At 48.5% G+C, this 40,700-nt stretch carries 35 protein-coding genes and 3 pseudogenes; 19 read left to right on the top strand and 19 right to left on the bottom strand.

The features are described from left to right. Positions 1–103: pseudogene (locus CHL74_RS16235) on the top strand (ISAon1 family transposase); the annotation flags it as partial. Between the two features lie 24 nt (positions 104–127). Here CHL74_RS16235 and CHL74_RS09850 read toward each other — a convergent pair. The 3 genes and pseudogenes from CHL74_RS09850 to CHL74_RS09840 form a co-directional block, all read right to left on the bottom strand. Beyond that, positions 128–2,299 (bottom strand): annotated as a pseudogene (locus CHL74_RS09850) (SusC/RagA family TonB-linked outer membrane protein); the annotation flags it as partial. A 451-nt stretch (positions 2,300–2,750) separates the two neighbouring features. After that, positions 2,751–4,963: pseudogene (locus CHL74_RS09845) on the bottom strand (alpha-galactosidase). Positions 4,964–5,132: 169 nt separating this feature from the next. Then, a complete protein-coding gene (locus CHL74_RS09840; protein ID WP_094880993.1) occupies positions 5,133–6,017 on the bottom strand; it encodes a helix-turn-helix domain-containing protein in 885 nt (294 codons plus the stop codon). 180 nt (positions 6,018–6,197) lie between these two features. On the opposite strand from CHL74_RS09840, the gene frr reads away from it, so the two are divergent. Together frr and rsgA are read left to right on the top strand one after the other, a co-directional pair. Further along, complete coding sequence (gene frr / locus CHL74_RS09835; protein WP_094880992.1) at positions 6,198–6,758, top strand: ribosome recycling factor; 561 nt, start codon at positions 6,198–6,200, stop codon at positions 6,756–6,758. A gap of 78 nt (positions 6,759–6,836) precedes the next feature. Further along, entirely contained in the window at positions 6,837–7,769 is a 933-nt protein-coding gene (rsgA, locus tag CHL74_RS09830; RefSeq protein WP_094880991.1) for a ribosome small subunit-dependent GTPase A, read from the top strand. A gap of 126 nt (positions 7,770–7,895) precedes the next feature. Here rsgA and CHL74_RS09825 read toward each other — a convergent pair whose 3' ends face one another. Genes CHL74_RS09825 through CHL74_RS09810 form a run of 4 tightly spaced genes read right to left on the bottom strand, consistent with a single transcriptional unit; the run spans position 7,896 to position 12,010 of the window. After that, positions 7,896–8,813 carry a DUF5106 domain-containing protein gene (locus CHL74_RS09825; RefSeq protein ID WP_141241295.1) on the bottom strand — a complete coding sequence of 306 codons (918 nt, stop codon included), beginning with the start codon at positions 8,811–8,813 and terminating at the stop codon, positions 7,896–7,898. A gap of 17 nt (positions 8,814–8,830) precedes the next feature. Next, entirely contained in the window at positions 8,831–10,216 is a 1,386-nt protein-coding gene (glmM, locus tag CHL74_RS09820) for a phosphoglucosamine mutase (RefSeq protein WP_094880989.1), read from the bottom strand. 57 nt (positions 10,217–10,273) lie between these two features. Further along, complete coding sequence (locus CHL74_RS09815; protein ID WP_094880988.1) at positions 10,274–10,915, bottom strand: DUF4827 domain-containing protein; 642 nt, start codon at positions 10,913–10,915, stop codon at positions 10,274–10,276. Positions 10,916–10,975: 60 nt separating this feature from the next. Beyond that, on the bottom strand, positions 10,976–12,010 hold the full coding sequence (locus CHL74_RS09810) for a DHH family phosphoesterase (RefSeq protein WP_094880987.1): 1,035 nt from the start codon (positions 12,008–12,010) through the stop codon (positions 10,976–10,978). Between the two features lie 191 nt (positions 12,011–12,201). Here CHL74_RS09810 and CHL74_RS09805 point away from each other — a divergent pair, with 191 nt between their 5' ends. Next, a complete protein-coding gene (locus CHL74_RS09805) occupies positions 12,202–12,978 on the top strand; it encodes a head GIN domain-containing protein (protein ID WP_176452220.1) in 777 nt (258 codons plus the stop codon). A gap of 110 nt (positions 12,979–13,088) precedes the next feature. Beyond that, positions 13,089–13,331 (top strand): toxin-antitoxin system protein, encoded by a 243-nt coding sequence (locus CHL74_RS09800; RefSeq protein ID WP_094880985.1) that lies wholly within the window; start codon positions 13,089–13,091, stop codon positions 13,329–13,331. 507 nt (positions 13,332–13,838) lie between these two features. Here the strand turns inward: CHL74_RS09800 and CHL74_RS09795 are convergent. After that, positions 13,839–14,819, bottom strand: coding sequence for an ROK family protein (locus CHL74_RS09795; RefSeq protein WP_094880984.1), 981 nt, complete (start codon positions 14,817–14,819; stop codon positions 13,839–13,841). Between the two features lie 144 nt (positions 14,820–14,963). On the opposite strand from CHL74_RS09795, the gene CHL74_RS09790 reads away from it, so the two are divergent. From CHL74_RS09790 to CHL74_RS09780, 3 genes are read left to right on the top strand one after another with little or no spacing between them, the layout of a single operon-like run. Then, positions 14,964–15,635, top strand: coding sequence for a LysE family translocator (locus CHL74_RS09790; RefSeq protein ID WP_094880983.1), 672 nt, complete (start codon positions 14,964–14,966; stop codon positions 15,633–15,635). 25 nt (positions 15,636–15,660) lie between these two features. Continuing rightward, positions 15,661–16,221: a DUF4924 family protein gene (locus CHL74_RS09785; RefSeq protein ID WP_094880982.1), complete on the top strand. Its 561-nt coding sequence runs from the start codon at positions 15,661–15,663 to the stop codon at positions 16,219–16,221. A gap of 43 nt (positions 16,222–16,264) precedes the next feature. Beyond that, positions 16,265–17,833 carry a peptide chain release factor 3 gene (locus CHL74_RS09780; protein WP_094880981.1) on the top strand — a complete coding sequence of 523 codons (1,569 nt, stop codon included), beginning with the start codon at positions 16,265–16,267 and terminating at the stop codon, positions 17,831–17,833. Positions 17,834–18,442: 609 nt separating this feature from the next. Here CHL74_RS09780 and CHL74_RS09775 read toward each other — a convergent pair. Together CHL74_RS09775 and CHL74_RS09770 are read right to left on the bottom strand one after the other, a co-directional pair. Beyond that, positions 18,443–19,786, bottom strand: a complete 1,344-nt coding sequence (locus CHL74_RS09775) for a hypothetical protein (RefSeq protein WP_141241294.1) — start codon at positions 19,784–19,786, stop codon at positions 18,443–18,445. 158 nt (positions 19,787–19,944) lie between these two features. Beyond that, positions 19,945–20,328, bottom strand: coding sequence for a hypothetical protein (locus CHL74_RS09770; RefSeq protein ID WP_094880979.1), 384 nt, complete (start codon positions 20,326–20,328; stop codon positions 19,945–19,947). Positions 20,329–20,752: 424 nt separating this feature from the next. Between CHL74_RS09770 and CHL74_RS09765 the strand changes: the two genes are divergently transcribed. Continuing rightward, positions 20,753–21,352, top strand: a complete 600-nt coding sequence (locus CHL74_RS09765; protein ID WP_094880978.1) for an RNA polymerase sigma factor — start codon at positions 20,753–20,755, stop codon at positions 21,350–21,352. Positions 21,353–21,408: 56 nt separating this feature from the next. Here CHL74_RS09765 and rpe read toward each other — a convergent pair whose 3' ends face one another. From rpe to CHL74_RS09755, 3 genes are all read right to left on the bottom strand, one after another. Then, positions 21,409–22,059, bottom strand: a complete 651-nt coding sequence (gene rpe, locus CHL74_RS09760) for a ribulose-phosphate 3-epimerase (protein ID WP_094880977.1) — start codon at positions 22,057–22,059, stop codon at positions 21,409–21,411. Positions 22,060–22,121: 62 nt separating this feature from the next. Continuing rightward, entirely contained in the window at positions 22,122–22,247 is a 126-nt protein-coding gene (locus tag CHL74_RS16230; protein WP_254923265.1) for a hypothetical protein, read from the bottom strand. Positions 22,248–22,443: 196 nt separating this feature from the next. Continuing rightward, positions 22,444–24,975, bottom strand: coding sequence for a DUF5686 family protein (locus CHL74_RS09755; RefSeq protein WP_094880976.1), 2,532 nt, complete (start codon positions 24,973–24,975; stop codon positions 22,444–22,446). 314 nt (positions 24,976–25,289) lie between these two features. Between CHL74_RS09755 and CHL74_RS09750 the strand changes: the two genes are divergently transcribed. The 4 genes from CHL74_RS09750 (at position 25,290) to CHL74_RS09735 (ending at position 28,569) form a co-directional block, all read left to right on the top strand. Beyond that, positions 25,290–25,712: a GtrA family protein gene (locus CHL74_RS09750; protein WP_094880975.1), complete on the top strand. Its 423-nt coding sequence runs from the start codon at positions 25,290–25,292 to the stop codon at positions 25,710–25,712. A 21-nt stretch (positions 25,713–25,733) separates the two neighbouring features. Then, positions 25,734–26,387: a CDP-alcohol phosphatidyltransferase family protein gene (locus CHL74_RS09745; RefSeq protein ID WP_094880974.1), complete on the top strand. Its 654-nt coding sequence runs from the start codon at positions 25,734–25,736 to the stop codon at positions 26,385–26,387. Between the two features lie 28 nt (positions 26,388–26,415). Further along, the gene (locus CHL74_RS09740) at positions 26,416–27,249 is read left to right on the top strand and encodes a phosphatase PAP2 family protein (RefSeq protein WP_094880973.1); all 834 of its coding nucleotides are present in this window, start codon (positions 26,416–26,418) and stop codon (positions 27,247–27,249) included. 237 nt (positions 27,250–27,486) lie between these two features. Beyond that, on the top strand, positions 27,487–28,569 hold the full coding sequence (locus CHL74_RS09735) for a nucleotidyltransferase family protein (protein ID WP_176452219.1): 1,083 nt from the start codon (positions 27,487–27,489) through the stop codon (positions 28,567–28,569). 110 nt (positions 28,570–28,679) lie between these two features. On the opposite strand, the gene CHL74_RS09730 is transcribed toward CHL74_RS09735, so the two are convergent. The 4 genes from CHL74_RS09730 to CHL74_RS09720 form a co-directional block, all read right to left on the bottom strand. After that, positions 28,680–30,830 (bottom strand): hypothetical protein, encoded by a 2,151-nt coding sequence (locus CHL74_RS09730; protein WP_141241293.1) that lies wholly within the window; start codon positions 30,828–30,830, stop codon positions 28,680–28,682. Then, positions 30,827–30,949 (bottom strand): LuxR C-terminal-related transcriptional regulator, encoded by a 123-nt coding sequence (locus CHL74_RS16575; RefSeq protein WP_141241292.1) that lies wholly within the window; start codon positions 30,947–30,949, stop codon positions 30,827–30,829. The genes CHL74_RS09730 and CHL74_RS16575 overlap by 4 nt, the downstream gene beginning before the upstream one ends. A gap of 197 nt (positions 30,950–31,146) precedes the next feature. After that, positions 31,147–31,764 (bottom strand): response regulator, encoded by a 618-nt coding sequence (locus CHL74_RS09725; RefSeq protein WP_094880970.1) that lies wholly within the window; start codon positions 31,762–31,764, stop codon positions 31,147–31,149. A gap of 24 nt (positions 31,765–31,788) precedes the next feature. Beyond that, positions 31,789–33,615, bottom strand: coding sequence for a tetratricopeptide repeat-containing sensor histidine kinase (locus CHL74_RS09720; RefSeq protein WP_141241291.1), 1,827 nt, complete (start codon positions 33,613–33,615; stop codon positions 31,789–31,791). Between the two features lie 945 nt (positions 33,616–34,560). Here CHL74_RS09720 and CHL74_RS09715 point away from each other — a divergent pair. Then, positions 34,561–36,204 carry an ATP-binding protein gene (locus tag CHL74_RS09715; RefSeq protein WP_254923264.1) on the top strand — a complete coding sequence of 548 codons (1,644 nt, stop codon included), beginning with the start codon at positions 34,561–34,563 and terminating at the stop codon, positions 36,202–36,204. 23 nt (positions 36,205–36,227) lie between these two features. Continuing rightward, a complete protein-coding gene (locus tag CHL74_RS09710) occupies positions 36,228–36,869 on the top strand; it encodes an HAD domain-containing protein (protein ID WP_094880967.1) in 642 nt (213 codons plus the stop codon). A 74-nt stretch (positions 36,870–36,943) separates the two neighbouring features. On the opposite strand, the gene CHL74_RS09705 is transcribed toward CHL74_RS09710, so the two are convergent. Next, positions 36,944–37,852 carry a helix-turn-helix transcriptional regulator gene (locus tag CHL74_RS09705; protein ID WP_094880966.1) on the bottom strand — a complete coding sequence of 303 codons (909 nt, stop codon included), beginning with the start codon at positions 37,850–37,852 and terminating at the stop codon, positions 36,944–36,946. A gap of 6 nt (positions 37,853–37,858) precedes the next feature. Continuing rightward, the gene (locus CHL74_RS15820) at positions 37,859–38,032 is read right to left on the bottom strand and encodes a hypothetical protein (protein ID WP_176452218.1); all 174 of its coding nucleotides are present in this window, start codon (positions 38,030–38,032) and stop codon (positions 37,859–37,861) included. A gap of 172 nt (positions 38,033–38,204) precedes the next feature. Here CHL74_RS15820 and CHL74_RS09695 point away from each other — a divergent pair, with 172 nt between their 5' ends. From CHL74_RS09695 to CHL74_RS09680, 4 genes are all read left to right on the top strand, one after another. Continuing rightward, positions 38,205–38,519, top strand: a complete 315-nt coding sequence (locus tag CHL74_RS09695) for a hypothetical protein (RefSeq protein ID WP_094880964.1) — start codon at positions 38,205–38,207, stop codon at positions 38,517–38,519. Between the two features lie 43 nt (positions 38,520–38,562). Then, entirely contained in the window at positions 38,563–38,757 is a 195-nt protein-coding gene (locus CHL74_RS09690; protein ID WP_094880963.1) for a hypothetical protein, read from the top strand. Between the two features lie 87 nt (positions 38,758–38,844). After that, the gene (locus CHL74_RS09685; protein WP_094880962.1) at positions 38,845–39,756 is read left to right on the top strand and encodes a WYL domain-containing protein; all 912 of its coding nucleotides are present in this window, start codon (positions 38,845–38,847) and stop codon (positions 39,754–39,756) included. 24 nt (positions 39,757–39,780) lie between these two features. Next, on the top strand, positions 39,781–40,275 hold the full coding sequence (locus CHL74_RS09680) for a hypothetical protein (protein WP_094880961.1): 495 nt from the start codon (positions 39,781–39,783) through the stop codon (positions 40,273–40,275). Positions 40,276–40,700 lie beyond the last annotated feature (425 nt).

Here is a 40,700-nt window from a genome sequence, read left to right as displayed (position 1 = left end):
TGCAGAATCTTTCAATGCAAAAGTCAAGCATTTCAGAGCACAACTTCGGGGTATCATTGACAAGAAATTCTTTCTCTTCAGACTAACAAGATTGTATGCTTAATCCACACACTTTTTCAGGTGAGCCACTTGTGTTGCCCGATGTTCCCATGTATGAAGGAAGCTGCATCGGCATAAGCATGTCCTTAGATGTCTTCTTATATACGTCCACCGTAATTCCGAGCTTGTCGTGGAAGAGTCCGAGGTCAAGGCCGATGTTGGTCTGCTCCTGCTTCTCCCAGTGTACGTTGAGGTTGGCAATGCGCAGAGGACGGTATGATGTTCCAAGACCCGTTCCGATGGATGTCATGTCTGACGACCACTTGCCGCTGCCGATGTTGGAGTTACCGGTCTGACCCCAGCCGAGGCGCAACTTACCGTTGGAGAGCCACTTGCCGGCAACCTTGCGTACGAACTCTTCGTTGGAGAATCGCCATGCGCCTGCTACAGAATGGAACGAACCCCAGCGGTTGTCAGGTCCGAAGTTAGAGCTACCGTCGCGACGGAACGTGTAAGTGAGGAGGTAGCGGTCGTCATAGTTATAGGTCTCGCGGGTGAAGAACGACGCCATTGCAGACGTTCCGAAGCCGTTGCTGATCTTGAATGTGGAAGGATCGCCGAGCGACGGGTTGTGAATGCTGTTGGTGGGCAGGTCCTGAGCCTCTGTACGGGCGTTGTCCCACTTGCTCTTCCAACACTCCTGACCGAGCATCGCTGTGAAGCTGTGCTTGCCGAACGAGCCGCTGTAAGTAAGATAGTTCTTAAACTGGACGAACGAGCCGGTTGACTTCTGAATGGAGCAGTAGTTCTTAGAACGTGTCCAAGTGCCGAGGGCAACGGTAGGATTAAACACTTCGCCGCGGTCCCAGTTGAACGAATAACCTATCTCGGTGTGCCATACGAGGTTCTTTATCGGAGTTACCTCTGCGAACACGTTACCTGTGAGGAGGTTCTGCTTGTAGAGAATGTCGTCCATGAGGGCGAGAGCCACCGGGTTAGGATTGGTCACTCCCTGCTGTGAGATTGATGTATAGCCACCGTTGACATCATAGATGGGAATGTCAGGACGTGTGGTCAAGGCGTAGGTGATTACACCGTCTTCCTGGTCTGCCTTCAGAAGGCGCTGGTCGGTGTTGCTGTAGTTGGCGCTAAGACCGAGCTTCAACCATGACTTGAGCTGTGAGTCGAGGTTGACACGAGCACCGTAACGCTTAAACTCAGAGCCGATAATGGTACCGTCCTGGTCCATATAGTTGCCCGAAACATAATACTTCACCTTGTCCGTACCTCCCTGTGCACTCACCTGATGCTGGTGCTGAAGGGCAGTGCGGAAGATGGCGTCCTGCCAGTTGGTGCCCTTACCGAGGACTGAGGGGTCGCTGAAGCGCTCGTCCTTGAAGACCATTCCCTGCGATGCCATGTCGTTGTAGTACTCGGCAAACTCACGGAGATTGAGCATGTCGATGCGCTTTGTCTGGCGCTGCCATGCCACCATGCCGTCGTACGTAAACTTGGCCTCGCCTGCCTTACCGCGCTTTGTGGTGATAAGCACAACGCCGTTGGAGCCTTGCGCACCATAGATGGCTGTGGCGGAAGCGTCCTTCAGCACTTCCATGCTGACGATGTCGGACGGGTTGAGTGAGGAAAGAGGAGACACTGTAGATACCGAACCGTTGCCAAGAGCGTCGCCAAGACCAACGGAAGAACCAGATGTGTTGGAGTTGTTCCAGATCACACCGTCCACAACGTACAAAGGTTCGGCACCTGCGTTGATGGTGGCTTGACCGCGAACACGGATGGATGTGGACGAACCAGGAGCACCTGATGTCGCCATTGACGTTACACCAGCCACACGACCGCCAAGCGACTGGTCGAGGTTGGTGATGATGGAGCCTTTCATCTTCTTCTCGTCCATAGAACCGGTGGCTCCGGCAAGGTCGCTCTTCTTCATCGTACCGTATCCCACAACCACCACCTCATTAAGGGTCTGGTTGTCTTCCTTCAGCACGATTTCGAACGTGTTCTTGCCCGTTACGTCAACGGTCTGGGGAGTGAAGCCGATGTAGCTCACCAGAAGCTGTTTTTTCCCTGAAGGCACTGTAAGCGTGAAGTTACCGTCTAAATCGGTAACCGCGCCCACTCCTTGTGCCCCCTTAACTGATACGCTCGCTCCAATGATAGGCTCACCGGTACCGTCCTTAACGACACCCGTAACCTTCGATTGTGCGAAAGCGAGGCTGCTGCTCATAGAGGCAGCCATACAAAGAATCACTAATTTCTTCATTAGGGATCTAATTAAAGGGTTTATATAAAGTTGTTATTGAATTAACATTGCAAGAAAGCCTTGAACGACCTATTGTTTTCATAGTTATATGAGTTTATGGTTTAATTTATGGTTGCAAAGTTACACTAATTGGCGCAACCTTATTAACACTTTCTTGACATAGTGTTACACAATTATGACAAAACGCATATTATCCTATTTCTGTTAATGAAAATAACCGTAAAAAGCGCCGTAAATTGATATAAGGCAAGCATTTATATGCTTTTTTACGATTGTAAGTGACGTATGTCATGCTATATTATATTAAATAATGTATCTCGTCATGACTAAGTCTTTAATATATAATGTGTTGGTAATGATAAAAACAAAAATGCTTTTCACGTAAACTGACACTTTGTTTACATGAAAAGCATTCTTGATTATCTGGTTATTTCACCTCTTCGAGGAGCAGCACGCGGCTTGCCCATTCGTTGGCTTTGCCCAGTCGGCGTTATGTCCGTAAGGGATTTCCAGGCCGTTCTGCATGAGATATTCGCCTGAGAAAGTCTTGCCCTCGAAGGCGAGCGGAGTCTTGTCGATGCGGTTGAGCTCGGTGATGCGATAGCGCTTCTGCGGGTTGAGACCTGCCATCGGGATGCGCGGCAGATGCTGGTTGCAGAACGACTCGGTCTTCCACCAGAAGAACACCGCCTTTTCCTTGTTGTCGGTCACGTACATAAGCGAAGCCACACCCTTCTTTTCGTAGGGCGACTGCAGGCGATAAAGGTCGCCGAACTGTACGATAGGACGGATGCGCTTATAGTCGGCGATGGCTTTGCGGCACTGGTCCTTGTCGGCTTCGCTGAGCACCTTAGGCTGAATCTCCATACCGAGGCGTCCGCTCATAGCCACGTCGGTGCGATACTTCAAGGGCACTGTACGTGCTGTCTGATGGTTGGGGGCATTGGAGATGTGGGATGCCATGGCGATGGCAGGGAAGAAGTAGCTGGTTCCCCACTGCATATATACGCGCTGAAGGGCGTCAGTATTGTCACTGGTCCAGAACTCGTCGAAGTAGGGGAGAGTGCCCCAGTTGACACGTCCGCCACCAGAAGCGCAGTCCTGGATGGTGAGGTCGGGGTATTTGGCACGGATGCGCTGCAATACCTTCTCTAAACCACGGTGATACTCGATGTAGAGATGGCTCTGATTGTTGGCAGTAAGATACTGCGATCCGTGGTTGGAGATGTTCATGTTGGCGTCCCACTTGATGTAGTCAATCTCCGGGTACTTGGTCATCATGTCGTCCACGATGGAGAACACGAAGTCCTGCACCTTGGGATTGCTGAGGTCGAGCACCACCTGTGTGCCGCCGCGTCCGCACTGGAGGTCGCGCTTCGGAGCCTTAATCACCCAGTCGGGATGCTTCTCGAAGAGTTCGCTCTTGGTGTTCGACATCTCCGGCTCCAACCAGATGCCGAACTTGATGCCCTGCTTCTTTGCTTCAGCGAGCAGACCCTCGATGCCGTGTGGCAACTTTTCCTTGTCCACCACCCAGTCGCCCAGCGCACAATTGTCGATGCTGCGCTTATACTTGCCGCCAAACCATCCGTCGTCCATGACGAAGAGCTCGCCACCCATCGACTTGATGTCTGCCATCATCTGCGCCATTTCAGGCTCCTTGATGTTAAGGTAGACACCCTCCCATGAGTTGAGCAGTATCTTGCGTTCGCGATTGCCGTTCATCAGCTTATATTCCCGTCCCCAGCGATGGAAGTTGCGGCTCACTCCGCTCAGACCCTCCTTGCTGTATGAGAAGGCTGTGACGGGAGTGGTGAAGGTCTCGCCCTTAGCCAAGTGATACTCCGAGTTGTATTCGTCAATGCCGGCGAAGAACTGATGATATTCCGAGTCGTCTGTCACGGCACGCAGCTTATAGTTGCCAGAATAGCAGATGGCAGCACCGATGACTCGTCCAGTGTTCTCCTGACCCTTGCCGTCAAGCGAGAACATCACCTCGCCGTGCGAAGTGTGGGCGTTGCGTGTGCCGTCTCGGTTCTCCACTACGAAGGTGCCTGGCTTGAGTTCTTCCTCAGAAAGCTGAGCCTCGTTAGCCCACGAACCGTAGAAGTGGGACATCCATACGTTGCCGCGGCGGATGGGGAGATAAGCCGAATCAAATTGTGAGAGAGTCACCGTGGTCTTCTCGCCGTTGTTTATCTCGGTCCACATCTCGATGATGTCCACGTCGTTATAAGCACGATAGCATACCGTAACGTAGAACGGATAGACGCGGTCCTTGAGCTTCACCTTCAGCACCTTGGCGTTCTTCTCTGCCTGTTCGGTGATGTCAGCCACGTCCATCTGCAGCGTCATGTTGCCGTCAGCGTGGCGCACGGAGAGCGCAGCTTCCGAAGCCCCTATGAGTCCGTACACAGGATATGCGTCCTTGCCTGCTGTGCCTCCAGCCTGCAAAGTGGCGATGTCGGCTGCTGCCAGCTTGTCGCCGTAATACACAAACTTGAAAGCTCCGCCCTTAGTGGCGTCCACCACGAGCGATGTCTTAGGAGTGGACAAACTGTAGTTCTCGGCATTCGCTGCGCCAGAGAACGTCGTCAATGCCAAGGCTGAGAGAGCCAGGCATTTGCTGTATTTTCCCATATTTGTTATTGAGTAAGATTGTTGTTTTGTTTTTAGCTATTCACGGGTGCAAAGTTACTTATACTTTGCTAAAGCAGTTTGCATTATCTTGTCTATGTCTGCCACTTTCTTGCAGTATTATGTCATTATCATGGTTATGCGATATTAGCTTCGTTCCTGCATCAGCGCCTTACACGATAATCTTCGTCTTAAAGTATTTCTCGCGAAACTCGGTGGGACTGCAACCTTTATACTTGCGGAAAAGGCGGTTGAAGTTGCTGAGCGTGTTGAATCCGCAGCCATAACATATCTCGCTGATGCTGTCCGTCGTGTCCACAAGCTGTCTGGCAGCCACACCAAGTCGCATCTCAACGATGTAGTCGCTGAGCGTCTTGCCGGATCGAAGCTTGAAGAAACGGCTGAAAGACGTAGGCGACATGCCTACGAGGTCGGCAAGTTCGGCAAGGCGTATTTCATTGGTGAAATGCTTGCTGATGTAGTCCTTCACCTTTAATATACGTCGACTGTCGCTGTCGACGTCCACTTTAGCAAACGACGATGTGGCAAGCTCGCGTGTGCCGTCGGCAAGCGAGAGCTTGTAGAGAATGGTGAGAAAGTCAATGACGGAATAAAACTTGTCCTTCTTGGTTGACAGTGAATTGAGCAGCGGATAAACCTCCTCTATGGCTTCGGGCGTAAACGCCACTCCTTTGCGTGCCTTCTCAAACAGGTGCTTGATGGGCAACATAGGTGTGCGGCAGAAAATGCTGTCGGAGCTGTTGAAATTGAAGAAGAACTGTATGGTTATCTCTCGTATCTCATCGCTGTTGCACGTGCCTTGTGACCATACGTGCTCCAGGTCGGGGCTTGTTATGAGCACCAACTCACGATTGCCTATTGTCTCCGAGCTGTCTCCGACAATACGCAACACACCCTCCCCGTTCTCCACATAGTTAAGCTCGAATACCTCGTGCTTGTGTATAGGGTAGGTGAACTCTTTCTTTCGCCTGTCCGCCACGTACATAAAGTCATTTTCGAGCAGCGGCGGCAATTCACGCAATACACGATCATCCATAGATTGCAAAATTAGCAAATATTTCGAATAATCCAAACTTTCCTATCCATTTTCCTACCTAAAACAATAATCCCTGCATAGTATTTTGCCTTATAATGTTGTGCATTGTCAAGTATTTTCATTAAATTTGCAAAATGAATTCAGAAACCTGTGTTTTTTGAAACTAATACTAAAATAATTATGATAGACGTTAAAGAAACTCTTAGCAGTGCCGAGGAGCGCATGGAGATGGGAGCCATGTACCTTGAGGAGCAGCTGGCTCGTATCCGCGCCGGCCGTGCCAATGTGGCAATCCTCGACGGCGTTCGCGTTAGCTCGTGGGGCTCTATGGTTCCGCTCAACCAGGTAGCCAATGTCACCGTTCCCGATCCGCGTACCATCGCCATCCGTCCTTTCGACAAGAAGCAGATCCGCGACATCGAGAAAGCCATCATGGACAGCGATGTAGGCATCACACCTGAGAACAACGGCGAGATTATCCGTCTCGGCATCCCGCAGCCGACCGAGGAGCGTCGTAAGGATCTCGTAAAGCAGTGTAACAAGATTGGCGAGCGCACAAAGGTGGAAATCCGCAACGCACGTCAGGAGACAAAGGACAAGCTGAAGAAGGCCATCAAGGACGGACTTTCAGAAGACCTTGAGAAGGACGCTGAGAACGAGCTCCAGAAGATTCACGACAAGTTCGTGAAGAAGGTGGAGGAACTCCTCGCTGCAAAGCAGAAGGAAATTATGACTGTATAATAAGAAAAGGTAAAAGAGTAAAGCAGGCTGCCTCTTTATACTCTTTTACCTTTTTGCTTTTTTTTTTACTTTTAATAGATGCAAGGAATAGTAATAAAGAACACCGGCAGTTGGTATACGGTCCGCACCGACGAGGGCAAGAACGTGGACTGTAAGATAAAGGGCAACTTCCGCCTCAAGGGCATACGCAGCACCAATCCGGTGGCTGTGGGCGACCGTGTGGAGATAATCCTCAATCAGGAGGGCACGGCGTTTATCTCTTCCATCTGCGACCGCCGCAACTACATCATACGTAAGTCGCAGAATCTCAGCAAGCAGAGCCATATCATCGCAGCCAACGTGGACCAGGCGTTCCTTATCGTCACCGTCAACTATCCGCAGACCAGCACCATCTTCATCGACCGCTTCCTCGCCACGGCTGAGGCTTACAGTGTGCCAATGGTGCTCGTCTTCAACAAGACGGACATCCTTTCCGACGAGGAGCGCCATTATCAGGAGATGATGATGAAGCTTTATGAGACCGTCGGCTACAAGTGTGTGGCGGTGTCTGCCACCACGGGTATGGGCATGGACACCATCAAGCCGTTGCTCAAGGACAAGATTACGCTTCTCAGCGGCAACAGCGGCGTGGGCAAGTCCACATTCATCAATCATATCCTGCCCGATGCCAACCTGCGCACATCTGAGATCAGCGATGCGCACAACACAGGTATGCACACCACAACATTCTCTGAAATGCTTCAGCTTCCGGAGGGAGGATGGATTATAGACACGCCGGGAATAAAGGGTTTCGGCACCTTCGACATTGAGCCGGAGGAACTGACAAGCTATTTCAAGGACATCTTCCATTTCTCTAAGGAGTGTCGTTTCTCAAATTGCACCCACACACACGAGCCGGGTTGCGCGGTGCTCAAGGCTGTGGAAGAACATTACATCGCCGCCTCACGCTATCAGAGCTATCTCTCTATGCTTGAAGATAAAGACGAGAACAAGTACAGGGAAGCTTATTAAATTTAGTTTAGAGTTGAGAGTTTAGAGTTGAGAGTTATGATTAGCAGAAAGGTCATACTAATAATAAACATATCATAACTCTCAACTCTCAACATTCAACTCTCAATTCTCCACAACTCTCAACTCTCAACCCTTAACTTTCAACTGACTTAAAGTTTCTTTCAGCAGCTTTATATCCGGATTTTTCAGTATCACTCGTTTTTCGCTGTCGAGCAGATAGAGCGACGGCATGGTCTTTATATAATAAATGTCGTCGGTTGTTATTTTTCCTTCTGGGCTAACGCCGTCCGTCCATGAGGCAGGGAAGTCGGGCTTTACCCTCTTCCATCTCTCTGCATCGTCGTACGGGAAGATGGCGAGGACGCGGAAGGTGGTGCCTTCCTTCAGCTGTGGCATGTCCGCAAGCTCCGCCTTCACCTCCTGACAATGGTCGCAGTCAGGGTCGTAGAAGTAGAGTAGGGTGTATGTGGCGTTGAAGGAATGCATGCTGTGCGTGGCTCCGTTGCGGTCAGTATACTGGAAGTCGGCAGCCACGGAGCCTGGCAGATTCTTGCGCAGATTGCGAGCCATATACTCTCCTCGTGTGCGGTCAGCCACGGAAGCGAACTTGTTGGCGGTCATGGCGTCAATGTACTGTGCGTAGAGGAGGTCGTTATGAAGCGGCGATTCTGCGTCGCCAAGATACTTGTCCGCGATTTCCTCGAAGTAATTGCGCATCAGTTCAGCCGTCTTCTCATCCGCCTTTATATTATATAAATGTGTGGCAAGCGTAGTAAGTCCGGTTGCCGCAGTTGCCGGCTTCACCCTCGGCAGGAGGTCGAGGAAGTTGGCGAAGCCCTGCTCCGTAATCTCCGGACGATTAACGAGAGTGGTGTCAGCAAAATCGAAGCGGTCCCAATAATGCTCCATCACGTACATGGCACGTGTCTCCGGCGTGCGGAGCGTGTCGGGTACGGAAGGATAAGGGAAGGCGTCCGTCTGCTGTGCGCCAGCGTTAAGGAGGTTAAGGAGCAGAGCCGTAAGGGTCAGAATGGTCTTTCTCATGTCATATCGCGACACGCTTACTGCATGTCATACACCACCTGCATGAGCTTCTTGCCCAGCTCGTCAGCCTCTTCCATTGTGGCTGCCTCGCTGTAGACGCGGATGATTGGCTCTGTGTTCGACTTGCGGAGGTGAACCCACTTGTCGGGGAAATCAATCTTGACGCCGTCGATGTCCGTAATCTTCTCGTTGGCGAACATCTCCTTCACCTTCTCGAGGATGGCGTCTATGTCCGTAGACGGTGTGAGGTCAATGCGGTTCTTTGCGATGAAGTAGTTGGGGAATGTGGCTCTCAGCTCGCTTGCCGTGCATCCCTTGTGTGCCAATGAGGAAAGGAAGAGAGCGATGCCTACGAGGGCGTCGCGTCCGTAATGGCTCTCAGGATAGATGACGCCGCCGTTGCCTTCTCCGCCGATTACCGCACCCACTTCCTTCATCTTCGTGGTTACGTTCACCTCGCCTACGGCAGCCGCTGTGTAAGCGCCTCCATGCTTCTCTGTCACGTCGCGCAGAGCACGTGTGGAAGAGAGGTTGCTGACGGTGTTGCCCTTGGTGTGGCTGAGCACGTAGTCGGCAACGCTGACGAGTGTGTATTCCTCGCCGAACATCTTGCCGTTCTCGCAGATGAATGCCAGACGGTCAACGTCCGGGTCGACGACGATGCCGAGGTCATACTTGCCGCTCTTCATCTCGTCCATGATGCCCTGAAGATTCTTCTCCAGCGGTTCCGGATTGTGTGCGAAGTCGCCGTTGGGAGTGGCGTTGAGGATGGTGTATTCCACGCCGAGAGCCTTGAGAAGCTCAGGCAGGATTACGCCGCCCACGCTGTTGATGGTGTCTACGCACACCTTGAACTTGGCGTTCTTGATGGCGTCCACGTCAGCCAGCTTGAGGCTGAGAACGCTCTCGATGTGGCGTGCGTTCATAGAGTCGTCGCGTGTGTAGTGTCCGAGGTGGTCGACGTCGGCATAGTCGAAGTCTTCCTTCTCGGCAATGGCGAGCACCTCGTTGCCGTCCTCCTTGGTAAGGAATTCGCCTTCGCTGTTGAGGAGCTTCAGCGCGTTCCACTGGCGTGGGTTGTGGCTTGCTGTTATGATGATGCCGCCCAAAGCCTTTGTCCACTTAACGGCAAGTTCGGTGGTAGGAGTGGTGGCGAGATCAATGTCGATGACGTCGAGTCCCATACCCATGAGGGTTCCGCAGACGATGTTGCGTACCATGTCGCCGGATATGCGAGCGTCGCGTCCGACAACGATTTTCGGCTGTTCTTCGCCTGTTGCTCTGCGCTTCATGAACGTGGCATAGGCAGTTGTGAACTTCACGATGTCAAGCGGATTGAGCGTGTCGCCCGTGTGTCCGCCGATGGTTCCGCGTATTCCGGAAATAGACTTAATCAATGTCATAGTCTTATTATCTTTACGTAAGTATTGATGTTTTCTGTTTATTTTTTTTGCACCCGTTTATCTTCCGCGCTCGAAGGTTATCTCGTAGCGGCATGGATAGACGTATCTTGCGGCGTCGTCCTGTCCTTCCGAGTGTGGTACGATGAGGTTAACCTTAGCCACCTCGTCGCCCTCATTGGTGGGACGTCCGATGTTGACGTAACGCAGTGGCACAAGCCATCCGCTTGGTACGGCAGCCGTTCCGTAGCGTGTATACATAAGGCTGGAGCTGGTGTCGAATGAGGCAGTGAACGTGCCTGAGGTATTGCGTACGTTCATCTTGTCCACGAGCCAAGCATACTGATAGATGTTGGTGAGCTGCAGGGTGGTGTCCGACTCGATGAGGTTATATTCATTGAAGCGGCACAATACCGTGGTGCTTTCGCCTTCCTCAATCTTCTCTCCGCATCCCTTGCGCACAATCTGCATGTATACGCCGTTGCTCTCGAAGAGCACATACTCGTTCTTCGATACGTCCGTAGTGGTGTCCTGAGCAAAGAACTGCTCCTCGCTTATCACCTTGATCTTCTGGTTGGCGATGTAGCGGTTGATGGCAGAGCGCTCCTTCTTCTTCTGGTCGGCGTATGTCTCTGTGTCGCTACATGCAGCGAAGGCGAGTGCAGAGAGCACGACGCATATAAGAATCTTTACTGTTTTCATTTTCTTCCTTTGTATGTTTTTGTTTTCTGTTTTCTTGTTTCTTTCCTTTTGGCTTTTTTTTTACTTCAGCAAGTCTTCGTAGTGTGCGATGGCACGTCTTGCCACCTTCTCTGCTTCTTCGAGCGAGCAGCGCAGTCTGCCGCCGCTTGCGTTAAGGTGTCCGCCGCCGTTGAAGAAGTCGGCTGCCATCTTGTTGCAGGGGAAGTCGTCCACGGAGCGAAGGCTCACCCATACGAGGTTGTCGTGGCGGTCGTCCTCACGGAGCGAGATGGAGAGTTTCATGCCCTTGATGCGCAGCGGCTCGTTTACGAGGCCTTCTGCGTCGCCCTTGATGAAGTGGAAGTCGCGCATCTCGCGTTTTGAAATGGCGAAGTAAGAAGCGTGCAGGTCGGCAAAGACGTTCAGCTTCTGGCTCATCAGATATCCGCGGAACCTTATCGCCCACGGGCTGAAGTTATTGAATACGTTGCGGTAAATCTTGTCCTTGTCGATGTTCTTTGTGAGAAGCTGGCTGATGATGAAGAATATCTCGGGCTGTGTGGAGTTGTATGTGAATCCGCCCGTGTCGGTCATCATGCCGCAATATACGCACGTTGCCCATTCCTTTGTCATCTCCTCGAAGGCTCCGAGCTGCCATACGATGCGGAACACCAGTTCCGACGTGCTCGACATGTTGGGGTGCGAGATGGTGAGTACGGTGTCCATGCTCGGGTCGAGATGGTGGTCAATCATCACCTTCTTCGCCTTAGCCTGTTCCAGCGGTTCGCGCATCTCGTCCACACGGTCAGCACCGTTGAAGTCGAGGCAGAATATGAGGTCGGCTTTCTCAAGCATTTCGCCTGCCTTGTCAGCGTTCTTGTCGAACCTGATGATACGGTCTGCTCCCGGTATCCATTTCAGAAAGTCGGGGAACGCATCCGGCACGATTACGTTTGTCTGCTTGCCGCGCGATGTCAGGTAGGCGTTCCATGCCAATGACGATCCCAATGCGTCGCCGTCGGGCGACTTGTGGCAGCAAACGACGATGTTTTCCGAACTCTCTATCAGTGTGTTTAGTGAGGCGACTTCCGCCTCAGTAAGCAATTCTATCTTCATATCTTTCTTTCGTGTCTGTTTTTGTCCGTGGCTTGTGTCCCGCTTGGAAGCCAGAACATCTGCAAAGGTAATAATTAAGTATGGTACGGACAACTTTTTTTTGTTTTTGCAACTTTTTTTTGTAGCTTTGCGTCTATATAGTGTAAACCAAATCACAAATTATCAACAAAACGAATAGAATGATGATGAAAATGAAGACATTTGGAAGATTTGTTGCCTTGGCAGCTTTCGCCATGGCATGGGTTGTTTGCACGGCTTGCAGTTCGTCTGGCAGTCTGCGTTCGGACAAGGAGTCGCACAAGAGGGTTTCGCAGGTTCTAAATCTCGGATATTTCTCTCGCATAGAGTCGTATACGTCCTACGACGTGAAGTTCGTTCAGGGCAAGACACCGTCTGTCCGCGTAGTTGGCGCGAAGGGTCTTGTGGAGCGTTTGTCGGTGCAGCGCTACGGCGAGACGCTTGTCATCAAGGCGAAAGGTGGCGGCTTCTCGTTTTCTTTCGATGATGACACGCCTCTTACCATTTACCTCACATCGCCCGACCTTACGGGTGTGAAGCTGACCGGCTCCGGCGATTTCGACGTTGACGGTCCGCTCGATACTGACGTCCTCGACGTGGCGCTTGAGGGTTCTGGCGACATCGACTTTAACAGCGTGGTCTGCGACCATGCCAAGATAAGAATGAGCGGTTCTGGCGACATCGACATCAAGGACATTAAGGCTCAGACTGTCTGCTGCGAGGTGAACGGCTCGGGCGACGTAGACTTAGGCCTTAATCGTGTAGGTGTCAGTACATTGAAGGTGTTTGGTTCGGGCGACATCGAAGCAAAGATGTATGACTGCGGCACGTCCGACTGCAGCGTATTCGGCTCGGGCGACATCACGCTGAAGGGTACGCTCCGCTCGCTCAATCAGAACGTGAAGGGATCAGGAGATATCAATACTGGTGAGTTGAGCGTAGCGAATTAAGCGGACAGCACGCTGTCCGAATTAGGATTTTTGAGTTTTAAATATCCCATTTCTTGTAGAATCAAAACATTTGTATTACATTTGCATACAATTAATTACAAATAACGGATATGGAAACAGCAACATTAAGACAGCCTGCATCATTCAGGCTTAACTCCAAGCTTCTTGCCATTCTCAAAGAAAGGGCAAAGGCAAGCAACAGAAGCTTGAATAACTATGTGGAGAGCGTACTCCTCGATGCCGTTTACTTCGAGCCCAACGAAACAACCGCTGCAGCCATAGAAGAGGCAAGGTCTGGAAAAGAACTCGAAAAGCTTGACTTGGACAACTTCAAATCTGAATTATTCAAATAGCGGGTGCCGTCCACCATGCAAATATCGTATAAAGAGTAAAAACATGTTACAAAATAAATATTGATTTTAGAGTTTTGTTTTGCTGTTTTTACGGTGTTTTGCTGTGCAAACAGCACCCACGCTTAACAATAAAGCCTCTTTTACACTCCGATAGTGCCACTATCAGAGTGTAAAAGAGGCTTTATTGTATCACAACAGTGGCATTATTGGAGTGTAAAAGAGGCTCTATGACAGAAAAAAACGGCTCTTTTGCGAGTCTGATTTCATAATATTTCTCCAGAAAACCGCATAACACACTGTGTATGAGCTTGTTGTTCCCAAACGCTCAAAACTCAAGAATTTCGCACCAAAGATTTTGTTGTCCGTTCAACTCATAGTATTGAGCAATAGAAATGCAAATATTGTCGTCGGTGAAACGCACACCTCTTGTTCCTTTATACAAAAACATCCGCAACTCCAAGACGTTGGAATTGCGGATGTATGATTGAGTTGTTGTCAATAGCTGCATTAATCGTTGATGTCCCAGCCCACAGCTGAAGCACCGAGAACGGCTGCTGACGAACCTTCGAGGCTGCTTACGAGGAACTTGGCCTTGCCCTTGTAGATGTTGAGCACGTTGTCGTCGTATGCCTTCTTGATGGGGTTCATGAGCAGGTCGCCAGCCTTTGTCAAGCCGCCGAAGAAGATGAATGCCTCAGGAGAAGAGAAAGCAGCGAAGTTGGCGCATGACTCGCCGAGCAACTGGCCAGTGAACTGATAGATGTCGAGGGCAATCTTGTCGCCCTTGGCAGCTGCCATTGATACGTCATAGCTGGTGATCTTCTCAGGGTCGAGCTCGCGGAGCAGAGACGGCTCGTTAGAGTTGGCGAGGAACTCGCGTGCAGAGCGAGCCACACCAGTGGCAGAGCAGTAAGTCTCCAGGCAGCCCTTTCTGCCGCAACCGCAGTCGCGTCCGTCTTCCTTGACGATGACGTGTCCGAGCTCGCCGGCGAATCCGTCGCAGCCGTAAACCAGCTGTCCGTTAACCACGATGCCAGAGCCTACGCCAGTACCGAGAGTGATGACGATGAAGTTCTTCATGCCACGAGCCACGCCGTAAGTCATCTCGCCGATGGCAGCTGCGTTAGCGTCGTTGGTAAGAGCAACGGGGATGCCGAGCTTGTCGCTGAAGAGCTTTGCCAAGGGCACTACGCCGTCACGTCCCCACTCGAGGTTCGGAGCAAACTCGATGGTGCCGTTATAGTAGTTGCCGTTAGGAGCGCCGATGCCCATAGCCTTGATTTTCTCGATGCCGCCAACCTGGTCGATGATGATCTGGAGTGCGTCAACAGCTGCGTCAACGTAAGCCTGTACGTTGTTGCCATATCCCTGTGTCTTTATAGCTGTGGTGGCCTTGATGTCGCCACGGCTGTCTACGATTCCGAATACAGAGTTAGTGCCTCCGAGGTCCAAACCGATAACATACGGTTTCAATGATTCTTCTGTCATGATGCTGTTTGTATTTATTTAGTAAATTAATAGTAAACGATTGTCAATCTTTAATGGCAAAGGTATTAAAAATGTTGTAACATAACAAAGTTTTAAGTAATAAATTTGTCTATATCACATAAAATTTGCAATTTTGCACACGTTATGCAGTTTCCTATTCAATTAGATATTTTAGACTTTGTATTCAAGGGAATACTTATAGGCATCATGGCTTCAGCCCCGATGGGGCCGGTGGGCGTGCTGTGCATACAGCGAACACTTAACAAGGGTCGCTGGTATGGCTTCATAACGGGTATTGGCGCTTGTGTGAGCGACTTCATTTATGCGCTTTTCACAGGCTTAGGCATGAGTTTTATGATGAACTTTGTCGGAAACGAGCGCAACCGCTTTCTGCTCCAGATAAGCGGCAGCGTGGTGCTGTTGTTATTCGGCATCTACTGTTACCGCTCCAATCCAACCCGTAACATCCATAAGAGCAACAAGACGCAGAAGGGCACACTCGTGCACAACGGCGTGACGGCGTTCCTCGTAACGCTGTCCAATCCGCTGATTATCTTCCTCTTCATCTTCCTCTTCGCACAGTTTGCCTTCGTAGTGCCAAACCGTCCCATCGAGATGACGGTGGGTTATGCCAGCATAGTGGGCGGCGCCCTGCTGTGGTGGTTCGGACTGTCGTGGCTTATCGACAAGGTGAGAGGCAAGTTTGACGACACCGGCATCCTTATCATCAATCGTGTGGTGGGATGCATTGTCATCATCTTCTCCGTCATCATGCTCCTCGGCACCTTCTTTAATCTTTACAAGCTGCCGTATTAAGTTAATCCCCGAATCATCAAGAAACATGTTTATATCCCAACAACTCAGAAAGAAAAGCACGGCTGAATACGTGCTCTATATGTGGCAGGTGGAGGACATCATACGTGCCTACGGCTGCCAGCTGTCGCGCCTGAAGAACGAATACATAGCGCGATTCACGGACTATACTGACGAGCAACGCTCGGAAATGGTGGACTGGTATGGCGACCTTATCACAATGATGAACTCCGAGGGCAAGCGCGAACACGGACACCTTACCATCAACAAGATTGTGGTGGACGACCTTAACGAGCTGCACAACCGTCTGCTCCAAAGCTCACGCTTCCCGTTCTACAACGCCGAATATTATAAAGTGCTGCCCTTCATCGTGGAGCTGCGCAACAAGGGCGAGAAGGACATCAACGAGATTGAGACTTGCCTCAACGCACTCTACGGCACGATGATGCTGCGCCTGCAGGGCAAGACCATCACGCCCAACACGGAGCATGCCATCAAGGAGATTTCCACATTCCTCGGAATGCTCAGCGACTATCACATCAAGGACAAGACTGAGGGCCTCAAGTTTGATGACGACGAGGAATTCTGATAATTGACACCCCCGACACATATAAGATAACAACAAAAGAAGAATGAATCAGGAAATAGAACGCAGGCGAACCTTCGCCATCATATCACACCCTGACGCCGGTAAGACTACGCTCACGGAGAAATTCCTTCTCTTCGGAGGACAGATTCAGGTGGCAGGTGCAGTTAAGAACAACAAGATACGTAAGACTGCCACGTCGGACTGGATGGACATCGAGAAGCAGCGTGGTATCTCTGTGTCGACCTCTGTTATGGAGTTCGACTATGAGGACTATAAGGTGAACATCCTCGACACCCCGGGTCACCAGGACTTCTGTGAGGACACTTACCGCACGCTCACCGCCGTAGACTCTGCCATCATCGTGGTGGACGGTGCGAAGGGTGTGGAGACTCAGACCCGTAAGCTCATGGAGGTGTGCCGCATGCGCAACACTCCAGTTATTATCTTCATCAACAAGATGGACCGCGAGGGACGCGACCCCTTCGACCTGCTCGACGAACTGGAGGAGGAGCTGAACATCAAGGTGCGCCCGCTGTCATGGCCTATCAACATCGGAGCAAAATTCAAGGGCGTATATAATATATATGAGAACAAGCTCGACCTCTTCAAGCCCGACAAGCAGCGTGTGACGGAGAAGGTGGAAGTGGACATCAATTCCGACGAACTCAGCCAGCACATCGGCGAGGATGACGCTCAGCAGCTGCGTGACGACATCGAGCTTATTGACGGTGTTTATCCCGAATTCGACGTCGAGACTTACCGTAATGCTGAGGTAGCTCCCGTATTCTTCGGTTCGGCTCTCAACAACTTCGGTGTGCAGGAACTGCTCAACTGCTTCGTAAAGATTGCTCCGTCGCCACGTCCCACACAGGCAGAGGAGCGTTTGGTGGATCCGGAGGAGCCTAAGTTCACCGGCTTCATCTTCAAGATTACAGCCAACATCGACCCCAACCACCGCTCATGTATCGCTTTCTGCAAGGTGTGCAGCGGCAAGTTTGAGCGTAACAAGCCTTACCTCCATGTACGTCAGGGCAAGACCATCCGCTTCTCTTCACCTACGCAGTTTATGGCGCAGCGCAAGAGCACCATTGAGGAGGCATGGCCGGGCGACATCGTCGGACTGCCCGATAACGGCATCTTCAAGATTGGCGATACGCTGACAGACGGCGAGAAGCTCCACTTCCGCGGACTGCCGTCGTTCTCGCCTGAGATGTTCAAGTACATCGAGAACGATGACCCGATGAAGGCAAAGCAGCTGGAGAAGGGCATCAATCAGCTTATGGACGAGGGTGTGGCGCAGCTGTTCGTCAATCAGTTTAACGGTCGTAAGATCATAGGTACTGTGGGTCAGCTCCAGTTTGAGGTTATCCAGTATCGCCTTGAGAACGAGTATAACGCCAAGTGCCGCTGGGAGCCCGTTCATCTTCACAAGGCATGCTGGGTGGAGAGCGACGACGAGGCAGAACTCGACCAGTTCAAGAAGCGTAAATACCAGTACATGGCAAAGGACCGCGACGGTCGCGACGTCTTCCTCGCCGACTCTGGCTACGTGCTGTCAATGGCACAGCAGGACTTTAAGCACATAAAGTTCCATTTCACGAGCGAATTCTAAAATTACGTATAGTGCTGCGGAGGTCACCGTATCTCAGCAGCATAAAAAGGAATATCCCACAGATCTCGCAGATATTCACAGATGTTCTTGAGAAAACTAAAATCTGTGTTAATCTGCGTAATCAGTGGGATATTACCTTTCAAGCAGCATATGAATGTTCTCCCACAGATCCAATAGATATTCACAGGTGTTCTTGAGTAACAAAAATCTGTGTGAATCCGCGTAATCTGTGGGAGAATACCTTTCAAGCAGGATATGAATGTTCTCCCGCAGATTCCACAGATATTCACAGATGTTCTTGAGTAAACAAAAATCTGTGTTAATCCGCGTAATCTGTGGGAGAATACCTTTCAAGCAGGATATGAATGTTCTCCCGCAGATCTCACAGATATTCAGATGTTCTTGAGTTAACAAAAATCTGTGTTAATCTGTGTAATCTGTGGGAGATTTTTTGTATGCAGACTATGCAAACTGTAGGAGCTACAGCTTCTTATATACAAAAAAGGCTTTAATGTAAGGTTTTGCCCTTGCATTAAAGCCTTTTGATATTTTAGGCATTCTTGTTAAGATGCCTTTTGTTTTTAGGCATTCAGCCTAATCCATGTTTCTTTACTTTACAACGAACTTCTTGCCGTTCTCGATAACGATGCCCTTGTAGCTGTTGTTTACGCGCTGACCTGCGAGGTTGTAGCGTGCGCCGTTCTTAACGGTGTTGTCGTTAGTAACGCCGTTGATGCCGCTCTCGTTGTCGTTGAGGACGAAGAGCATCGGGAGGACAGCGTTCTCCTGAAGCTTGTCGTATGCACCGAAAGAGGTGTATGTGCCGCTTCCGAACTGGATGAACTTGCCGTTGTTGGTGATAGAGAATGTGCCGTTCTCGTCAGCCTCTACTGTCCAAGCCTCAGACTTCTCCTTGTCGAACTGGAATGAGTTGTGCTTTGTGTCCATGTAGAGATAGCGTCCGTAGCAGTCCTTGATAGAGAAGCCGTCGTCGAGAGTCTCGAATGCGAACGAATCGTCGTATGAAGACTTGATCTTGAGCTCGTCAACAGTGCCCTCTACGTTGAATGTGCTGAGGTAGCCATAGTTGTAAGATTCCTTTGCGGGAATAGCGTAGTAAGTATTGCCGTCGCGCTGAGCAACAATCATATACTTCTTGCCGCTCTCAACAGCTGCTGCCTTCTTGTATACGTTGTAGTGCCATACGTATACGGTGCAAGTGGCGTTGCCTGCGCTGTAAGTGTCGTTCTCCTCAGAAGATGCTGTGATGACAGCCTTGCCCTCCTCGCCGCCAAGAGCGATGACACCCTCTGCGTTGACAGTGGCTACAGCCTCGTTGTCAGAAACGAAGGTAACGGCAGCTGTGGTCTCCTTTGTGAAGGTAGGAGCTGTAAACTCGGTGCCAACCTCGTGGTCGATTGTGGTCTCAGAGAACGCGAGATTAGCCGGCTGCTTTGTCTTGCCAGCTGCATCACCGGTGATAGTTACGGAAGCAAGGTCGAACTGTGCAGCTTTCTTGCTTTTGTTAGATCCGTAAGTGTTGTCTGTACCTACTGTGAATGTCACTGTAGTAGAACCGTTGGTATTGGTCCATGTTGTGATACCGTTCTCTGTGTCCACAGTAACCTGACCCTCAGAAGGAGTGACATCGCCCCACTGCTTCTTTCCGGCAACTGACATTGTGAAGACAATCTCCTTCATTGCAGGACCGCTGATGGTCAGCGTGTTCTTGGCGTAGTGACGAAGGTCCTTTGATGTGGTGTTCTGTGTAGGAACTGTCGTGCCGGCAGCCTTGTCAGCTTCGAAGGTGTAGCCCTCTGCTGTAAGCGTGTAGCCCACCTTGTCCTTTAATTTGGCGGCCTGCTTAGTGAAGTCTATTGTTGTTTGTGCAAACGAGAAGTTTGCCACCATGGCAACAACAGCCATCAATGTGTAGCGTAAAGTTTTTACCATAATTATAAGATTTTAGATGTTAATGAATTTTTGTCGTATGTGTTACGTTTTATGTTACAATGCAAAATTAGCCATTATCCGTTATAGTGCCAATACATACGCGTTAAAATAAGGTTAAAACAGGAAATATCAGTATGTTATATGTAAGAAGTGGAGGCTTATTTGTCCAGTTTGTCCATTTCCTTGGCTTCCCATTCCTCCCATTGCTTCATGGCTTCCTTCCAGTCTGTCTGCTCTCCCGTCTGGATGGCCTCCTGCTCACGTTCGGCAGCGTCACGTTCACGGTCGCGCTGTCTCTTCGCCTTCATGTCGGCGATGGTGCGGTCGTCCAGTATGAGGATAGCTCGGCGCTGAATGGCGTCCAGCAGTTCCTTCTCGCCGAAAGCCTTTCCCGGCTCGTTGAAGTCAGAGATGTTAAATTCGTACTGTGTGCGGAGCTGGTGTCTTATCTCTTTCTGACGCGCACGATTGGCGGCGTTCTTAAGGCGTAGCAGTTTTGCTATGCCGTCTATCTCGCTTTGCGAGTATTTGTTTCTTCCCATGTTGTTTAGTTGTTTTAGAATGCAAAGTTAAGAAATTTCAGCCACATTATCTCCTAACTGTCGACGAAGGAAGCACCCAAATGTTAAATTCTGATTTTTTCATCCCTTTTATTTGTTATTGTCAAAAATATGCTATACATTTGCGATATCATTTTTGATGATTTCGCTATTTTTTTACGAAATCGACTTATGAGGTTGGCAGCATCCTGCGCCAACCTCTTTTTTTTTGCCCTATTATATTGACGTTATATTGTCGGATTTTTGTTGTCGTATTATTTGGCGGTTACGTTAAAAGTTGATATCTTTGCAATGACTTAAACAAAAGACAAGTTGCCCCTATTTGAAACTTTAATATTAACAACATCAAAAAACGTACAGCCTATCGGAAACATTTACTTCATAAAAACAAAAAAATAATAACAAGATGAAGAAATTGCAGGATATGACCGACGAAGAGTTGGCCCTATCATATGTCGATGGGAATAATCGTGCTTTTGACCTGCTGTTGTCACGCAACCAGTCGAAGCTTTTCTCATACATCCTTTTCGTCGTCCACGACCGCGAGACAGCGGAGGATCTCTTTCAGGAGACCTTCGTCAAGGCCATCGTGCGCCTACAGGACGGCAGCTATACAGCCAGCGGCAAGTTCGGTGCGTGGATGATGCGCATCGCACATAATGTCGTGATGGACTGGTATCGCGATATGAGTTCGCGTCATATCGTGGAGGTGACAAAGGACAACGACCTTTCAAATATGGGTGGTGACGATGTACTCGAGGGCAACATCGAGGGACGTTACGTCAACACACAAGTGATGGCTGACGTAAGGCGCCTCATTGATACGCTTCCGCCCATCCAGCGCGAGATTGTCTTTATGCGTTATTTCCAGGAACTCTCGTTCAAGGAAATAGCCGAACTCACCAATGTAAGCATCAACACTGCGCTCGGTCGCATGCGTTATGCCATAATCAATATGCGCCGTACGGCACGTAAGCATGGCATAACGCTGCAACTCTCTGTATAAGGCTGCTCGCTTGGAGCAGCCCTTACAGATATCTTATGTTATTGAGGCAGCTCTGTTTAGAGCTGCTTCAAGTCATGTATTGTGGCTATCGGGTCAGCTGCCTTGAAGATGTAGCTGCCGCTTACGAGCACGTCGGCTCCCGCCTCTACGAGTAACGGGGCGGTCTCGGCGTTTACTCCACCGTCAATCTGTATCAATGCTTTGCTTCCCGACTCGTCAATCATTCGGCGCAGACGGCGTGTCTTTGCGAGGATTTCTTCGATGAACTTCTGTCCTCCGAAGCCGGGATTGACGCTCATAAGCAGCACCATGTCAACATCACAGATGATGTCCTCAAGCAGACATACTGGTGTGGAAGGATTCAGCGTAACACCTGCCTTCATGCCGGCGTCATGAATCTGCTGTATGGTGCGGTGAAGATGCACGCAAGCCTCATAGTGTACGTTCATCATCATTGCGCCCGTAGCAGCCACCTGGCTGATGTAGTTCTCGGGATGCACAATCATGAGATGCACGTCCAGCGGCTTCTTACATTCCTTCGCCACGGCTTTTATCACCGGGAATCCGAAGGAGATGTTAGGAACGAACACACCGTCCATTATGTCGAGATGCAGCCAGTCGGCCTCGCTGGCATTGATCATCTGAATGTCGGTTTTGAGGTCAAGGAAATTTGCCGAAAGAAGGGAAGGCGAAATCAGTGGTTTCATGAATTTATTGTTGTAAGTTTATGGGTTTGTTCTTTACTTTTTAGGGGTTATACGATTAATAATTAGTTCATGCAATACGACCCGTTGCGTCCGTTCTTCTTTATCGCGCAGTATGCACGTGCTATCTGGCGGATGATAGAAAGGGTGTTTTCAGAGGGTTTAACCTCTTCAGGAGTATAATGTGTCATAGGCGTTGGGTTTTGAATTGACAATATGTTTCTTCTATGCTCTATATCTATTTAACGCCCTAAGTTGGAATTTATTACATATTGCCGAAGATTTTTTGAATTACTGTTTATATCATAAAAAACGAGGTGGGCAAAACTGCTGATATAGCGTTTTGCACACCTCGTTTTCTTATATTATATATGTAGGCTTCTTGTTTTAGAAGCTGAGCATAAATCCGAATCGGATGCCGTTCTTCTTTATGCCGGGTCCGTTATAGTTCATACGTCTTACGTAGTCGATGGCGATGAGCTTGAATATGTTGTGCACACCCACTGTCACTTCCCAGTAAGGTGTCTTCTTGTCCATTACGCGTGCGCCGTTGGGGAACTGGAAGAGGGTGTTGTCTGCACGGTTGCGCTCCAGGAACGGATTGTTCTTGTCGGTCAGCGTGCCCCACATTCCCTTTACGGAGATATATTCGCGCCACTTCAGTTTCTTGATGAGCGGTATGCGGTTGAGCAGTTTGCCGTTCATATCCCATGCCACTGATCCGAAAGCGTAGCGGTCTGTGAGGAACTCCATGTTTTTCATCATCGAGAACGTGCCCTCCCATTCGAGGAACGTGATGTTGACGGGCGGCATGATGAGCAGCGGGAAAGGCACCTTGTCCCACTGTACGCCACCGTCCAAGTGGGTATCGACGTAGCCCCAAGAGCCAAGCCAGAAGCGCTTGTATATCTTCGCTTCAGTGTAGTTGAGCTTGTATTCACCTCCGAGGAAGTTCTTGAAGCCCATTGTGTGGCTCAGCGTAAACTCCGGTGCGTCAAGATTGACGGGCCAGCGGTGCTGCTTGGTGTTGATGAACGTCTGTCCTGGGCAGTAACGGAGCATTAACTTGCCCTCCGTGGTGCGTATCTGCCTTACATATTCCTTGCCGTCGGGTGCGAGGTTGGTGGCAACGCCGGGCATACGAGCGAACGAAAGGTCGCCGGTGGGCTCGTTGCTCTCTGCCTTCAGCGATGTATGGAACGACAGACCCCAGTCGGTCTCATACACGAACGAGAGTTTCTGACGGTTGTAGAAATACATCTGCTCCACCTTCTGAGTGCGTAACGACATGAACATGTTATCCTTGTTATGGATAAGGAACTTGTCGGCAGGCGACATAACGTCATATCCTGTCTCGAAGATGATGTTGCGCTGCGGGAACTCGAAGGGCACGTTCTTCTTGGCGTTGAGGCTGTATGTCACCTCTGTGCCGTAGTAATGCTTCTTCGACTTTGTTCCGTAGGCATAGAAGCCGTTCCAGAAGAGGTGCTTGTTGAGGTTGGCTGTGGTACGTCCGCTGAGGCGGAAGCGCCACTTGTCCACGAAGTTGCTTGATATGATGGTGGTTACCGGACCGATGTCGAACAGTGAGCGCTTGCGTGAAGAGCCGGTCTCAACGAAGTTCTCGGCGAAGGCTCTGAGTCCGAAGAGAATCCACTTGAAGTTCTTCGACTGTTCGATACGATGTATGAAGGCGTTCATTGACGACTCGCCCTTCGAGAGTTCCACCGTTCGGTATTGGTTCCAGAACGCCTCGTCACGTATCATCGCGTCAGCCTCATGCCTTGTCTTCGCCTTTCCCTTGAAGAGTTTCGACGGCAGTTCGTCGAAGGCATAGTCGTTATAACGTGTGGCTTTAGTCACAAGAGTGTTGGCGCCGAGCAGGGTAAGCTCTGCAGCAAGGTCGTCTTTCGAGAGCACCCATTCGCCGTTAGGCAGCTTGGCGTATTCCTGCGTAATCTTCATGTCGTGCACGAAGTTGACGTCGGACGTCTTCGGCAGCGTGAACGAGCAGCGCTTTACGTGCAGCGACGAGTCGGCGAGAATGTACAGATCGCCTCGGAAACCGAAGTCCTGCTGGTTGTTGGGGATAAACTCCAGATGATAACAGAGGTCGCGGTCCACGTAGACCGTGTCCTGGATGTAGAATCTGTAGAATGATATGGCAGTCTCGCCGATAGGACTCGTAAACTGATACTGCAGCAGTCGCATGTGGTCGTCGTAGATGTCCACGTCGGTGAACACCTCGCGCAGCATGGTGTTGAGAATCTCTCCCGTCTGCAGCACGTTGTTCACACCCTCAGAGCGCTGGCCCTTGATGATGTCCTTCTCCACACGCGGGTTCTTTCTGTAGATGTGCTGCGTAACGGTCTCGTCGTAAGTGACTGGCAAGATAAGCTTGCCGTTGTAGGGCGATGTCTCGATTTGGTCGCGTACGTAAGCCTTGTTCTTGAACTTGCCCGAATCGAGATCGGCTGGCTTGATGTCGTTCAACGAGAACGTAATCTTCTGATACTTGTTATACTGATAATAGTCGAAATTGTCCAGATGCGTGCGCTTCTTGGCTGCGATTACGCGCTTCATAAGCTCCACTGCAGGATTGTTCTTGCGCGAATAGCGCTCACGCTTCTGCTTGATAACCACCTCGCCGAGCGAGCGCGAGTCTTCCTTAAGGACAATCTTAAGATGCGACGGCGTGTTCGGACCCACCTTGATGGTTTGCGGCTGGAAGCCCACCGAACTGAACGTCAGTTCCCATCCGTTATGGCGTGCAATCTTGAACTTGCCGTCCAGGTCGCTGGCTTCAGCGACGTGGTGGCCCTTGTATATGGCACTTGCCAACGGTATGGGGTAACCGTCAGTATCATAAATTTCTCCTGTAATCTGCGCTTTGGCAACAACAGCCAAGAGCAAGAACATCAATGTAACGAAAAAAGACCTTTTCACGTTTGTTTTATACTAATTTATCCTATTATAGATTTCGAATATACTTTCCTTGTGTCGTAAAACCACATATTAGCTTTGCGGCTGCAAAGTTACATATAATAGTTTAAAAAAGGTAGAAAACTTTTTGCCTTTTAATATTTTTCTACTAATTTTGCACCTTTGTAGGATGATAGTGCCATTATAGGACACGTTTCGTGGCTGTTCTGGCGTATCTCTATACATTATATTATATATAATATTTTCGCGCCCTTAAATAATAATTTCACACAACACAACAAAGCGCCATTATGGGAAGCTTCAAGCACTCTATCATAACTTTCTCAAAGGCGCAATGCTCTGCGTGGGTGGCTTCTGCCGCCGACTTTGCCGTTACTCTCGCTCTCGTCAACATCTTCGGCATGTGGTACGGGTATGCCACGTTCATCGGCGCTGTCAGCGGGGGAATGGTAAACTGCGCCATCAACTATCGATGGGTGTTCCACGCCTTCGGAATGAAGAAGAAATACATTGCCCTGCGCTATATGTTCGTATGGGGAGTGAGCATTGCCCTCAATACGCTTGGCACGTGTCAGGTGACGGAAATGACAGGACTCAACTATGTCATCTCCAAGGCCATCGTTGCCGTACTTGTGGCTGTTCTGTGGAACTATCAGATGCAGCGCATCTTCGTCTTTCATGAAGGCAGAAGGTCGGTACAGAAAACAGAATAATAAAACAAATAAAAAAGAAATATGAATTATCGCGATTTTCTACAGAAGGTGATTTACGCCATTATCAATCCGCTTATCAAAGGCATGATAAAGGTGGGCATCACCCCTAACTTCATCACCACCACGGGCTTCGTCCTCAATCTCGTAGCCATGGCGATGTTCATCTATGCCGCAGAACTGCCCGAATGCGAGGCTTATGCCTGGGTAGGATGGAGCGGTGGCGTCATCCTCTTTGCCGGACTGTTCGATATGATGGACGGTCGTCTGGCTCGTATGGGTGGAATGTCGTCAACGTTCGGTGCCCTTTGGGACTCCACGCTCGACCGTTACAGCGAGCTTTGCACACTCTTCGGCATCTGCTATTATCTCCTTATGCACGGCTCGTGGGACTGGGCTGGCGTCGTTACGTTCACCGCTATGGTTGGTTCTGTAATGGTGAGCTACGTACGTGCACGTGCCGAAGGACTTGACATCGAGTGTAAGGTGGGTCTGATGCAGCGTCCTGAGCGCGTCGTGGTGACAGCCGTAGGAGCTGTCTTTTGTGGCGTATGCGCCAATCTTTGGGTGCTGGTGGTGCCGATGATCATCATCGCCGTCCTCGCCAATCTCACCGCTTTCTGGCGTGTGGCCCATTGCTACCGCGAGCTCGGCAAGCGTGACAGAGGCGAGCAGTAATTTTTTTCTCTTTTAAAACCACATCACAGTGTTCAGCATTAACCTCATTATTTTCTGGCTGGTGCTTCTCGCCGTGCGCCCCACACGCAAGATAGCACTGGCTCTGGCGCCGTGGCTGGCATTTGCTGTCAGCTACGACTCGATGCGATTCTTCCCCAATTATGAGTTTCGCCCGATAGACATACGTGGGCTTTTCGAGGCAGAACGTTCCCTCTTCGGCATCACCACAGCCACGGGCACGCTCATCCCCGGCGAATGGTTTAACATCCACAACTGTGCCTTTGCCGACTTTATGGCAGGCTTCTTCTACCTTTGTTGGGTGCCCGTGCCTCTGGGATTTGCCATCTACCTTTATCTAAAAGGCAAGCGTGAGGCTTATCTCCGCTTCTCCATAGCCTTCCTGTTTGTCAACCTCGTGGGTTTCGTGGGCTACTATATCCATCCCGCCGCCCCACCATGGTATGCCATCCATTATGGTTTTGAGCCAATCCTCAACACTCCGGGCAACGTGGCAGGACTCGACCGCTTCGACACGCTCGTCGGTTTCCCCGTCTTCCACTCCATTTACTGCAACAACTCCAACGTGTTCGCAGCCGTGCCTTCGCTGCACGCCGCCTACATGCTCGTCACCACCATCTATGCCGTGAAGAGTCGTGAGCATATTCTCACCACCTGTGTCTTCGCTTTCATCTGCATGGGCATCTGGTGGACCGCAGTATATTCCACCCATCACTACATCATAGACGTCCTTCTCGGTATCCTTACAACCATCATTGCCGTTGCAATGTTGGAAGGCGTAATCTTCCGCGTAGGCTGCGTGAAGAGAGGAATGGAGAAATACATCGCCTCAATAAAGAATTAAGAATAAAGTGGCGGAGGTCTCTGGCCTCCGCCATACCAAGTTCTTCATCCAAGTCCTCAATTTGTTTCGATTACGGATCTTTTTCTTTCCCTCTCTTAATGGCGTATCCTCCAATAAAAATCGTCATATCCGTAATTACTACTCACTACTCAATAATCACTCATCACTATTCAGATGCACTCCCTTTATTTTCGCTTTATACAGTTTTCCTTGGGCATTTACGAAGGAAAGGAATTTTTGGACGGAATCGCCCTTTGCGGCTTCGACTGGGCGCTGTTGTACCGTTTCGCCAAGAAGCAGATGCTGTTGGGGGTGCTTATGGAAGGAATATCCAAGCTCCCTAAGAAGGTGGCACCCGAGCATGCGTTGCTGATAAAATGGTTTGCGGAGAGTCAGAAGATCAGACAGCAGAACTTCGTCATCAATAAGGCTACGGCTGACGTGTATTCTAAAATCAGGGCTGCAGGCTGTCGCTGCTGCATATTGAAAGGGCAGGGCAATGCGCTGATGTATACCAATCCGTATGCCCGTATGTCTGGAGATGTGGATGTGTGGGTGAATGCATCACGAGAGGAAGTGCGCCGACTTGCTGCTGTGCTGACGAAGGACAATGGCAGCATCGGCAAGGAAAGCCTTAATCACATCGAACTGAAGATGAATGGGGTGGAGGTGGAGCTGCACACCACTCCTGCCATCATGAACAATCCTCTGCACAACCACAGAATGCAGCAATGGTTGCGCCGTAACGCAGACCTGCAATACAGCAATCTCGTTACGCTCCCTAATGTCAGCACTCCGATAGCCGTTCCAACCAATACGTTCAACATCATCTATCAACTCTACCACCTTTACCACCATTATTTCTTCGAAGGGGTAGGGCTGAGGCAAATCATCGATTACTACTTCGTTCTTATGAATTGCGAAGAAGTAAGAAATTCAAAATTATATAACTCAAAATCGCAGGCGAAGCCGCGAACAATTCCTAACTCAAAACTCCTAATTCAAAACTCGCTCAAACGCTTAGGTTTGAGCACATTCGCTGGTGCTATGATGTACGTATTGCATGCGGTTATGCGCTTGCCGGAGGAAAGGATGATAGTGCCGATGGATGAGCGCCGTGGACGTATGCTCTTGTCAGAAGTGTTGCGCGGCGGCAACTTCGGACAGTTCGACGATCGCCGTCCTTCCACCAATGGCTTCATCAGCCATAACCTCCAGCGTCTCCAACGCGACCTCCGTCTGCTAAGATCCTATCCTCAAGAAGCGCTGCCCGAGCCATTCTACAGACTTTGGCATTGGTGCTGGAGAAAAACGAGGTAAAATTTTGAACAAGAAATAACAATAAGGCGTACAACCTTAATCTTTACGATTTTGGGTTGTACGCCTTTTTCGTTGTCATTGAATTGGTTTATTTCGCTGCTTTTGTGTTTTTAACGAACCACCACTTTCTTTCCGTTGACAATGTATATGCCTTTAGAGGTCAGAGTGGTTATGCGGCGGCCCTGCAGGTCGTACCAATCGGCTGTGGACGCGTCATCGCGTTTGATGCTTTCAATGCCAGTCGGGTCTACATAGTTGTGCTTGCTGTAGTAATAGTGGCACACGTTGCGATAGCCGTCGGCTGCAGTCTCTACACTCTCAAGCAGATAGTTGGTGTCTGGGAGATACTCGTATGTGATGTTGCCACCCTTGCTGTAGGTCTCCTCAACCAGTCGGTCGTCATCGTCAAGACGGTATGTTATTGTACTTACTATGGTCTGATTGCCGTCATAGATGTCGGCAACGATGTTACCATCATTCTCATACACCCTTTTGGCTTCTGTCGGCCCCCAGTCAAGTTCCCAATCGTACTTGTCCGTGTTCCAACTATAACACCACATTTCTTCACCATCCTCATATTCGTCGTAATCCTCTTCCATTTCGAGAGGCATCAACGGGTCGGTATAGTTGTATTCAGGATTAGCAGGAACGGATGCGGTGCTTACGAGTTTCTGATAATAACTACCGCCTGCCACAACGCCAGTTGACACATAGTAGTTTCCTTGAGTATTCCATACGCCATCATTGTTTTCTATAGAATGATGGCCGTCGGTCATATCATCGATAAACTTCGGCGTTTTAGCTGCACGCGTTGCGAGACGTTTTCTGGCTCTTGCTTTGCTCCAATCTACCTTGGTCCACGGGCCATCCCAGCTGTCGCCATCATATTCTGCCTCGCCGGTCCATATACCTTTCTTGTTATACAAGTATTCAATCTTGACGAAGTCGTTTTCGCTGATGCTATGGTCAATCGTCCATGCCATGTGTCCATCGGCGTTATATCCTACTCGTACCTCGCCGTAGTCGGTCACGGTCGACGTATCGTTGTTATCGTGGCCAGACTTTATAGAAGTCTCCTTCCATGTTCCTCTAATGAGTTGTCCGTTGGCGTTCCACTCGTATGTACTCTCACCCTTATCACCATCGTCGGCATAATAGTAAGAAGAGGTTGCTATACGTCCAAACTGCATTAACTCGTCCTCCGGATATATCTGACCGCCACCGTCTAATGCTTCAATAGCTTCGCGCAGCGACAGCTTCTTTGCGTAGTCGTCGGCGTAAGTGTATTCATTCTTATATGATATTTCAGATGAGGATTTGTTGTATTTGATGACGGATAGCAGGCGACCGCTATTGTCCCATGCGAAAGTGGAAGTGTGCTCGCTTGTTACCTCGCCATTCTTGCTATAGTAGCGCATTGTCTCCTGTACGGGGCGGGTGCCGTCAGCGTTGAGTTTAAATTCACGTTCAGACGATTTCCACATTTCTCTCTCTATGCTTCCTACCGTGATTTGCAGAAAGCCTTCGCAGTTATAGACACGTTTGTACAGTTTGTCGTTTTCAGTTTGCCATACTACCTTACGGAATTCCTCAACATACAGCTCGTTTATATCCATCGTGGTTTGGTCGGAACCATTTGTTTCCGCCGTAAGATCATACAAAAGTCGACTTTCCCTGATGCTATTGTAGTTTGTATTGTCGGCGTATTTGTCTACCGGTCCGGAGTATTCTCTCTTCTTATAGCCGCGTATGTACTCCTTTTTGCTGTCGATGTCGTATCCATAATTGATTTTCTCCACGCGGTTGCCCCACTGGTCGTAGGCGTATGTCTCACTTAGGTGAGTGGTTCCGTCGTCGTATTTCTGATAGTGACGCTCCCATGTCGTGTCGCCTATCACTTCCACTTCGGCTTTGTTCTTCTCAGTGGTCTTGTTGCCAGCCTTGTCCACGTTGTAGGCAGTTCGGGCTGTACACTGTCCGTCGGCGTCGAACACATACTCCTGGCGATACGAGTTGTCGGTGTCGAGCACCCACTGTCCCGCATCTTTGTTGTATTCCATGACCGACGTGATATATCCATACTCGTTGTATTGATATTCCTTCTTGTGCGTGTCGCTTTCCACTCTGTCGAGCAGCGTAAGCTCGGTAGAAGGCATTACAGCCTTGATTTTTCTGATAGGCACATTGTTTTGTGCCACCGCAGGATCTGCCTGCAGAAGCATTGCCGAGGCAATAGTAAATAATAGGGTAGAACTTCTCATATTATATGTTTATTAAGTTTTGACAAATCCGAAATCTCTTTGCTGCTAAGTCCTATGGCGAGCAGACTTAATATCTCCTTTTCGCGTGTGGTGATACTGTCCTTTATATCGGTATTCATGTAGCTGGTATTTGGTAATGAGTACGCTGTTTGGTTACAAAGGTATAGAAAAATAATAGTAAATATATTCCTTTTAATACAGTAACCCCCTACCAAAAACTAAGAACTATTGTTTTTGGTAGGGGGTCAGCTATGGTTTTCCGTAGTCAGCCGAGCCACTGTCCGACCGACATAAAACGCTTTATAGCTATCCGGCATCAGATGTTTGCCTTCAAGCCCAATTCAGTTGCCCGGCTTATCATTTCGGCAGCGTTGGCAACATTGAGTTTCTGCATGATACGACGGCGGTGGAACTCAACGGTATTGGCACTGATGCCAAGCCTTAAAGCCATGTCAGCAGCCGAAAGTCCCATTGCCGTGAGACTGACGACCTGCTTCTCGCGGTCGGACAGACGGTCGGGATGGCGCTTCAATGAATTGAGCAATCGGAAGAAGGTTGGACTATAGTAGCCCTTGCCGTCACAAAGACTCTTGACGGCCATAAGCAGTTCCGCAGCGTTGTCGCTCTTCATCACCACCGCCTCGGTGTCCATATCGGCTATCTCGCCTACCGACCAGGGTTCTTCGTGCATGGTATATACCACCACTTGTGTGGCTGGTTGTACGTCGCGAACGTGCTCTATGAGCATGGATCCGCTTTCGCCGTTGAGGTCGAGATCGGTTATAAGTATGTCTACTTTATGTCGGTTGAGCATCTGTTCTGCCTCTTCAAGACCTGCGGCATCCACGATACGGGCTTCGGCAAACGACGAAGCCAGCAGGGCGTGTATGCCCTTAAGCACTATGGGGTGGTCGTCGACGATGAGTATTGTCATTGTTTTCAATTGGTAAAAGTGTGATTATGTGGTGGTGAGTCGGTAAGTCAGCGTCAGCCTATGGCGCATGTCAGCCTCACTTACAGTCAGCTTTGCGCAGATGCGGTCGGCACGTTTCTGCAGCGTCTGCTGTCCTATGCCATGGTAGGAGGTGTGTCTGCCGTCTGCCGAACTGGCGCCTATGCCGTTGGCAACGCATACGCATAGGTTGCCGTCGGATGCAGTTAGCGATATGTCTATGGCGCTGTGGTCGCCGTATTTCATAGCATTGGCTGTCGACTCCTGAATGATGCGGTAAATCTCGTACGCCACCTGTCGCGGCAGACTGCTCCAATCGAACGCAGTGTCTATCTTGAGCGAGATGTCGCGGCCACCGTTCTTGCTGATGGCGGCTACATACGAGCGCACCACAGTGTCGAGTGTGACCGTGGCGAAACATGGAGGCATAAGCTCGTGCGACAACTGGCGCACGTTGCGCCATACGTCGTCGAGATACTGCTCGGCATGAATGCTGTCGGTGGCAAGCATCAGTTTGGTGGCGAGGATGTCGTTGCACACGCCGTCGTGCAGCTCCTTGGCTATGCGCTCACGCTCGCTCTCGAGTCCGTCGATGTAGCTCTGCTTCTCGTGCAGCAACGCCCGCTGTGCAGCGATGCGTCTGCGATAGAGCATAATGCCCACCACTCCTAGCAGCAGCACTACCGCCACCACAAGCCACAGCACCTGATTGGCTTTCTCGGCAGTTTCGCGTCTGGATTCAGCCAGAGCCATTTCCGTTTCCAGAGTCTTGTATTTCACCGTGAATTCGCTCATGCTTTTCTCTATGTCGCTTTGCTTTACAGAGTCGAGCACGGCATAGGCACGGTTCATGAACGCGAGCGCTTCCGCGTTGCGATTCATGTTCTCGAGACATTGGGCTTTCATGCGCAGCATCTTATCTGGCGGCATTGCCTGGTTATGGGTGCCGCTGGCGATGATGCTGTCCATAAGTGCGAGTTGCTCGGCGTATCTATGCTGCTTGCCAAGAAGACTGGCCTTGACCTCAAGAATGCCCAAAACTCCGTTGCTATTTACTGCCATTCCGTCCATTACACGGTCGGCATATTGCATGTATTGCGCCACCGCTTGATAGTCGCCCAATGCGCTGTACGATTTCAGGATGATAGAGAGAAACTTCAGCGTGAGCACGTTATAGCCTACGCTCTTCACCTCCTGCCAGCACGGCAGCATAGCGTCGAGCGCCGCCTGGTGGCGGTTCTGCCTCAGATATATACCTCCGATGTTGGCACGCGCCGACAATCGCTGTATGGTGTCGTTGGCTGCAAAGGCTGCCTTTTCGGTCTTTTCGGCATAGTGAAGAGCCTCTGCAAAGCGGTTGCTTTCGGAGTATAACACCGTGACACAGTTGTTCAGATATATCTCATATTCGGCATTGTGCTTGGCAAGCGCCATCTGTATGCCATCTTTATACTGCACCAGAGCCGAGTCGGTCTTGCCAAGCCTGCGGTAGGCTATGCCCATAGTGCCACGCAGATTGAGCATAGCGTCCACGTCATGCAGTTTCTCTGCCAGACGGTAAGCGCCCTGAGCCACGCCGACGGCATCTGCCATGCGCCCCATGTCGACAAGCGTCACTGCCTTCTCGCTCAAAAGCCAGCATCTGGTAGTGTCAGCCGGGTGCATCAGCAGGGCACTGTCTGCCAGAGCCAATGCTCCTTGTTTGTCGCCTCCGGCGTTGAGCTCGGCTACACGTTCGAGCATGGAGTAAGCTGGGTCGGACACTGATTTGTGTTCGGTTCTGTTGCATGCAAGCATCAGAAGCGCAAGTAGTAATGGTAGAATTTTTCTCATTTGCGTGGGTTTTGGTATGAATCTCTGATGCAAAGGTAACGATAATGTTCTTACCTGTATAATTCATAGGGGACTTTATTTGATACCTTCATGTCCAACATGCAAATATCGTACAAAGAGTAAAAAGCTGTTACAAAATAAAAATTGATTCTAGAGATTTAGATTGCTGTTTTTACGGTGTTTTACTGTGCAAACAGCACCCCTGCTTAACAATAGCGCCACTTTTATCATGCAATAGTGCCACTATTAGAGTGTAAAAGTGCGCTATTGCATGATAAAAGTGGCACTATTGGAGTGTAAAAGTGGCGCTATTGCAACCCAATGAAGCTTGTTTAGCTCAGTCATTCATTGCACACTTCTCTTCTTAGTAGTGTAATCTACAGAGTGTCAGTGTGTTGTCGCTGCACGCTCAAAACTCAAGAATTTCGCACCAAAGATTTTGTTGTGCGTCTGGCTCATAGTATTGAGCATCAGAAATGCAAATATTGTCTTCAGCGGAACCTCCGAAGAACTAGAAATAACCCGCTAAATGAGCTGTCGTTTCTGGTGGCATAAATGAAACACTCCATTAAAAATTCCTTAGGTTTAACACTAACTTGTGTTTAACACCATGTATAAATCCTTGCGCATGGCACATGAAAAACTTCTTATGTGTGAAACGAACTTACACAGGTGTGGGCTATCTTTGCATCAGAATTTTTAATTGATATACAATGGAGAAGTTTGATATTAATAAAGAAATGGCGAAGTTAGAAGGACTGTCCCAAATGGTGAGGATGAGGAAGAGGATGATTTCGCCTTCTAAATATAGACAAGTATGGAAAATAAATCTTATTTGAGAACCATATTGGGAGGAACTGATTTTAGAAGTCTTTCCCTCATGGAGAAAATATTATGTATTAATGTAGTGCTATTATGGTTATGCAAACGTCGTGTAAAAAAGATATGGAGCAGATGGACTTGCTCCAAGCATTCGAAATAATCGTAGATAAGGCAAAGAATTCTTCTCTGGGTGAGAAGTTCTATGAGAAGACTGATTCATATCTTGGATTTGTCTCCGATAAACTGGACATATCCAAGCGTGCCAGTGCCATCATGGCCTTGTTTGCCGACAGATGCGATGACAGTCACATCCAGTTCTCGGACTTTACGGATTTCTTGGGCTGCCGCATCCTTAGCTTGCTTCGATATGCCAATGAGATCCAAGAGCTTGTTGACAAGGAATATATCTGCCGCAATAGGGATGAAGGTTTCTATTATACCATCCCAATGGAGGTGATGGAGGCGTTCCAACATAATGAGCGTTATAATCCTATGGATGTGGAGGAACTTACAGCCAGAGAACTATTTGACAAGTTCGATGAGTTGTTTACAAAATGTCGCCGTAGGAAACTTGACAGGCAAATATTGAAAAAGAAGCTCAGGGCATTGGTTCGCAAGAATGAGAACCTGGCTTTTGTCAAGGCCATGTCTTCATTTGACATAGATGATGAGGATACAGAGTTTTCTCTTTTTCTGTTGTTCTGTACACTCTTTGTCATAGATGGTGATGACGATATCCGCTATCACGACTTGGAATTTCTCTACGAGGAGGGAGAGGCTGACTGGAGATGGGCAAAGAGAGACTTGAGTCAAGGTGATCATTTGTTCTTAGTGGAGAAGTTTATCGAGTATACCAATGACGATGGCTTTGTGGATAGAGAGTCGTTCAAAATTACGGATGATGCCAAGAAACAGCTTTTCTCGGAACTCAACCTATCATCCATGCGTGGTTCTCGCCCGAAGGGTGGCATGCTATCCTTTGAGGACATCAGCCCCAAGCAACTATTCTACAATAGCAAGGAACAAAGGCAAGTGGAAGAGTTAACTTCCCTCTTGGATGAGGAGCATTTCCAGCGTATCAAAAATCGATTGAAAGAAGCCAACTTCAGAAGCGGCTTTGCCTGCCTTTTCTATGGTGCGCCTGGTACAGGAAAGACAGAGACTGTGCTTCAGATAGCCAAGAAGACTGGCCGTGACTTGATTCAGGTGAACGTTTCAGAGGTTAAGAGCATGTGGGTAGGCGAGAGCGAAAAGAATATCAAGAGCATCTTCGATGATTATAAGAAGAAGGTGAAACAATTAGCCAAGGCACCCATCTTGCTTTTCAACGAGGCTGATGCCATCATCGGCAAGCGTCAGGTGGGGGCGGAAAGAGCCGTTGAGAAGATGGAAAACAGTATTCAGAATATCATCCTTCAGGAGATAGAACAGTTGGATGGCATCCTCATTGCCACGACCAACCTCCCAGAGAACATGGACAAGGCCTTCGAGCGCCGTTTCCTCTATAAGATACAGTTTGAGAAGCCAGACTTGAATTGCCGTACTCAGATTTGGCAAGCGATGATTCCGCCTTTGAATGATGCCGACGCCAGTTACCTGGCGGTCAAGTATGATTTCAGCGGTGGTGAAATAGAGAACATCGCCCGTCATTTTACCATCCAGACGATATTGCATGGTCAGCCAGAGAACATGGTCAAATTCCTTGTTGAGTTTTGTGAAATTGAAAGACTGGAAGGGAGCCGTACCAAGAGAAAAATTGGATTCTAACGACTGATATATAACAAAAAAGTATGGAGAAGTATATATTTTTAGATTTTGATGGAGTAATCAATACTCCAAAAGGTAAATTTGCTAAGAAAGCTGTAGTCAATTTGCTCCATTTGGTGGAAAGAAGTGATGCCAAGATCATCATTTCTTCCACTTGGCGATTGCAAGGCATGGAGTACATACAGAAGTTGTGGCAGGAATACCACTTACCTGGCGAAGTTATAGGTTTGACACCTTCTTGTAATTCCATTAACCTTAGCAATGTAGACGGCCAGGAGGAATGGCAAGGCTTACATGGGTGTAAAGGCTTGGAGATTGCAGAATGGTTGAGATTGAACGCTAAAGAGCCTTATCGTTATATAATTCTTGATGACGAGGAGGGTATCCTATTTGCCCAACGAGAACATCTTGTGTGCGTAGATGGCAGCAAAGGCCTTAGTAAAGCTGATGCAAGAGTTTCACTGAAAATCTTGAATGCCCAAAAGGTGAGCTGGGTTAAACGATGGTTTTATCATTTTTTAGAATTTTTGTTCCTCTATGTATTCTTGCAGGCAATTTTTTGGGCTTATATCTATTGGTTACCAAATCTGGGTCTTTGTAGGTTTGAATATCGGGCTGCTCAGTGGCATGAACGCCTACTTGATCATCATTTTCCTTGGCAATAATAATAAAAGCGGTAAATACGAATTAAACGTATTCACCGCTTTAACCATTTCATGAAGGAAGTTACCCATGAAGGTCAAATCTTATATTTCTTCATAAGGTTCCTCAACCTTTCTGCCACTTCATCTCTTAGCCATAGAGGTTCCAACACTTCCATGGCGTCCATGTTCGAAAAAATCTCCTGTTCAAAATCAAACTCTGGTTTCAGGTGATACTCAAAGATAGAGTATTCGTCAGTTCGCTTTGTTTCCTTTTGTGAGTCATGGAGAGGCAGGTTGCGTATATAGTTACTTTGAAAGGCATCCACTTTGAGCACAACTTTCTGGACCTCAGAATCCTTGTTGTTGGTGATGCCAAAGCAATCTTTGAAGTAATCAGCCGGTTCCAAGTCCTTAGGCATCTTGAACACTTTATCTGAAATAATGACATTCTCCATGCGGTCCAGGGCATAGCAGCGGACATCGTCGGTGCCAGGGCTATAAGCTATCACATACCAACGTTTCTTGAAAGCTTTCACGAAGTAAGGATGGATGTCAAACTCATTATATTTCTCGGCATTGTAGCTGTAGTAAGATATGAAGATGACACGGTTGTCACGCATGGCCTTGATGATGTCTTCCAGATAGTTTCTGCCCGAAGGCATGTCCTCCAGCAGTACTCTATCCTTGAGCTTACGACTATTGCCCACCATCACATTGAGCGAGAAGGCGTTCAGCAACCAGTTTCTTGCACTTCCTTCCTCGAAACAGTCGCCACACTCTATGTGATAGCGGTATCCGCTGCCACATTCGATGGTAATCCCAAACAGTTCCTCGACGGCATGGAGATTGTTGATGAAGGTTCGTCGAGAGAGTTCCGTTCCTTCACTAATGTCAGAATCCAACCATCTGCTTTGAATCTCCTTCAAGGTAATGCCACCTCGTTTTCTTGCCCTATGGATGGTTTCCACGAGCCATACATATTTGTTGAGTTGATTGATAGCCATATTCTTTTATAGATTGCAAACTCGGTCATAAGTCATTTTTAGGAATGGGGTAAAGTTGTCCCCCATTCCATAAGCATCCCATAAGATTTCTTCAATCTCATTGAAAGATATGCTTCTTAAACATTCTGCTATTGTCTTCGCATCCTTTACAGTGCTTTTATATTTTGTAGACTTTTCCATAGCTGTATCTTTAATGTCTGCTGCAAAAGTATTATGAAGGTGTTCCAATTATTAGCACAGGTTGAAAAAACTTCTGTTTTTGTGAGTTTTTATAAGAAACAATTAACCTGTATTGATAATTGAGTCAGCACGTCAATATCTTTGCCGGCAAATAACGATAAAAACATGAGATATGACATTGTACGAATTATTACACAAGGTATCGTTTGACGAGATTGCGCCATTTTTGTCGAAAAGCTATGACGCAGGCAGAAGATGTGATTATTTAAAGGAACTCATTGAGAAATATGATTTAGCGAAGGGCCTTAACCAACACAATAGTATAATAAGCATAAGTGCCTCACCAAAGCATCCTCTCCAGCCACAAGAACTTGAAACCTTGCAACGTTTGTTGTACAGAAGTGTCAGTGAACCGCAGTTTTGCTTGAAAGCAGACGATACGCTTGGCGAGGACTTGCGGATAGATTTCGCTTTTTACAGTATGTAATTTAAGGATAAGGTTAAACGACATTTTAAATCAAGATTATAATATGCTCTACTTGAGCGAGAAGACCGACAACAGGAATGAAGGGTTAAGCCCAGAGCTGACTTCCGACATGCATCTCATATATCCGTTCCACAACCTCTATGAACATACATGCTTCTCAATCTTTGACCTTTTATGGGTGCGCGATTTTAATGTGGAAATCTCCGTGGAATACGATTATGCAACATATAAGGAGTGATTTTTTAGCATAGATGTAATGACTAAAATTTTTTTTGTAACTTTGGGCACTTAAACATTTCATTAATTCTAAATACCTGGGTTACGCATGACAACACTGGAAAAATACATTTGGGTGGTCAACGCTCTATATCGTGCTGGTAGCCACGGACTGTCACTGAAGGAACTAAGCGACAAATGGGAGCTTGACGAAAGCATAAGCTATGGCGAACCTCTTCCGCGCCAGACCTTCAACCGTTGGAAAGACAACATACTCATGTCGCTTGGGGTGAATATCGACTGCCGACTAAAGGGCGGCTATCGTTACTACATCTCCAACCCAGAATGTCTTGCCAATGGCGAACTGTTGCGTTGGCTGCTCGATACCTATTCTACTGCCAATACGTTGTCACAAAATACGTTGCTCAAAGACCGCATCCTTGTAGAGGAGATTCCGTCGAGCCGTCATTTCCTTACGGATATAGTTGATGCCATGAAGGGCAACAACATCATAATGGCTACTTATCGGAATTTCCACTACAAGAATTCCTATACATTCCCCATTGCGCCATACTGTCTGAAAATGTTCCAGAAGCGTTGGTACGTGCTCGCGCTGAGCATCAACGAAGACAGGTCGCGCATCTACGGACTTGACAGATTTGAGAATATAGAAATAACAAAAGATCATTTCAAGTTCCCTATCGACTTCAATGCTAAGGACTATTTCTCCAGCTTCTTCGGCATAGTAATAGATGAGGATATACCCTTGCAACGAATTGTTGTTCGTGCCTTTGGTGCACACCAACACTACATGCGCTCTCTTCCGTTGCATCTCTCACAGAAAGAGCTTTGTCCTTGCAATGAATATGCCGACTTCGAACTTACGCTTCGTCCCACTTACGACTTCATAATGGAGTTGCAAAGATATGGGACGATGATAGAAGTGATGGAACCACAATCGCTAAGGCAGACAATGAAATGTTGTATAAACGATCTTTGCGAATTGTATAAAAACGATTAATTTTCAGACTAAATAATATTAACTATGGAAGATTTTGATTTTGATATAGAAGAAGTATTGGAACACTTAGAAGGTCTAAATGTCATAGAAAAGTGGCAGGCATTAGATGACCTAAGCAATAATTTGAGTGACATCCTGGAGAATGCTATAAATGAAATCAGTGACGCGCAAGATAGGATTAATAATGAATATGCAGCTTCTTGCTATAAGAAATTTGTAAGAGAGATTAAATTGTTTATCAATGCGAATTTCCAAGACCAAAAGCCTGACATAAGTGACGACTGTAGGTGTACAATTATTTACAATGGAGTTTCAATGGTAGTCCGTCCCAGTTGTATCTGTGGAAAATGGAGTATTGTTGCTTATAAGTCTATACCTGGAGGAAGCAACAAGCCCGCTCAAGAAATAATCGGTAAGCTGGGAGGAAATGCCAAAACAGAAACGTTATCTGTTTCAGAAGAAGAGGTCGTCCCTAAAATGAAATTGGCTTTGTCTTTATCCGACCATTACCGGAAATGATATGGCAAAAGGATCTGTTTTTTCGAATCTTCCTACATTTCGAGTGATACGACAGTCATGCAATGTGTATAGTCTCGGTTAGAAGTATTCTTCATTCCTAAAGCCATACACATTGCGTTCCGTCACTTTTATTATTATACATCTCTATATTTCCTATATATGACAATCACCCCATACAAGTATTCCTCTTTTATATGCAAGTTAATGCAAAACTCCGAATGTGTCACTTCTGAGCGATGACAGAATTTACAATCTGATCAAGTTGCTCAAACACTTCCTTTTTCCCAAGATACAGATCGGCTCATCCGATAAAGTCCGTGGCATCCCTACCCAAATATATCAACGATACATGATAGATTTTCCGTAAAGATGTTTACCTTTGCTGTATGAAAAATGATGTCAGCATTAATATGTACAAGGGACTT

This window comes from Prevotella sp. 885, assembly GCF_002265625.1.
In the GTDB taxonomy this organism is placed as follows: domain Bacteria; phylum Bacteroidota; class Bacteroidia; order Bacteroidales; family Bacteroidaceae; genus Prevotella.
This window is presented reverse-complemented; position numbering and strand designations above follow the sequence as displayed.

Coding starts and splice junctions, on each gene's coding strand:
- CHL74_RS09840 (WP_094880993.1), bottom strand. CDS start 6,017: ATGGATGATCGTGTATTGCGTGAATTGCCGCCGCTGCTCGAAAATGAC.
- frr (WP_094880992.1), top strand. CDS start 6,198: ATGATAGACGTTAAAGAAACTCTTAGCAGTGCCGAGGAGCGCATGGAG.
- rsgA (WP_094880991.1), top strand. CDS start 6,837: ATGCAAGGAATAGTAATAAAGAACACCGGCAGTTGGTATACGGTCCGC.
- CHL74_RS09825 (WP_141241295.1), bottom strand. CDS start 8,813: ATGAGAAAGACCATTCTGACCCTTACGGCTCTGCTCCTTAACCTCCTT.
- glmM (WP_094880989.1), bottom strand. CDS start 10,216: ATGACATTGATTAAGTCTATTTCCGGAATACGCGGAACCATCGGCGGA.
- CHL74_RS09815 (WP_094880988.1), bottom strand. CDS start 10,915: ATGAAAACAGTAAAGATTCTTATATGCGTCGTGCTCTCTGCACTCGCC.
- CHL74_RS09810 (WP_094880987.1), bottom strand. CDS start 12,010: ATGAAGATAGAATTGCTTACTGAGGCGGAAGTCGCCTCACTAAACACA.
- CHL74_RS09805 (WP_176452220.1), top strand. CDS start 12,202: ATGAAGACATTTGGAAGATTTGTTGCCTTGGCAGCTTTCGCCATGGCA.
- CHL74_RS09800 (WP_094880985.1), top strand. CDS start 13,089: ATGGAAACAGCAACATTAAGACAGCCTGCATCATTCAGGCTTAACTCC.
- CHL74_RS09795 (WP_094880984.1), bottom strand. CDS start 14,819: ATGACAGAAGAATCATTGAAACCGTATGTTATCGGTTTGGACCTCGGA.
- CHL74_RS09790 (WP_094880983.1), top strand. CDS start 14,964: ATGCAGTTTCCTATTCAATTAGATATTTTAGACTTTGTATTCAAGGGA.
- CHL74_RS09785 (WP_094880982.1), top strand. CDS start 15,661: ATGTTTATATCCCAACAACTCAGAAAGAAAAGCACGGCTGAATACGTG.
- CHL74_RS09780 (WP_094880981.1), top strand. CDS start 16,265: ATGAATCAGGAAATAGAACGCAGGCGAACCTTCGCCATCATATCACAC.
- CHL74_RS09775 (WP_141241294.1), bottom strand. CDS start 19,786: ATGGTAAAAACTTTACGCTACACATTGATGGCTGTTGTTGCCATGGTG.
- CHL74_RS09770 (WP_094880979.1), bottom strand. CDS start 20,328: ATGGGAAGAAACAAATACTCGCAAAGCGAGATAGACGGCATAGCAAAA.
- CHL74_RS09765 (WP_094880978.1), top strand. CDS start 20,753: ATGAAGAAATTGCAGGATATGACCGACGAAGAGTTGGCCCTATCATAT.
- rpe (WP_094880977.1), bottom strand. CDS start 22,059: ATGAAACCACTGATTTCGCCTTCCCTTCTTTCGGCAAATTTCCTTGAC.
- CHL74_RS16230 (WP_254923265.1), bottom strand. CDS start 22,247: ATGACACATTATACTCCTGAAGAGGTTAAACCCTCTGAAAACACCCTT.
- CHL74_RS09755 (WP_094880976.1), bottom strand. CDS start 24,975: ATGTTCTTGCTCTTGGCTGTTGTTGCCAAAGCGCAGATTACAGGAGAA.
- CHL74_RS09750 (WP_094880975.1), top strand. CDS start 25,290: ATGGGAAGCTTCAAGCACTCTATCATAACTTTCTCAAAGGCGCAATGC.
- CHL74_RS09745 (WP_094880974.1), top strand. CDS start 25,734: ATGAATTATCGCGATTTTCTACAGAAGGTGATTTACGCCATTATCAAT.
- CHL74_RS09730 (WP_141241293.1), bottom strand. CDS start 30,830: ATGAGAAGTTCTACCCTATTATTTACTATTGCCTCGGCAATGCTTCTG.
- CHL74_RS16575 (WP_141241292.1), bottom strand. CDS start 30,949: ATGAATACCGATATAAAGGACAGTATCACCACACGCGAAAAGGAGATA.
- CHL74_RS09725 (WP_094880970.1), bottom strand. CDS start 31,764: ATGACAATACTCATCGTCGACGACCACCCCATAGTGCTTAAGGGCATA.
- CHL74_RS09720 (WP_141241291.1), bottom strand. CDS start 33,615: ATGAGAAAAATTCTACCATTACTACTTGCGCTTCTGATGCTTGCATGC.
- CHL74_RS09715 (WP_254923264.1), top strand. CDS start 34,561: ATGGAGCAGATGGACTTGCTCCAAGCATTCGAAATAATCGTAGATAAG.
- CHL74_RS09710 (WP_094880967.1), top strand. CDS start 36,228: ATGGAGAAGTATATATTTTTAGATTTTGATGGAGTAATCAATACTCCA.
- CHL74_RS09705 (WP_094880966.1), bottom strand. CDS start 37,852: ATGGCTATCAATCAACTCAACAAATATGTATGGCTCGTGGAAACCATC.
- CHL74_RS15820 (WP_176452218.1), bottom strand. CDS start 38,032: ATGGAAAAGTCTACAAAATATAAAAGCACTGTAAAGGATGCGAAGACA.
- CHL74_RS09695 (WP_094880964.1), top strand. CDS start 38,205: ATGACATTGTACGAATTATTACACAAGGTATCGTTTGACGAGATTGCG.
- CHL74_RS09690 (WP_094880963.1), top strand. CDS start 38,563: ATGCTCTACTTGAGCGAGAAGACCGACAACAGGAATGAAGGGTTAAGC.
- CHL74_RS09685 (WP_094880962.1), top strand. CDS start 38,845: ATGACAACACTGGAAAAATACATTTGGGTGGTCAACGCTCTATATCGT.
- CHL74_RS09680 (WP_094880961.1), top strand. CDS start 39,781: ATGGAAGATTTTGATTTTGATATAGAAGAAGTATTGGAACACTTAGAA.